The organism is Alloscardovia venturai (assembly GCF_042676605.1).
Taxonomy (GTDB): Bacteria; Actinomycetota; Actinomycetes; order Actinomycetales; family Bifidobacteriaceae; genus Alloscardovia; species Alloscardovia venturai.
Genome location: NZ_JBHTHQ010000010.1, coordinates 1 through 49,455 on the forward strand (window position 1 = coordinate 1; position 49,455 = coordinate 49,455).

Annotated in this window: 44 protein-coding genes, 1 tRNA gene, 1 other RNA gene and 1 pseudogene; 33 read left to right on the forward strand and 14 right to left on the reverse strand. The window is 46.5% G+C overall.

What is annotated here, in order from left to right; translation table 11 throughout:
* From ACFQY8_RS01045 to ACFQY8_RS01065, 5 genes and pseudogenes are all read right to left on the reverse strand, one after another.
* A pseudogene (locus tag ACFQY8_RS01045) lies at window positions 1-929 on the reverse strand (LPXTG cell wall anchor domain-containing protein); the annotation flags it as partial.
* A 190-nt stretch (window positions 930-1,119) separates the two neighbouring features.
* Window positions 1,120-2,109, reverse strand: a complete 990-nt coding sequence (locus tag ACFQY8_RS01050) for a hypothetical protein (protein WP_377937772.1) — start codon at window positions 2,107-2,109, stop codon at window positions 1,120-1,122.
* A gap of 574 nt (window positions 2,110-2,683) precedes the next feature.
* On the reverse strand, window positions 2,684-3,556 hold the full coding sequence (locus ACFQY8_RS01055; RefSeq protein ID WP_377937773.1) for a tyrosine-type recombinase/integrase: 873 nt from the start codon (window positions 3,554-3,556) through the stop codon (window positions 2,684-2,686).
* A 249-nt stretch (window positions 3,557-3,805) separates the two neighbouring features.
* A complete protein-coding gene (locus tag ACFQY8_RS01060; protein ID WP_377937775.1) occupies window positions 3,806-4,075 on the reverse strand; it encodes a ribbon-helix-helix domain-containing protein in 270 nt (89 codons plus the stop codon).
* An 18-nt stretch (window positions 4,076-4,093) separates the two neighbouring features.
* On the reverse strand, window positions 4,094-4,402 hold the full coding sequence (locus ACFQY8_RS01065) for a hypothetical protein (protein ID WP_377937777.1): 309 nt from the start codon (window positions 4,400-4,402) through the stop codon (window positions 4,094-4,096).
* Between the two features lie 764 nt (window positions 4,403-5,166).
* Between ACFQY8_RS01065 and ACFQY8_RS01070 the strand changes: the two genes are divergently transcribed.
* The 3 genes from ACFQY8_RS01070 to ACFQY8_RS01080 are packed head-to-tail and all read left to right on the forward strand — an operon-like array spanning window position 5,167 to window position 5,625.
* Complete coding sequence (locus tag ACFQY8_RS01070; protein ID WP_377937779.1) at window positions 5,167-5,292, forward strand: hypothetical protein; 126 nt, start codon at window positions 5,167-5,169, stop codon at window positions 5,290-5,292.
* Window positions 5,286-5,444 carry a hypothetical protein gene (locus ACFQY8_RS01075; RefSeq protein WP_377937781.1) on the forward strand — a complete coding sequence of 53 codons (159 nt, stop codon included), beginning with the start codon at window positions 5,286-5,288 and terminating at the stop codon, window positions 5,442-5,444. Before ACFQY8_RS01070 ends, ACFQY8_RS01075 begins: the two co-directional genes overlap by 7 nt.
* Complete coding sequence (locus ACFQY8_RS01080) at window positions 5,428-5,625, forward strand: helix-turn-helix domain-containing transcriptional regulator (protein WP_377937783.1); 198 nt, start codon at window positions 5,428-5,430, stop codon at window positions 5,623-5,625. Before ACFQY8_RS01075 ends, ACFQY8_RS01080 begins: the two co-directional genes overlap by 17 nt.
* A 220-nt stretch (window positions 5,626-5,845) precedes the next feature.
* Here the strand turns inward: ACFQY8_RS01080 and ACFQY8_RS01085 are convergent, their stop codons facing one another.
* The 4 genes from ACFQY8_RS01085 to ACFQY8_RS01100 form a co-directional block, all read right to left on the reverse strand.
* Window positions 5,846-6,109: a Txe/YoeB family addiction module toxin gene (locus ACFQY8_RS01085; RefSeq protein WP_377937785.1), complete on the reverse strand. Its 264-nt coding sequence runs from the start codon at window positions 6,107-6,109 to the stop codon at window positions 5,846-5,848.
* Window positions 6,102-6,464 (reverse strand): type II toxin-antitoxin system RelB/DinJ family antitoxin, encoded by a 363-nt coding sequence (locus tag ACFQY8_RS01090; RefSeq protein ID WP_377937786.1) that lies wholly within the window; start codon window positions 6,462-6,464, stop codon window positions 6,102-6,104. Before ACFQY8_RS01090 ends, ACFQY8_RS01085 begins: the two co-directional genes overlap by 8 nt.
* A gap of 165 nt (window positions 6,465-6,629) precedes the next feature.
* Window positions 6,630-7,892 carry a sensor histidine kinase gene (locus ACFQY8_RS01095; RefSeq protein ID WP_377937788.1) on the reverse strand — a complete coding sequence of 421 codons (1,263 nt, stop codon included), beginning with the start codon at window positions 7,890-7,892 and terminating at the stop codon, window positions 6,630-6,632.
* A gap of 23 nt (window positions 7,893-7,915) precedes the next feature.
* Complete coding sequence (locus ACFQY8_RS01100; RefSeq protein WP_377937790.1) at window positions 7,916-8,767, reverse strand: response regulator transcription factor; 852 nt, start codon at window positions 8,765-8,767, stop codon at window positions 7,916-7,918.
* A gap of 187 nt (window positions 8,768-8,954) precedes the next feature.
* Between ACFQY8_RS01100 and ACFQY8_RS01105 the strand changes: the two genes are divergently transcribed.
* From ACFQY8_RS01105 to ACFQY8_RS01120, 4 genes are all read left to right on the forward strand, one after another.
* Window positions 8,955-9,947: an ABC transporter ATP-binding protein gene (locus ACFQY8_RS01105; RefSeq protein ID WP_377937792.1), complete on the forward strand. Its 993-nt coding sequence runs from the start codon at window positions 8,955-8,957 to the stop codon at window positions 9,945-9,947.
* Window positions 9,948-9,979: 32 nt separating this feature from the next.
* Window positions 9,980-10,690 (forward strand): ABC transporter permease, encoded by a 711-nt coding sequence (locus ACFQY8_RS01110; protein WP_377937793.1) that lies wholly within the window; start codon window positions 9,980-9,982, stop codon window positions 10,688-10,690.
* 10 nt (window positions 10,691-10,700) lie between these two features.
* Entirely contained in the window at window positions 10,701-11,441 is a 741-nt protein-coding gene (locus ACFQY8_RS01115; RefSeq protein WP_377937794.1) for an ABC transporter permease, read from the forward strand.
* A gap of 209 nt (window positions 11,442-11,650) precedes the next feature.
* Window positions 11,651-12,157, forward strand: coding sequence for a helix-turn-helix domain-containing protein (locus ACFQY8_RS01120; RefSeq protein ID WP_449224236.1), 507 nt, complete (start codon window positions 11,651-11,653; stop codon window positions 12,155-12,157).
* Between the two features lie 164 nt (window positions 12,158-12,321).
* On the opposite strand, the gene ACFQY8_RS01125 is transcribed toward ACFQY8_RS01120, so the two are convergent.
* From ACFQY8_RS01125 to ACFQY8_RS01140, 4 genes are all read right to left on the reverse strand, one after another.
* The gene (locus ACFQY8_RS01125; protein WP_377937795.1) at window positions 12,322-13,518 is read right to left on the reverse strand and encodes a cobalamin-independent methionine synthase II family protein; all 1,197 of its coding nucleotides are present in this window, start codon (window positions 13,516-13,518) and stop codon (window positions 12,322-12,324) included.
* 424 nt (window positions 13,519-13,942) lie between these two features.
* A complete protein-coding gene (locus tag ACFQY8_RS01130) occupies window positions 13,943-14,629 on the reverse strand; it encodes a thymidine phosphorylase (protein ID WP_377937796.1) in 687 nt (228 codons plus the stop codon).
* Entirely contained in the window at window positions 14,619-15,794 is a 1,176-nt protein-coding gene (locus ACFQY8_RS01135; RefSeq protein WP_377937797.1) for an NUDIX hydrolase, read from the reverse strand. The genes ACFQY8_RS01130 and ACFQY8_RS01135 overlap by 11 nt, the downstream gene beginning before the upstream one ends.
* Window positions 15,795-15,949: 155 nt before the next feature.
* Window positions 15,950-18,199 (reverse strand): RNA degradosome polyphosphate kinase, encoded by a 2,250-nt coding sequence (locus tag ACFQY8_RS01140; protein ID WP_377937798.1) that lies wholly within the window; start codon window positions 18,197-18,199, stop codon window positions 15,950-15,952.
* A 524-nt stretch (window positions 18,200-18,723) separates the two neighbouring features.
* On the opposite strand from ACFQY8_RS01140, the gene ACFQY8_RS01145 reads away from it, so the two are divergent.
* From ACFQY8_RS01145 to leuA, 14 genes are all read left to right on the forward strand, one after another.
* On the forward strand, window positions 18,724-19,692 hold the full coding sequence (locus tag ACFQY8_RS01145) for a hypothetical protein (RefSeq protein WP_377937799.1): 969 nt from the start codon (window positions 18,724-18,726) through the stop codon (window positions 19,690-19,692).
* A complete protein-coding gene (locus tag ACFQY8_RS01150; protein ID WP_377937800.1) occupies window positions 19,689-20,819 on the forward strand; it encodes a CpaF family protein in 1,131 nt (376 codons plus the stop codon). Before ACFQY8_RS01145 ends, ACFQY8_RS01150 begins: the two co-directional genes overlap by 4 nt.
* Before the next feature lie 51 nt (window positions 20,820-20,870).
* A complete protein-coding gene (locus ACFQY8_RS01155) occupies window positions 20,871-21,503 on the forward strand; it encodes a type II secretion system F family protein (RefSeq protein WP_377937801.1) in 633 nt (210 codons plus the stop codon).
* On the forward strand, window positions 21,493-21,975 hold the full coding sequence (locus tag ACFQY8_RS01160) for a hypothetical protein (RefSeq protein ID WP_377937802.1): 483 nt from the start codon (window positions 21,493-21,495) through the stop codon (window positions 21,973-21,975). Before ACFQY8_RS01155 ends, ACFQY8_RS01160 begins: the two co-directional genes overlap by 11 nt.
* A gap of 126 nt (window positions 21,976-22,101) precedes the next feature.
* Window positions 22,102-22,338: a DUF4244 domain-containing protein gene (locus ACFQY8_RS01165; RefSeq protein WP_377937803.1), complete on the forward strand. Its 237-nt coding sequence runs from the start codon at window positions 22,102-22,104 to the stop codon at window positions 22,336-22,338.
* Window positions 22,339-22,352: 14 nt separating this feature from the next.
* Entirely contained in the window at window positions 22,353-22,769 is a 417-nt protein-coding gene (locus ACFQY8_RS01170) for a TadE/TadG family type IV pilus assembly protein (protein ID WP_377937804.1), read from the forward strand.
* Window positions 22,753-23,139 carry an Rv3654c family TadE-like protein gene (locus ACFQY8_RS01175; RefSeq protein ID WP_377937805.1) on the forward strand — a complete coding sequence of 129 codons (387 nt, stop codon included), beginning with the start codon at window positions 22,753-22,755 and terminating at the stop codon, window positions 23,137-23,139. The genes ACFQY8_RS01170 and ACFQY8_RS01175 overlap by 17 nt, the downstream gene beginning before the upstream one ends.
* 9 nt (window positions 23,140-23,148) lie before the next feature.
* Window positions 23,149-25,686, forward strand: coding sequence for a DNA polymerase III subunit gamma/tau (gene dnaX, locus ACFQY8_RS01180; RefSeq protein ID WP_377937806.1), 2,538 nt, complete (start codon window positions 23,149-23,151; stop codon window positions 25,684-25,686).
* A gap of 131 nt (window positions 25,687-25,817) precedes the next feature.
* Window positions 25,818-26,444, forward strand: coding sequence for a recombination mediator RecR (recR, locus tag ACFQY8_RS01185; RefSeq protein ID WP_377937807.1), 627 nt, complete (start codon window positions 25,818-25,820; stop codon window positions 26,442-26,444).
* Between the two features lie 202 nt (window positions 26,445-26,646).
* The gene (locus ACFQY8_RS01190) at window positions 26,647-27,411 is read left to right on the forward strand and encodes an aspartate kinase (protein ID WP_377937808.1); all 765 of its coding nucleotides are present in this window, start codon (window positions 26,647-26,649) and stop codon (window positions 27,409-27,411) included.
* A 202-nt stretch (window positions 27,412-27,613) separates the two neighbouring features.
* Window positions 27,614-28,189 carry an ACT domain-containing protein gene (locus ACFQY8_RS01195; protein WP_377937809.1) on the forward strand — a complete coding sequence of 192 codons (576 nt, stop codon included), beginning with the start codon at window positions 27,614-27,616 and terminating at the stop codon, window positions 28,187-28,189.
* A complete protein-coding gene (locus tag ACFQY8_RS01200) occupies window positions 28,189-29,259 on the forward strand; it encodes an aspartate-semialdehyde dehydrogenase (RefSeq protein WP_377937810.1) in 1,071 nt (356 codons plus the stop codon). Before ACFQY8_RS01195 ends, ACFQY8_RS01200 begins: the two co-directional genes overlap by 1 nt.
* Window positions 29,260-29,506: 247 nt before the next feature.
* Window positions 29,507-30,142: a DUF5701 family protein gene (locus tag ACFQY8_RS01205; protein WP_377937834.1), complete on the forward strand. Its 636-nt coding sequence runs from the start codon at window positions 29,507-29,509 to the stop codon at window positions 30,140-30,142.
* 193 nt (window positions 30,143-30,335) lie between these two features.
* A complete protein-coding gene (gene leuA, locus ACFQY8_RS01210; protein WP_377937836.1) occupies window positions 30,336-32,225 on the forward strand; it encodes a 2-isopropylmalate synthase in 1,890 nt (629 codons plus the stop codon).
* A 172-nt stretch (window positions 32,226-32,397) separates the two neighbouring features.
* Here the strand turns inward: leuA and ACFQY8_RS01215 are convergent, their stop codons facing one another.
* On the reverse strand, window positions 32,398-34,698 hold the full coding sequence (locus tag ACFQY8_RS01215; RefSeq protein ID WP_377937811.1) for a transglycosylase domain-containing protein: 2,301 nt from the start codon (window positions 34,696-34,698) through the stop codon (window positions 32,398-32,400).
* A gap of 285 nt (window positions 34,699-34,983) precedes the next feature.
* Here ACFQY8_RS01215 and ACFQY8_RS01220 point away from each other — a divergent pair, with 285 nt between their 5' ends.
* The 12 genes from ACFQY8_RS01220 (at window position 34,984) to ACFQY8_RS01275 (ending at window position 49,124) form a co-directional block, all read left to right on the forward strand.
* Window positions 34,984-36,126, forward strand: coding sequence for an inositol-3-phosphate synthase (locus tag ACFQY8_RS01220; RefSeq protein ID WP_377937813.1), 1,143 nt, complete (start codon window positions 34,984-34,986; stop codon window positions 36,124-36,126).
* 225 nt (window positions 36,127-36,351) lie between these two features.
* Window positions 36,352-38,370 carry an LTA synthase family protein gene (locus ACFQY8_RS01225; protein WP_377937815.1) on the forward strand — a complete coding sequence of 673 codons (2,019 nt, stop codon included), beginning with the start codon at window positions 36,352-36,354 and terminating at the stop codon, window positions 38,368-38,370.
* 50 nt (window positions 38,371-38,420) lie between these two features.
* Window positions 38,421-38,517, forward strand: an RNA gene (ffs, locus tag ACFQY8_RS01230) — signal recognition particle sRNA small type.
* A gap of 124 nt (window positions 38,518-38,641) precedes the next feature.
* Window positions 38,642-39,676, forward strand: a complete 1,035-nt coding sequence (locus tag ACFQY8_RS01235; protein WP_377937817.1) for a phosphatase PAP2 family protein — start codon at window positions 38,642-38,644, stop codon at window positions 39,674-39,676.
* A gap of 72 nt (window positions 39,677-39,748) precedes the next feature.
* The gene (topA, locus tag ACFQY8_RS01240; RefSeq protein WP_377937819.1) at window positions 39,749-42,580 is read left to right on the forward strand and encodes a type I DNA topoisomerase; all 2,832 of its coding nucleotides are present in this window, start codon (window positions 39,749-39,751) and stop codon (window positions 42,578-42,580) included.
* Between the two features lie 68 nt (window positions 42,581-42,648).
* Entirely contained in the window at window positions 42,649-43,260 is a 612-nt protein-coding gene (tmk, locus tag ACFQY8_RS01245) for a dTMP kinase (RefSeq protein ID WP_377937820.1), read from the forward strand.
* Window positions 43,257-44,459 (forward strand): DNA polymerase III subunit delta', encoded by a 1,203-nt coding sequence (locus ACFQY8_RS01250; protein ID WP_377937822.1) that lies wholly within the window; start codon window positions 43,257-43,259, stop codon window positions 44,457-44,459. The genes tmk and ACFQY8_RS01250 overlap by 4 nt, the downstream gene beginning before the upstream one ends.
* 83 nt (window positions 44,460-44,542) lie before the next feature.
* Window positions 44,543-45,097 (forward strand): YbhB/YbcL family Raf kinase inhibitor-like protein, encoded by a 555-nt coding sequence (locus ACFQY8_RS01255; protein WP_377937824.1) that lies wholly within the window; start codon window positions 44,543-44,545, stop codon window positions 45,095-45,097.
* A gap of 110 nt (window positions 45,098-45,207) precedes the next feature.
* Entirely contained in the window at window positions 45,208-46,734 is a 1,527-nt protein-coding gene (locus tag ACFQY8_RS01260; RefSeq protein WP_377937826.1) for a C69 family dipeptidase, read from the forward strand.
* Window positions 46,735-46,794: 60 nt separating this feature from the next.
* A complete protein-coding gene (locus ACFQY8_RS01265; RefSeq protein WP_377937828.1) occupies window positions 46,795-48,315 on the forward strand; it encodes a formate--tetrahydrofolate ligase in 1,521 nt (506 codons plus the stop codon).
* 135 nt (window positions 48,316-48,450) lie between these two features.
* Window positions 48,451-48,524 (forward strand) — tRNA-Lys (locus tag ACFQY8_RS01270).
* 186 nt (window positions 48,525-48,710) lie between these two features.
* A complete protein-coding gene (locus ACFQY8_RS01275; protein WP_377937830.1) occupies window positions 48,711-49,124 on the forward strand; it encodes a hypothetical protein in 414 nt (137 codons plus the stop codon).
* The last annotated feature ends 331 nt before the right edge of the window (window positions 49,125-49,455 follow it).

Below are 49,455 nucleotides of genomic sequence, written 5' to 3' on the forward strand. Positions count from 1 at the left end.
TTAGTAAGGATGTCATCGACTGAGGAAACGGTAGTGGAAGCCTCAGGGATTGGAGCAGCATACACATGCACGTCGTTCATGTCTGGATCCCACAAATAATCCGCAGCCGTGTAATCATCCACCAGTTTGAACTCGCCTAGGCTGTCTCCCAGGTTCTCACCCAAGCTACCATTAACCACGGAGCCGAGCTTGTCACCATCAAGGATGGTTTGAGTGTCTGCACCGGTGGTGTTGGTATGCTTCGCGTCAATAACGGTTGCCCATTTACCATTAGAGTATTTGACCCACGACTTATCAGGGGTAAAGTCCCACAGTTTTGGCTGGTCAGCAGCGAGCACGATTACGACCAGAGCATGGTTACCGCCACGCATTTCACGTGCTGCGATATCGTTAATCGTCTGCCCAGTAGACATCCGAGTCGAGGTATCATAAGTTTCTTTACCTGTATGGATATAAGTTTTGTCTTTAACCTCGTTAACCCATGCGCTGAGCCATTGGTCTTCGCGGTAGCCGCCGTTACTACGCGCGATGGAACCATCCTCGTTGGTACGCACGGCACCAACACCAAAGACGCGGCAGTTCGCACCAGTCGCGTTTCCGCCATGGCGGTTAGCGTAGTTGGTTTCGCATTCTTGGCGAGCAGCTGTTGTTGCCTGAGTAATATTGCCCTGGGCGGTGCTGTCTACTTTGCCTGCGAGTTGACCGGTGAGTACGCTTGTGACGGTTGCATCGTTTGCTGGACCGAAGTTATCGTTGGTCGCCCACACGATTTTCGCACTATAAGCGCCAGAACCTCCATCAGGACTGGTAGCAGAACCACCACCGATGTCGTCTGCATAGGCGAGAGCACCACCGAAAAGGGTGGATGCTGCTACGAGGAGTGCTCCGCCTTTTATGAGTGGCTGCCAGAAAGGTTTATGTAATGTCATAATCCCTAACTTTCCTTACTTCTTTTGAATAATTATTCTTCAGAAAACTCTCCTCTGGTTTTGTCGTAGTAAAGAAAGAGAGAAGAAGTTTCCTACTTAATATGAGCAAGAAAAAGGAGCGATTTTATATAAAAAAATGGAGCACCCGTAAGGGGTGCTCCGACGAAGGGGAGAAGAGATTTATTTTTGTTTAGCCGATTTCAAACTGGCAGTTATTATGTTCAGTGCAACTTCCGCCAGTTTGCCCCGATAGCGCGGAGCGCCAGTCAAAAGTGCCGGCCGAACTTGACGAACCCGACGAGCCAGAACCATTAGAACGCGATGAACCACCATTATTCGAGCGTGTACCAGTGTATGAACGGTTTGCTGAGTAGCTTCTACTATTCGCCTGAGCCTGAGCCTGAGCAGCCGCTGCTGCCTGAGCTGCAGCTTGGTCTGCCTGCTGCTTTTGCTGTATGCTCGCGTTCACACCATCAATCACACCCTGAACAGGCTCAAGAGCCTTATTCAACGACTCCACAGTAGCTTTCTTATCATTCAACGCTGCAGTAACAGCATTAATCTGGTTCTGCAAATTATCACGAGTAGCATTATCCGCTACCTGCCCGTTAGACGAGCTCAAGAGATTATTCATCTCATCAAGCTTCGCCTGTACCGCCTGCTTGGTGTTTTCAAGATCCTTTACTTCCTTAGACTTCACAACCTTGCTTACAGTAGTTTCCAGAGCCTTAACAGTCCTATTCAACTGTTCTGTTGCCTTATCTAAGCGACTCGTATCAGCAGTAAACGCCTGAGTGTAGGAGATTGAACAGTTCAAAGACTGTACCTTTGTAGTGTTCTTGGTCTTACCGTATTCTGTTGTGAATGTGGTAAAAGTCTTTGAGTCTGCAACCTGTTCTGCTGTGGTAATCGTCTTGGAAGTCTTATCAGCCTTAGCCTTGACTGTTTCGTACTTCTTCCACGCCTGAGCGTAAGACTCGTTAGCATTCTCGCACGCTGTAATCTTAGAAGAGCGCAAACTATGTACTCCGAATGCTCCACCAGCAATAAGAGCAAGAGCTGCGACCCCAGCGACCGTGCTGATGATGATTGTCTTTTTACGCTTCGTGTCCACTGTCTTAATGTCAACTTCTTCGACTGGTGGGATAACAGTAGTTTCTGTTTCTGTAGTATTCGACATAATATCTCTTCTTTCCTCTTATATTTTTATGTATTTGTTATTATATGGTGTGTCTTGTGATAATGCTGGGGAAATGTCACAATGTTTCTTTATCCCAGAGCAATTAGTTGCGTAGCAATCGCAAAAAACCACGAGTAACGGACAAGATAACGAGTATGCACCCTATTTCTCTGAGCCATATTCTCTTTCCGAGTATTTTATTATCAGCTATACAACCGGTCGCGATACAGATCCAACCGATGATGCATATCGCTAAATTTAGATACCCGATACTTGTAGCGTTCATGGTGTTCTCCTTTCTATATTGATATGAGCAGAAAAGAAAACATGTTTTATATAAAAGAATGGCTTCTGCTCATTTTGAACAGAAGCCATTTCCTACTTTGTGTTGATATCAAGATATAAGCGTAATGGGTCTGGTCCAGGTATAAATCCATTCCGTTGATACCATTGTGCTAGATCCAGCTGTCCGTTACGGCTTAATAACCTAGTAATGAGATTGTGAGGGAAGTATGGGATAAGCTCATACCTCCCTGTACCTTTTTATGCTTGCGTTCAAAATGAGCAGAAGTTTCTATCGGTATTGTCTTGCTTGGAGTTCGTGGAATCGTTCGAGTTTATCTATCGCGTTCCTCATATCTTGCGTACTAATAGATATGTAGAGCTGCGTTGTCGCGAGGCTTTCATGTCCAAGACTTTCTTGGACTACGCGGAGGTCTCCTCCTGTTGCACGGTACAGGTCGGTCGCAAATTTACGACGTAAACTATGCGTAGATTCTTTTACTGTATCTTTGATACGCCGGTAAACAGTATCGGGGTGAATATGTTTACTAGCGTTATACATACTAGGGAAACACCAGCCAGGATTCCGGTGGGTAAGTGTATGAGCAATACTTGCAGTCAACGGGATGATACGATCTTTACGTCCTTTCCCGTGCACGATAAGAGAATATCCCATGAGATCTTCAATAAGATCATTCGGTAAGTAAATGCTAGCAATCTCGTTGCGACGAAGCCCTAATTCCACAGCGAGTTCAATCATGAGTTTTGTGTCTTCGTCTGCGATTTCGAGTCCTTTTTGTACATTCTGGGTTTGAGCTGGAGCCTGTCTCTTTTTAACACGTTTGATAGTAGGCAACCCGTCCATAGGGTTTTCAGGGATAAGATGATTGGAAAACATGTATGCGTAGAAGGATCGTAGAGCATTAAATTCGCAACGCTTGGTAGAGACAGAAACTTCTCTGCTCATACGTTCGATAATATCGTGGCGTGTAATACTAAGTGGGTCTTTCTTTTCCGCGTTAATATAGAGAGCGAAAGCACTAACTCTGTACCACCATGCTTGAATAGTTGCTTGACTAAAGTTGCGGAATCTCATCTCACCAACCCACCCATCAATGTAAGGAATCCAGTCTTCGGGTGGTTGACGGTGAGATAAGAATTCCATGAATAAGCACGACCTTTCCCAAGAGAAAAGAAAATAGAGTGAACGTGTGAAGCTCTGTGCTGAAAACAGCAGTGGCTTCAGCATTCCTAATTATGTATACAATACTTGGAAAAGACAAAAATCATGTACAAAACTTGATGAGTGAGTAGTAGAAAACTGCTTCTGTTCACAATGAACAGAAGCAAGAAATAAAAATGGCGGAGAAAAATCTCCGCCACGGGGTTTCTGCGACTACGACAATATCTTTTTCTATACGTTAGCAAGTAATTGCGAAACGGCATCTCTAAGATACTCAGAACGTGTGCGATGGTGAGAATTTGCTAACCTATCAAGCTTATCGATATCGCTGCGCGTGAGTCTAAAAGTAACGATTGAATTATCCTCGTCAAATTGGCGAGGACGACCGCGCCGTGGTTTAGTTACGGGGCCATCCCAAGTGCCATCTTCATATTCACCAGCCATAGCATCTAGCTGTTCATCAGTTACACCAAATTCACGAAAAATATAATCCTCATCCATTATCCGTCCCCTTCCTTCCTAACTAAGTGCTGTTTCACGGAGAGTTTTCTTACTTGGCGGTGTCATGGCGTGGTAAATGAGCCACTTGCCATCCTTTCCACGAATAGCAACCATCTCAACGACTCGTCCTGAGCTGTCGACTCCGATGCTGACATATTGACGCGGAGTAGTGTCGGGACGCGCAATTGTACTAATACTATTCCACCAAGCATGCCGCACATCATCATCAGAGAGTTCCGGATGCCTGCGATGTACTCGGCTATGAACGATGGGTATCGATTCCGCATCCATGGCATTTATATGTTCATAACCTTTATTGTAATACATAATACAAGAATTCTCCATACTTAAACTTGTGCTCATTTTGAACAGAAGATATTATTCGTTAACCTCGCATGGTTCTGCCATATCTTGAAGTTCTCTGCTTGCGACATTTGCAAGGTATAGGCCCTTCCAAGCAAGAAGAATCGTCATGAAGTTCTGTGCAATTGTGAAACCGATGTCATTATTGGAGGTTCTCGTGGGTTCACGGTTCGAGTCCGTGTGGGGGCACTTTCCTTTGTTTTTCATTGAAAGATGGAAACAGCTATATTGGGTTTTCCCGCGCTTGTTACCCGTTTTTCATAAGGCGGTGGTGACAACCACACTATGGTCGGTCAGGAGACTTTTTCATACCATATGTTCTCAAAGTATGTGAACAGTTTTAAACTGTCTAGTAAACTAATGCTTTACAAGCCAAAACTTACACACAAACTGACCGGTAGGTCCATTTCTTTGTTCTCGTATTTTATCCGAGTCTAACACAAATAGTTTGTTTAACTTAGATTGACAAATCGGGATTAATCAAGATTCTTATCGGTATCTGGTGTATTGACCACATGTAAGGTATGTCTTACAATATGTTATGCGAGATTAAAGAAGACTGACGAGTTTAATCGTTGGCTTAAGAAGCTGAAGGATAGGTCGGCTCAGGCGCAGATTCAGTTACGTCTTCTGCAATGGTAGAGTGAAGGAATTGTTTTTGGCGATATAAAAACAATTCAGGGCGATTTAAAGGAAGCTCGATTTCATTTTGGTGCAGGGTATCGAGTATGTTTCACGCAAAAGAAGACGTTACCGTTCTTCTTGTTTTTGGTGGAGATAAGAGTAGTCAGCAGCGTGATATTAGGAAAGCGCAAGAGATTCTTGCACAGTTGAAAGAGAATAAATTATGGTAAATGTTACAGATTTTGATATTCAGGAATACCTTGACGATTCCGAAAACGTTATTTATTTTCTCGATGCTGCTTTAGAAGCGAATGACCCCCCACTTGTTTACTACAGCTCTTCGCGAAGTAGCCAAGTCCCAGGGGATGAAGGAACTATCTAAGAAAGCTGGTATACCAAGAGAAAGTCTGTATCAGATTCTGTCTGATAGAGGTAATCCTCGTCTTGATACCCTTATGCGTATTCTTGATGGACTTGGCTTGAATCTCTCTATTACTGAGTCTTCCCGGATGGAAGAGTCTGAGCATGAAACCCATGAAGTTAAGGAGCCTGCATACGCGTGAGTATGTCTATGAGCTTATGCGTTTATAGACATACTTTTTAGAAAAGGCGTGTGGACGTTTTTAGACCGCGTATCCTAACCTCCTTCTATACTCTATGGAACTTATCTCGCCCAAACTTAACTTAATCCTGTCTGTACGATATCGCGCTAGGTAACTTTCTAACACACTAACAAGCTGTAATGATTAGAAAGATAAATCAGGAGCCGTTATAGAGATGATACTAAGTATTACGGTAGTGTGATTTGCACTGAATAATTTTTATCATTCCGTCCTCAATGGTGTAGACGAGGCGATTAGATTTATCAATCCTTCTGCTCCAATAACCAGATAAATCACCACGTAATGGTTCAGGTTTCCCGATTCCTTGATAATGGTTACGGTCAATGTCCTTGAGAATGTCAAGAATACGTTTACTCATCTTCCTGTCGTGAGTAAGCCAGTATTGAAAATCTTCCCAAGCCTCATCATCCCAGGCTTTAATCATCGTAATTTACCTCATGAATTGTGCCACCTGTTGTGTCCATCCGTGCTTTCGCGGCGCGAAGATGCGCCATATTTTCCTCGCTGTAGAATGGGTCAACGTTTAATTCGAAGGGTATGCGTTGTTCACGAGCAACTTTTTTCAGAAAAATAGTGAGTGCAGAAGACATACTCAAACCAATTTCCTCTAATGTGTGTTCTGCTTCACTCTTAGTTTCTTCATCTATCCTGAAACTGACTTGTACCATGGTAATCTCCTCATAATGTGTAGCAAAAGTATAGCATAATGCAGGCAATTCGGCATTTGCGTTCATTTTGATTGGAGATACTCTCTTATCCTGATTTATCAATTGAATCACTACAACCTAGCTCCGTGGCTAGTAGTCATATAAAAATTCTTGCCGCATCCTTATCGACTAATCTGCGCTTGCCTGCGTGACTTACAGATACGTGTGCGGCAAGAGCTGAAAACTCTTTACAGAAGCAGAAACGGAATAGAAGTGCCCTTCCCCACGTCTTCTATCCTACGCGCACGGAATCGTGATAATCGTCTCACTTGAGCCAGTTTGTGAGTTTCTGAATTCTACGAAACCGTGATGGGCGCCGGCGATACGCGATACGATGACTAACCCTAGTCCGTGCTCAGGGAGCGTTTTCAAAGCAGAATGAGAATATTGAGAGTTCACATCACGCAGGCTGCTCAGGATATCTTGTGGATACCCTGAGCCTGAGTCGGCTACGATAATTTCGAGGTTCTTTTTATGCTTCAAAAAACCTGAGCGAGTTATAGTTGCGGAAATGGTAATAGTGCAGCCGTCTGGATTGTGCTTGATACTATTGCGCACAAGATTAGTGATCATACGGGAAAAGAGTGATGCATCGGTTTTAGCCTCAACTTTCTGCGTTTCATCACTGATATTGACTGCTATATCGTACTTCTCTTCGATTCCCTCATTGATGATTTGGGCGATAGTTGACCGAATGAGTGGCGCTATACGTTGTTTTTTCATAGTGAGTGATTGTGATGCATATTCTAGACGGTTCGCCATGTTCAAATCAGAGATGAGCAGTGCTACATGATTCGTATTTGCCACTATCTGCTGTGCAAGGCTCTGAGTTTCCTCATCATTATCGAGGTTGTGAGAAATTTCATCAGAATAGGCGAGAATGAGTTGTAAAGGCGTGCGCACGTCGTGAGATACTGCTGCAATCCATTCCGTCCGAGCTTTGCTTCGTTCATGCGCGTTAAATCGTGTGATTGCGTAAGTGATGATGAGCAGCATTGCGACGTTAAGCAGCAGCCCTACAGGGAAAAACCACATGTCGCGCATATCTTGAACGAGCAGGAATTTCCACAGACTATCTCGGGGATAACCGAGCACTAATAAGTTGCCGTTACTCGTCCACACGTCCACGGGATAGTCCTTTAAGTACCAGCGTGTGAATGAGGCGATATCAGCGCGTGAATAAGTGTTAGGAATATTGCGCGGTTTGCGGTAGCTCCAGATGACATGTCCGTTTTTGTCGAGGAACATCGCCCAGTTATGAGAGGAACGGAGCTCTTCGCGTACTGGAGATGAAAGATTACATGTGCCAGATGAATTACAGGTTAGTGCGTGTGCGATGTGCTCTACTTTTGAGGTGTTGTCGGCTTTTACGGTACCTAGGTATGCTGCGCTTATGAGAAAGAGACCATTGACGAGCATGACGAAGAGCAGCGACATGAAGAGGAAAAGAATCTGGCGCGTGAAATGTGTGATAGAGGGGTTATGAGCGAAAATATTCATGCTGGTTTTCTGTAAATCTGCTATTAGAGAGTTTGAGATGGAGCTGTAGGCGCAGCAAGGCGGTATCCTAGTCCGCGTGCTGTGAGGATCCATTGTGGTTTGCTAGGGTCTTCTTCGATTTTGTCGCGAAGTCTATGCATGTGAACCATGAGACTATTTTCATAACCGAAAGAGTTTCCCCATACAGACTCCATAAGTGAGTCAGTAGTGACGATAATTCCACGGTTGTCACGTAATATTTTGAGGATAGTGAGTTCTGTCGCTGTTAAAGGTATGTCCTTTATAGGTTTTGGCATAGATTGTGAATTTTTCTGAGCTACTTGGTGAGCTATACCAGTTGAAAAGTCTATCGTTACGTCCCCTAAAGTGAGGAGATCATGCTCGGCGCCGTTTACTTGGCTAGAACCTATGGATACTGTGTGGGAGACTGATGGCACGGTATATGTCCGTCGGAGAACGGCGTTGAGTCTCAGTAGTAGTTCTTGAGGAAGAAAAGGCTTGGTTATATAGTCATCTGCTCCCATACCGAGACCGTGCAATCGTGCTTCATCTTCATCACGTGCAGACAGAAAGAGCGCTGGGGAGGTATTGTCTTTCTGAATCATTCGCAGGAGCTCAAATCCATCACCATCAGGCAGCATCACGTCAAGGAGAAAAGCTTCCGGTCTCCATGTTTTGGCGAGCTCAAGAGCGTGGGAGACAGTTCCTGCTGCTTGAACAGCGATATAGCCGTCTCGGCGAAGAATATTGAGCAGTAATTTTTGAAGCTCCGCCTCGTCCTCTACCACGAGGATGCGCTTTGTATGGAATACGTCAGGCGTGAGTGGTGGAGAGACTTTCTCGCGTGGTGTGTATATAGACAAATCAGGAGACATATACGTAATTCTACGGCTCTCTATGTGAATACTTTCCCTCTAGGGTGATAATCGTAACTTTCGTAAGAAAACTGTAAGGTTTGCGAAAGTATGACGAAAGACGAATTTGCCATTATGGCAGAGGTAAATCATTCAGTTGCGGATGGGCGCAGCTTAAGAGACGTTGTAATGTACTAAAGGAGAATTTATGGATAGTGCAATTTCCACTCGTGAATTGACGAAAATATATAAAGGCGTGCCTGCTGTCTCGCAGGTGAATCTTAATATTCCGCAAGGAAGCGTTTACGGGTTTCTAGGACCGAACGGAGCGGGTAAAACTACCACGATGAAAATGATTCTTGGTCTAATTCATCCAACAAGTGGGTCAGTTTCTGTATTAGGCACGCCTATGAATCAGAAAAATCGTTTGGAGATTTTGCGTTCTGTTGGTTCGCTTATCGAACAGCCAAGCTATTACGGCAATCTTACCGCTTATGAGAACTTGGACATTGTTCGGCATCTCAAGAATCTCCCTGAATCTGTTATAGCTGAAGCACTGCATACTGTACAGCTTGATCCTCAATCGAAGAAGCTAGTAAAACATTTCTCTTTAGGTATGAAGCAGCGGCTGGGAACCGCAGCTGCGCTACTTGGCAGACCTCGGGTACTTCTTCTTGATGAGCCGACAAATGGCCTCGATCCAGCAGGAATTCAAGAAATTCGAGAACTCATACGTACTCTGCCACACGCTTTCGGAATGACAGTTCTTGTATCAAGCCATCTTCTTTCCGAAATTGATCAAATGGCTCAGTACGTGGGAATAATTTCCCATGGTTCGATGAAGTTTGACGGAAGTCTCGAATCACTTCATAGGAAGGCGCACTCATGGGTAAGCATAAGAACGACAGATAGTGAAAGTGCAGTAAATATTCTGAAGACAGAGATGAGCGACCGCGATAATTTTTACAATGTCCAAGCTGACTCGCATGAAGAAGGATATTTTACTCTCAATGTGCTTGACGATGATGTGATAGCCCACGTCACGCGGCTTCTTATCACTCAAGGAATTGATGTGCTCCGTGTGGAAGAGCATCATGAGGATTTGGAATCTATATTTCTCAGTATGACGGAAGACGTTAAGGAGACTGATGGCGGGGTAGAACCCTTAAGTAAAAATATGAGAGAGGACGTCGTACGATGAAAAAGTTAGTATCTGACGTAAGACTCGAATTCATGAAAATGCGTAGGCAGCATATATGGCTTGTCCTTCTTATCTCCGTACCGATTCTTGCAAAATGTGCTACAACAGGTAAAGGCAGTATTGCGGACGGATATACGAGAAGTTTTTATGGAGCTCCATTGTATAACGCAATTCTTATGCCAATCCTATGCGCCACTATTGCATCTCGCATATGTGAAAATGAGTATGAGGGGCATGCTTTTAAGCAACTTATGACTATGCAAAAACCGCGTGAACTGTTTACAGCAAAATTTGTAGTAGCAGCTTTACTAATGGCGATTGTGTGCTGTGTACAGCCTATAACGATTCTTGTGACTGGAAAAATGTATCACTATGCAGATGCTGTGACTGCATCAGACATTTTGTTTTTCGCGTTTTCTCAGTACATAGTGTGTATCTTTTTTATCATTGTGATTCAGATTATTTCTCTCTATGTAGAGAATCAGTTCGTCCCCATGTCAATAGGAGTGATACTGAGTCTGCTGGGTCTCTTTTCCATGTTTTTCCCTCCTTCAGTCATGAGATTCATGCCGAGTTCGTATTTTGCCCTGCTAAATTTTGTGGGAATGAATTGGGATAGAGCTGGACGATCCGTAAGCTATTACCGTATGGGCTATCCATGGGGGTATGTGGCGATTCTGGCAGCGGTTATCATCGCTCTCTACACCGTTTCACTTCGCTGGTTTGTCAACAAAGAGAACTAAGGAGAGTCTCATGCGAATGTTTATGAATGTTCTTCGAGCAGAATTGCTCAAGATGAGCCGTTCGACTGTATGGGTAGTCCTTGTCGTTATCCCTCTTATTACAGCAGTTATGGGGTCGTTTAATTATGTTAATAATCTTGGCGTATTGACTCCAAGTTGGGCAAATCTATGGACACAGCATAGCCTATTCTTGTGCTATTTCTTTTCTCCTGCACTTATCGGCATAATATGCTCATATCTTTGGCACTTTGAGCATCAACGCAACAATTGGAATATCGTCCTCACACAGCCAGTCACGATGACTGCATTAGTGGTATCAAAGATTGTTGTAGCATCCTTGCTCTTTGGATTTGTCCTAAGCATGGTCGGTATTTTCTACTGGGAAAGTGGAAGAATTCTCCGAGTTCCTGGAAATTTCCCGCCCGAATTTGGCTTATGGCTTGTACGCGGCTGGTTAGCGGGAATCGCTGTCATTTCTGTGCAGTCTATCATTTCGTTGTTTGTCCGCAATTTTGCCGCGCCTGTTGCGATAGCAATGGTGCTGGGAATAGCCGGACTTGGTGTGACTGCCGAAGGACTTGAGCTGTATTATCCTTTTAGCTTGCTTCAAATCTCTATGAATAGTAATGGAACAAGTGGATTAAGTGCTCATGACGTAACTACTTTTATAATCATGACGATGTGCTACATCGTTATTCCTATTATTATCTCTGTTGCCATTTTAAGAAAGAAAGACGTTGACTCAAAATAGTTCGAGAACCTCTCTACTCTTCTGTCCACTAGGTTACTCGCTTGTAGTATTGCCATGATACTCGCGCAAGAATCTTGAATATTTCTGTGAAAATTTATAGTCACACGCCGCACTAGCGGTAAATGTTATTCGACGTTGCTTGCCGCAACGAGAGGAAAAGAATACAGTGACAAGAAAAGGAAAGGAGGCTTCTCATTCTTAGCGAAAATATAAAAACAATGAGAAAAGCAAAAGGACTTTCCCAAGATGACCTTGCACTTGAACTTGGCGTTGTACGGCAGACGGTTTCTAAATGGGAAAGAGGTTTATCCGTTCCTGATGCACAAATGCTTATTCGCTTGTCTGAGGTTTTTGACACTCGAGTAAGTATGCTCCTCGGAGAAAACATCATTGAGAAAGAAGCAGATGAAATGGAAAAAATTTCAGAAAAATTAGAAATTACCAATAGCGAGCTAGCGCACAAAAAAGAAAAGCACCGCACAATTCTCCTGTGGATACTCATTCTTCTTTGCGTTGCTACAGTTGCCATCTTTATAGCTCTTGCTTCTGCTGGCAGCCCATACCTGTCATGGAACTATCATGATCCGGAAACGGCTGTACTTGGTGTCATTTGTCACGGCTTTGAATGGATATTTATGCGACTAGCACCATTTATTTTTGCTGGTACGCTGGCGGGAAGCATTTTTCTCATTATGGAGAAAGACGATAAAGAGTAAAAGGGAGATTAAAAGTCAAAAGAAGCCGAGGCATAAGTGATATATAGTACTATCCTTCTTGTGCCTCGGCACAGTAAGCTAGGTGAAGATTAAATTATAAAGGGCCGAGCTGCAATTGCGTCACGTTGGGCGCTCAGTCACTGTGACGACAGGGGAATCGCACATTACCTACTCATATGCTCGGAAGCAAGCTTCGCTCCGGCAGCGAGCGTCTCAAGCTTCGCCCATGCGATATGAGAGTGAACGCGCCCGCCCAGCCCGCAGTCAGTCGAAGCTACCACGCGTTCAGATCCGACGAGAGATACAAAGCGCTCAATACGATCGGCGACGAGTTCCGGATGTTCGATGACATTAGTAGCGTGAGATACGACACCTGGGATTAGGTACTTTTCTGGGGCGAGATCGATGTCTTTCCAGATTTTCCATTCATGCTCATGTCGTGCGTTCGCTGCCTCAAACGTCAAGCCATTTGCTCGTACGGACAGTGCTAAATCTACGATATTCTTAAACTCTAAATCTGTAGAGTGTGGTCCGTGCCAGGAGCCCCAGCATACGTGATAGCGTACCTGTGCAGGATCGATACCTTCGAGTGCCCAATTGAGCGCTTCTATGCGCTCGCGAGAGAACTGCCGATACTGCTCTACGCTTGGAGCTACCTTGAATTGGTCCCAAGACTCTGCCAAATCTGGGGCATCAATCTGTACCGTTAGGCCAGAATCTGTGATGAGTTTGTACTCTTTGCGAAGTTCCTTCGCCCATGCCCAAATTGCGTCCAAATCATTGTCATAATATTGGTTTCCGATGCGCGAAGCTGCTGCAGGGGAGAGAGAAGCAATAAAACCATCAGATACAGGTTTTCCAACTTTCTCCAACGCTCCCTTCAACGCATGGATGTCACGATTTACGATTTCTTCTCCGGTGTATTTCAACTCACCGGTAACAGTCGGCCATACGGGTGCTCCACTCGCGAGGTGAATCCCCGAAGTCGGGTCAAAGTATGCATCAGCAAACGCATTCCAATCACGGCGGTCTCCCATGTTATCAAGCTCGAGCTTTCCTTCCGGAGTCGGCTTATGCTCAGGGAGTTCATCGAGAATTTCTAAGCCACTAAAGCGCTCAAAAGAGTAGCTCCACCAAGCACCGTAATCAACCTTTTCGGTCATCGCATGACCATACTCGCCATCATTAACAATATCGATACCAATTTCCTGTTGCTTGGCGACGACCTTATCTGTCTCATTCGTGACAACTGTTGCGAGTTGCTCGCGTGAGATAGTGCCTTGTGCAAAATCTTGATTGGCTTTGAGAAGTTCTTCGCTGCGAGGTAAAGAACCGACGTGGCTAGTGCGAATTATGGTCATGGTGTCTCCTTAAATCGTAAAACATTTACAGCGCGTGGTAGATGTTTCTGGTGAAACTGCTCCTATTGTATGAGACAAAACTTTTCTCATGCGCAAGACACTCTTGACTCGCTATATCAGGAACTTATAACGCGTAGAAACGCGTATAAAATTAGCTGAAAGTTACGTGGCAAAAGATGCGAGATGGAAAGCATGGATTCGATTTGGACGAGAAACGCTATGCATAAATGAATACAAAATAAACATCGAAAAATAAGCATCGAACCGCGAAAAGCGCCTGTCGGCGCGCAGGCCGCTCGCAGCGGCAAAAAATGAAGCCCGGGGCTAATGCACGATCCGATGCGAGTTTCATTGTACAGTGCGAGCAGCCACAAACCAAGTTGTGTGAAATTATGGTGTCGGAGAAGATGTTTCTCCTTTGTGCCTAGTGCAGTGCGTTCTCGCGCCAAAGTTTTGCGCCGGAGGCAAAATCTTGAGCAGTGGTTGCGAGAGATCGTGCATTCTTGAGTATTGCGTTGTGACGGTTGAGCTCAGAATTTTCTGGTTTGTGCGCACGCGCAGCAAGTGCGCGAGAGACGACTATGCAGAAAGTTGCTGCGCGGTCGAGAGCAACTGCAAAGTCGCCAGTAAATGCTCCGGAGAGAATAGAGTCCGCCGTACTCGCGATGTCTTCTGCATTAGGAGAAGAATTGATACCAGCAATGGCTGAAGCAGCCGTAGGAGGAAGTTCACCCTCTCTCCATAGCGTGGCAAGAGACTTTTGATTGCGTCGCATCCATGTGCGCATCATATAGAGTCGCCATAAGATGCCGGGAAGAGACTGGGCATCGGTGTTTGCCCATAATTCTGCGATCGGCTCAATCCCTTCAGCATCCACGAGCGTGATAACGCGTTGGACAACTTCAGGATCTTGGGTATGGTGCACACTGTCCAAAAGTGCGGCCGCTGTAGAGTGTGCTAATTCGCGTAGCGCTTCGGGGTCTGCTCCGCCTGCCATATGGTCGAGCATAGCTTGATCCAGCTGTGTTGGGCGTGAAAAACGAGCCGAACCAGTACCCGACCGCGCTGAGCGGAATGCCGAGCCTGCATGTGTTATGGAGTTAGAAGACAATTGGTTTTACCTTCATCGCGTTGAGAATGGTGCATCCCTGCGACGCATCAGGCGAAGGGACTATGGTAAGTGCGAGTGCTTCTGCGTGTTTGAGGGATTTTTTTGAATTGAGTGCTCTTCTTAGCTGAGAAGCGACACATTCGTTTTCTGCAAATTGTGAGAGAGTCTGAGACATCTGTGCAAGTTGCCTGCGAGTAGCTGCGAAAACGCTTGTACGGTGTGGGCCACCTAACGCATACTCGAGCACTTCCCCCAACGCATACAAGCAATCGTTTGATTGCGGTCTGATATGGCGAGGTGATGTAACTGTATACGTGCGCTCATGATAACGTGAAGCAGTGTCATCTTCCACCGTAAGGATACGAATATTTTCTCCAGTAGCCTGCTTCCATGGGGCGAGCGTAGAAACTACCCGTAGCGCGTTCGTCGCATAAAGTCGCGAAGGTAGATAGGAACTCAACTCAGGCAGTAGCGCAAATGCTTGAGCTGCCCCTTGTGGAGTGAGCGGACGGTCTATAGGATGTCCTTCCCACTTTTTCGCGGAAATGCACTGAGCATTTCGCACGAGAATAATGGTAGAAGCGTTAGTAATGGAATGTTGAGCTATACGTCGGGCAAAATTGCGAGCAATGTTTTTATCGTCGTCACGGGTAAGAAGTTTGATTGCCTCATCAATGCTAACCCACCGTACTTCGTCGGTCTCGTCATTGGTAGCGCGTGTGGCGTGTAGGAAAGTAGATTCTCGCCACGTGTACAGAGACGTATCGGGCTCGCCGATACATTGCGCCGTCCAGTATGTCACCTGCTTAATTTTGATATCTGATGCGATGGCAGAGGTAATGTCAGTATCAGGAGCACACCGTGAGGCTAAAGGTAGTGGCATGAAGGACGTATCTTCGCCATGTGTCCCGAGTGGATACGAGACAAAACCGATAGGAGATTGGAGCATGACATCATAGCCAGTTTCCTCTGCGGTCTCCCGCACGGCAGCATGAAAGAGTGACTCATTGGCATTGAGCTTACCCTTTGGCCAACTCCAGTCGTTATATCGAGGGCGATGAATGACACAAACTTCAATCTCGCCACCATCTGAATAACGATAAGTAACAGTACCCGCGGCTCTAACGATGTGCGGAGACTGTTTATCCTTCTTTGTCTTACCCATAATACTGTGCTTTCGAGTGCGCAGAAAACGTTAACTTACGTTACTTTACAGCAAGATAGCCACTGATGACTACTCATTGGCACCTTGATGATTGATGATAGGCAATGAGTAGCGTTGCAAGCGCTAAGAACAATCAGTGGTATCATGTGTGACTTTTATGAGCGACGTTTCCGAGTATGACGTTCAATGAGCTTTTCCTGGCTATCTGTGAGAGGTTTGCCATCTGAGTCAAAAGCGTGGCGTTCATAGGAGCCGTCGGGGAGCATGTGCCAAGAGCTTGTTGTGTCGGACATCTGCAAATCAACGTAATCAATGAGCGCCTGAATCTGCTCAGTATCTGTGATACGCACGAGAGCCTCAACACGTCTGTCGAGATTACGGTGCATCAAATCTGCAGATCCTATCCACACTTCAGGACCGGAAACTGGGCCTTCGCCTATCTGAGGACCTTGAGAATTAGCAAATGCAAAGATACGTGAATGTTCAAGGAACCTACCGAGAATGGAACGAACGCGAATATTCTCGCTAAGACCTGGAACTCCTGGCTTTAAAGCACAGATTCCACGCTCTACGATGTCTACCTTCACTCCTGCTTGACTTGCGCGGTAGAGAGCGTCGATACATTTCTCGTCGACCAAGGAGTTGACTTTAATCTTTATCCAAGCTTCCTTGCCATCACGAGCTGCCTGCTCTTCTCGGCGAATTCGTTCAATCAATCCTGTGCGGATGGTGCGAGGAGCGACGAGGAGACGATGGAAACTCGACTTCGGTGCGTATCCAGAAAGCTGATTAAACAGTCGCGTTAAATCTTGTCCCACGACGGGGTCGCACGTGAGCAATCCCATGTCGGTATAAGTACGCGCAGTTTTTGGATTGTAGTTTCCGGTACCGATGTGACAGTAGCGGCGCAGACCATCATTTTCACTGCGCACTACCATGGATAGTTTGGAATGAGTTTTCAATCCGACGATACCGTAAACGACATGAACACCTGCGCGCTCTAACTTTCGTGCCCATGCGATATTTGCCTCTTCGTCGAAGCGTGCCTTAATTTCGACCAATGCAAGCACTTGCTTACCTGCGTGCGCTGCATCAATGAGAGCATCGATGATAGGTGAGTTTCCAGAGGTGCGGTATAGCGTCTGCTTGATAGCAAGGACCTTTGGATCGCTCGCTGCCTGTTCCAAGAACGCCTGAACGGATGTAGAGAAGGAATCGTACGGGTGATGAAGCAAGATGTCATTTTCTCGAATCGCAGCAAAGATATCCTGCGCACGGCTGGATTCTACTTCAGCAATTTGACGGTTGGTTGTAGGAATGAAACTCTTATATTTCAAATCTGGACGATCGACACCATGAAGCTCAAACAGGCAGGTTAAGTCCAACGGCGAAGGAAGACGATACACTTCCGACTCGTCCACACCCAGCTGAGTGGCGAGAAGCTTACTCAGATATGGGCTGGTGACGTCAGAGAGTTCAAGTCGGATAGGAGGTCCGAAACGTCGACGAAGAAGCTCACGTTCCATAGCGTTCAGCAGGTTCTCTGCATCATCTTCCTCAACGTCAATGTCCTCATTACGAGTAAGCCTAAAAGCTCGCGCTTCCTTGATAGTCATGCCAGGGAAAAGTGTCTCGATATGGCTCAGTACGAGGTTCTCCATAGTGATAAAGCCATGACGGCGGTGTGCCTCCTCGACGGGGTTTGTGGAGGTATCATCCGCGTCATCTACAGGATAGAGACGTGGCAAGTTATCAGGAATCTTGACGCGGGCAAAATGTGTCTTTCCGCTCGCTGCATTTTCCACCAAGACAGCGAGGTTCAAAGACTTTCCAGAAATATAAGGGAATGGATGTGCTGGATCGACCGCTAGAGGAGTGAGCACAGGGAAGATGTAGCGACGATAGACCTTGGTAAGTCGTTCTTGCTCAGTAGGTGTTAAATCTGCCCATTTTAGCAGTACAATATTTTCCTGTGTGAGCTCAGGCAAGAGTGTCTGAGTGAAGTAATGGGCATGCTGATCTTGAAGACGATGTGCCTCCTCGCTCAGCTCGCGCAGCTGCTGACGCGCACTGAGACCACTCGCACTAGGGACTGCAATCCCAGAGTTAATGCGCCGCTTCAACCCTGCTACGCGTACCATGAAAAACTCATCGAGGTTACTTGCGAAGATGGCTTCAAAATTCGTGCGCTCAAGAATAGGGAGCGTTTCATCTTGAGCCAGCTCAAATACCCGTTGGTTAAATTTAAGCCAGCTTAATTCACGATCATAAAAACGGTTGCCAGGCAGAGGCTTATAACTTGCAGTGAGCGTAGAGTACTTGTCCTCTTTCTCGGTTTCTGCAATGTGCTCGGCAATCTGGTTGCGGAGTATTTCTTTGCTAGGTCCTGTGAATTGTTGCGCCATACCACTAGTTTATTAGGGCGTATGACTTTTAAAGTCTTTCGTAAAAATTGGGAGATAATTAGGGTCATCGGGGCAGAGACAATAAAAAACCGACCCCGAAGGGTCGGTATCAAAACCTAGCGGATATCTTCACAACTTCACTGTTATGGCGGTTAAAGTCTATTCATTCCGCCCAACGGAATTTAAGCTCTCTAGTGGCTTTTACTTCTTGTGGGCACCACTATTAAGTTTTGATAGTTCAATTATCCGTCATTTTTGAAGTGACACAAGCAGATTCTTTGAAGAAAAAACGAGTCGTGCATAAACTTTTACATTTGATTGATTCGTTTTATTATTGTCGCTTTTTGTGTGAGCTTGAACGCAAAGTGTGTGCATAAATATCTGTAAATGTGAGAATAATTGTTTCTTTTATAACGAACGCAAGAAAATGTGGAAAACTTTCAAGTTCTGTAGCGTGTTTCCACATCGGTACACATAGTTCGTTCGAGCTTTAAATATTCTGAGCAAGTATTCACGCTTGATGTATGATTATGAATACATATGTGACGCGCGGTGAGGAAGTAGCGTATATGCCAAGACCCTCACAAATGAGCGGTATTCCTGAGAAAGATGTGAATGCTGGACCTCCTGATAGGGATAGAAAGGCCGGAAATAGTGCGGTAACTATTTTGGCGGTTATCGGTGTGAGCGGAGGGTGTGGAACGAGTTCTTTCGCACTACAGCTTGGGCGGTACTTTCGGGACATACATGGGGATATATGTGTCGTTGATGCTGATTTCTCCGGAGGAGGAATCGATATCCTTGCAGGGTATGAGGAGGCAGAGGGGCTACGGTGGCATGATGTTCACACACCTCTAGGACATATAGACTCACGAGGATTTGTCCAAGAGATGATAGAAGCAGAAGGTATGTTTCTTTTGCCATGTCATCCATGGGGTGATGGGAAACAGCGTGATAGCGTGCAAGAAGCTGAGGCGAAGGCGACGAGGCAAAGTGAGAAATCATGGTGGGAGATAAAAGCTGTTTTTGAAGCTCTCGGACAAAATTTTGACCTTCTTGTCGTGGATTGCGGACGTCAAGTTTCTCCGTCATTAGTACAGGCGTGGTCTCAGCTTGAGCCTCGTGTAGAAATCATTCCCATCATTATGGGGACATTGTCGTTATGCTCGTTGGCGCGTATCCGCAGCGAGGTTGATAGATGGAAAACGTTGCCTAGTCCATTGAATAATTGCGTTACTGCTGTATCGCCTCTCGTTATAAGTTCACAGATATATCAGCATCGTAAGGCTCATCTCATCCATACTGCATCAAGCCAGAGCGTCGATGAGATAGAAGCAGAACGATTCGTAGGTGCGCCGATTGTAGGCCAGTATTACTTCGATTCGAAGATATCGCTTTTTTCTGCCCGAGGGTTTGGAATAGCTCCGGCGAGTAAAAGAAATTCGCTTTTGTACCAGAATGTAAGCGACCGTGTAGAGGCGGGTAAATTATGACTACTATGCTTGGTCCGCTCTCATCGCTTGCAAATAAGCCAGGCGTGACCGATATTGCAGTGACAAGTGATGGCAGAGTTTGGGCGGATAGTGGTGACGGCATGCATGAGGACCATCTCGAGTGTGGAACTCTGATGCCTCATGACGTCAGGGACTTTGCTGTTCAACTGTGTGCAAGCCTGGGCAAAAGGCTTGATGACGCTCAGCCGATTACGGATGCAGTGACGTCAGATGGGATTCGAGTCCATGCTGTTCTCGCCCCGATTGTCCCGCAAGGTGCCTCGCTGTCAATTCGTCTACCTGATAAGCGGTTAAATACTCTTCATGATTTGGTGAGTGCGAGGATGATTCCGCCGAGATGGGAAAAATTTGTGGAGCAACTCGTTCTGGCTCGAAAATCTATCCTCGTGTGTGGCGGAACAGGCGCAGGAAAGACTACCTTGGTGCGTGCAATGCTGGGAATTATTCCCGAAAATGAACGTGTAATTCTTGTAGAAGAAACCCGCGAACTTGCTACAAGTTTGCATGCAAACGGCGAATCTTTGACTGTTCGAGATGCGAATGTGGAAGGCGCGGGGCAGATTACTCTTTCAGATTTGGTAAAAGCAACGGTTCGCATGCGACCAGACCGGATTGTACTGGGAGAATGCCGCGGAGAGGAAGTGGCAGATTTGTTGCGCGCGCTCAACAGTGGGCATAGGGGAAGCTTCACTACTCTTCATGCCGATAGTATTGAGCGCGTACCTGCGCGGTTATGCGCGTTAGGTTTGCTTGCTCATATCGATGTTGCAGCTACTGCCATGCTCGCGGCGCACGCTCTCGATATTGTCATCCACGTTGTTCGAGATAAGAATGGTAGGCATATTTCGAGCATTGGCCGTCTGGAGACTGATCTTCACGGTGCTCTCATAGGAGTACCGTTAGCTTCGTGGGATGGAGTGAATGAACCGCGTCAATCGGTTGAATTTGAGCGGCTAAAGGAGCAGCTCAGTACATCCCTTGAATCATCCTGCTTGGTTAGTACAGCACATGATACTGAGCTTCAGACCGATCGTGAGCATGTAGATGATTATAGAGCAGAGATGCTTGAAAGTGATGCCACAATTGAATTTTCAAAAATTTTATAGATGCAAAAGATGGGTATGAACGGGGACACCGCAATATACAAGGAGGAAACAATGTTACGGCTTTGTACACTGCGACTATGTGCTATGGAATCTGCGTGTGGGCGGAATGTGCATGCACAAAATTCATTAACGAGAGCACTTACCGCTTCTGAACTCATTACTACAATGACGAGCTGCCTGAGGTCTGGCATGGGGCTTACTGATACATGTGGTTTTCTTCGCGGATGGGCAGCTTCGAGCGCGACAGTAGATGAGTATTCAGTAACATCGTTAGTTCGTGCTCGTGTAGGTAGTGATAAAAACCTGAGTGCGCGACTATATAGTGTGTGCAAATTGAGTGAACGCGTGGGATGTTCTGCAGTACAGTGTCTAGAAATTCTGCTTGACGATATCAGGCGCAGTGATTTGCGTGAAAGTAGACGCACGGATTCCACTGCAGTGGCGCGCATGACGGTTCGTGTTCTTTTTGCTCTTCCTCTAGTGACGACGGTAATGAGTGAGCTTGCAGGAGCTCATACGGTAAGTTTCTTATTAGGAAAATCGTTAGGGTGGACGAGTTTAGGAATTGCGTCAGCGTTGTATTGCGCAGGGTTTGTATGGATACGGCATCTAGTGTCGCAATTTGACAGTGCGACGTCTTCTCGTCTAGACGCGTCGGGCGGATGGGGCAGCAATGCGCGGTAATATGCGTCTTCAATCGATGTTTCCTGACAGATCTCAGACCTCTTACAGCGCGGAACTTATCCTCGAAATGATTGAGGTAAGTATCAATAGGGGAAGCTCACTTCCGTTATCTCTCATAGCAGTAGGAATGGTGCTGCATAATGACATCGGTAAAGATTTACGCGTTGTAGGGCAACGTTTATCGAGCGGAGAACAGTGGGATAGCGTATGGAAAGAGTATAAGAATAAAACTATTCTACTCAGCACTATTCATGATGTTCTTGAACCTGCATGGAAGCGAGGAGTGAGCGCATCGCTACGCATTGAGAACGCGATAGTTCAGCTTAATGACAATGAATCAGTAGCAATATCGCAAGCTGGTCACGAGCTCTCAATACGCATTCTTCTTCCTCTGGGATTATGTTTCCTTCCAGGATTCATTATCATCACCGTAGCTCCGCTCCTTGCGTCATGGCAAGGCATTATGGGATAGCTCTATCGGTAACGACACAGTTATCCACATTGGTACACAGTGAACTGTTCTTCTAGCACTTACTCAGCTGAAAAGCCACTATAGGAATAAGCCCTTATAGGGGAACTTAAAAAGTAAGGAATACCAATGAAAAAGCGAATAAATGAGCTGGTCTTACACGCAATGACTCGGTGCTCAACAGCACTTAACAAGTGGAAAGAAAAAGTGAGTACAGATGACCCGGGTATGGCTACAGCTGAGTATGCGGTAGTCCTCGTGGCTGCTACAAGTTTTGCAGCAGTTCTTGTAGCTATCCTCAAGTCAGAAGCTGTGCGTCAGATTCTAACAAAGCTTGTGACTGATGCTCTTAGCGTTGTTTCGTAGGAGGCGTAAGTACTGTGATACATGCGATGCGTAGAATCAAGAAATTCTTAAAGTTCTTCGATAGGAATGACCGCGGTACAGTAACTGCTGAGTTTGCTATTGTACTTCCGGTAGCAGTCGCCTTGGCTGTCATAGTACTTTCTCTAACTCGCATCGTGGTAGTTCAACTTGACTGCCATGATGCGGCTCGTCAAGCTGCTTTCGAGATACAAACGTCATTGCAAGATAACAGTTCACGCGATATTGCAGAGAAAAATGCGCATCACGTTGCGATGAAAACAAGTAATACTCTTACAGGAATTACAGTGAATTGGACAGGAAATTCCTTCCATATTCGTACATCATGCTCGGTCCTTACGAGGAGTATTTCTCGAACGCCACTCATCGTGCATGGGCAGGCGAGAGGAGAACTTTATGTGGTGGATGAATGATGACGAAGGTTCAGGTACCGCACTAGGCGTTGGTATTACGGCTGCTGTGGCAGTAGTAGCAACAGTTGTGATTTTTGCTGCAAGTTTTCTGATATGCAAAGCTCATGTAAGGTCGGATGCTGAGCAAACTGCATTAGCGGCTGCTCAGTATCTACAATTGGCACTACACGACAAATCACGCACATATGCGGATGCTTGCGCTGTAGCTCGCGGTAACGCTCATCATATGTATACGAAGCTTGAATCGTGTACGATACATGGCGAGAACGTAGATGTAAGTATGAGTGCGCAACCGAGCATTAGCATACTGCCACGAGTGCAGATAAAGACACGAGCTGGTCCCGTCGAATGTGTCCCAAGAAATCGGTAGCCTAGAGCCATGGCTTTAGCATTGTATCGACGTTATCGACCTGACACATTTGAAGGCGTTATAGGGCAAGATCATGTCACGAAACCGCTTTCTCGTGCGTTGGATGAAGGCAAGCTAACCCATGCCTATCTCTTTTCTGGTCCGCGAGGATGCGGCAAGACTTCTTCTGCGCGTATTTTAGCGCGATGCATTAATTGTGTGGAGGGTCCAACGTCGCATCCATGCGGGAAGTGTGAAAGTTGTAGAGATCTGTCCACTCAGGGTTCTGGGTCTATTGACGTTGTAGAAATTGATGCGGCAAGCCATGGAAGTGTGGAAGATGCTCGTGAACTAAGGGAGCGTGCAGGATTTGCTCCTGCCCGTGATCGTTACAAGATTTTTATCCTTGATGAAGCTCACATGGTGACGAGTAACGGTTTTAATGCTTTGCTCAAAATCGTCGAGGAACCACCAGAGCATGTGATGTTTATCTTTGCTACAACTGAGCCGGATAAAGTTATCAGTACTATTCGATCTCGTACACATCACTATCCATTTAGGCTTGTTCCACCAGAAATTATGCAGCCATATTTGGAGGATATTTGTCAGAAAGAAGATATTACTCTTGAATCGGGTGTCTTAAAGCTTGCAATGCGCGCTGGCGCTGGTTCGATGCGTGATACTTTGTCTGTACTCGATCAATTGATGGTTGGGGCGGTCGATGACAAGATTACCTACCAGGATTCTGTGGCATTACTGGGCTTTACTCCGGATAATCTCATCAGTGAGGCAATAGACGCGATTATCGCTCATGATGGTCCTGCACTCTACGGTGTTATTGAGAGGGTAGTCATAGGTGGCTTCGACCCTCGTAAATTTGTAGAAGATCTCCTAGCGTATGTTCGAGACCTTTTAGTCCTTACAATTGCTGGCGTGCATGCTCAGTCCGCTTTGGGGACTGGACAGTCTGCGCAAGTTATCGAAGATATGCAGCGTCAAGCTTCTCATCTTGATTTAAATGCGTTGAATGTTATGGCGGAGCGCATCAACACTGCACTTTCGTCAATGAGTGGGACGATGTCCCCACGAATGCGACTAGAACTTTTAGCTGCATCGCTCCTACTTCCGATAAGTACGATGAGTGTGACTGATTTATCACAATCTCAGCACTCGGGGTCTATGGAAAGCGCAGCCTCACAGTCTGGATCTAAGTCGGCACACCCGTCTCCATCACGTCGTAGTCGTGCTACTGCCCGTGTAGCAGCAGAAAAATCAATTGTGAGTGGAGAAACGTCTGCTGTAGAAAATACAGTCAATGCGGAAAGTGCACAGGCTGGAGCCACTCCGAACCTTGTACACTCGAAAGATACGTCTGAGCAGCATATCCCTCTTGACCCAGCACATGCTGCAGATGAATGGGCTAACCTCATTCAGTCGCTCCCCGAGCAGATTCGCCATACAGTAAGTGCTGAGCACATTCCTCATGTGGAGCTTCGCGAGCGAGGTGGGCGTCATTTTATGGTGCTTACATTCGCTGATCCTTTGAGTCAGTATGCTTTTGGACTTGCCGTGTCGAATGAACCAGTCCAGGGCGAGACGAAGCTCCTTAAGATTCTGAATGCGAAATTGACTCATACTTATGGCGAGCCAGTCATTGTCGCACCGGCGGCTCACACAGTGGATGGTCACTCTGTGCCACCGATGAGCAAATTGAACGCATCAGAACAGGCACAAATCAAATCACAAATTGCACAAATGGCTGCTAAAGCAGCGTTGGCAAGCCTTAAGGCTGGTCGTGTAGAACCAAAGGGACCGATATCCTCTCATGAGAGTCATGAAAGTAGCGAAACGTCAGGTTCCGATGATGCGGAGGCTGACCACCATGCTGCTCAACATATCATTACGACCGTAGGGGCGCCAAATGCCACAGATATCATTACGGAAGAAGATGATTTTGATCCTTGGGCTCGCCCAGTATCCTCTTCACATACTGAAGATGATAAACAGCACGAGCTAGCAAACGGTGTTTTAGCGGTAAACTCGGTAGAAGCTAAGTCGGAAGCTGAGTCTGAAACTAATACTGAACCTGATGCAGAAAATTCAAACTCGGCAGGAATTTCCCCGGACGCAGCAGCTCGTGAGAAGCCGAATGATTACGATCCATGGGCAGTACAAGCAAGTGACCATGTATATGGTGAACGTGACGGTGCCCGTCAGGAGGAAGACCGGCAGCCAAATGTTACGCATGAAACTGATTACAAGCATGACAAATCTGCGCATCTATCGCGTGGAATCTCGCATGAATCATCGCACAGATTGTCTGATACCCTAACAGACAGGAAGTCTGGCGAGTCATCTGACAGTTCGTTAGCGCATACGCGAGTAGAAGAAACACAGGAGGAATCGGAGGCGAAAAAAGAGAGCGTTTCTGCGGAGGATGATACTTACTCAATAGATGATATTGACATCTCTGCAGGACAGATGAGTATGGAAGATGTTGAAAAACTTTTTAACGCTAAGCGTATAGAAGAGTTTTCTGCGAATGATGCACACAACCCTGTACAGTGATTATTGCTACACGCACGTTGTTTGAATAATGTTGATTTGGATAACATTTGAATCCAATAGTGTGCCTGCGAGCAGAGAAGTATTGCTAAGAAAACATTACTTAAATATTAAATAGGATAGAGAGAAGTCGCGTGCCAAGTATGTATGATGGTGCTATTCAGGCGCTAATTGATGCATTTGCTAAGCTACCTGGTATTGGTCCTAAAGGTGCTCAGCGTATCGCATTTCATCTACTTAATGTTGACGAGTCGGATGCTCAGGAACTTGCACGGTCTATCATTGACATGCGCGAAAAAGTGCGATTCTGCGATGTGTGCGGTAACGTATGTGAGAACTCGCCGTGCCCGATTTGTGCAGACCCTCGCCGAGACCATACGACTATTTGTGTAGTTCAAGAGCCGAAGGACGTCATGAGTATCGAACGCACTCATGAGTATCGTGGTGTGTATCACGTCCTTGGCGGTGCTATTAATCCTATGGCAAATGTTGGTCCGCAAGATTTAAATATCGTTTCGCTTGTGCGTCGGATACAAGATGCGGAAAAAGATGATAATGCTGAGCCGATTCAAGAAATTATTCTTGCGTTGAATCCTGACATTGAAGGTGAGGCTACGACTACGTATCTCAGTCGTTTGCTCAGTCCCGTAGGTATTGAAATCACTCGCTTAGCTAGTGGTCTGCCTGTCGGCGGAGATTTGGAATATGCTGATGAAGTTACTCTTGGAAGGGCTCTTGCTGGACGTCGCGCAGTCGGGTAAAAGTCGAGTAAAACTTTCGGTAAAAGTCAGGTAAAAAGACTGAGTAAACCAGACGAAGAGACGAATACAATCGAGCATGTGCGCGCTCATAAATGATACGTGTATCTCAAGCAGTGGTTGTTGCCCCGTCTTCAATCTCTTTGTGTGCGTAAACTAGGAGCATACAGAGAATAAGATTAGCTATCAAGCAGACGGGATTAGCATGGCTCTTATCGTGCAGAAGTACGGCGGCTCGTCAGTGGCGGATGCCGAATCCATCAAGCGTGTAGCTCGGCGCATTATTGAAACTCAGAAGAAGGGTAATGACGTCGCTGTTGTTGTGTCTGCGATGGGAGATACAACCGATGAACTTATTGATCAAGCGTTAAGTATTGACTCCAATCCTTCTGCTCGTGAAATGGATATGCTCATGACCGCTGGAGAGCGTATTTCCATGTCCCTTTTGGCTATGGCTATCCAGGCACAAGGCGTAAAAGCGCATTCTTTTACAGGCTCTCAAGCAGGTTTTATGACGGATGCTCAGTATGGTGCTGCACATATTCGTGCGGTAAAGCCTGAACGTGTGCGACAAGCTATCAATAATGGTGAAATTGCTATCGTAGCGGGTTTCCAAGGAATGAATCCAGAGGGAGACGCGACGACCCTAGGGCGTGGCGGATCTGATACTTCCGCTGTAGCGCTAGCGGTAGCTCTTGGTGCTGACGTATGCGAGATTTATACCGATGTAGATGGGGTGTTTACCGCAGATCCACGTATCGTCCCTACAGCTCAGCGTATTGACTCTATTTCCTATGATGCAATTCTTGAGATGGCAGCAAGTGGATCAAAAGTTCTTGCTTTGCGCTGTGTAGAGTATGCTCGTCGCTTTAATATGCCTCTTCATGTACGGTCATCCTTCTCAAAGCGCAAGGGCACGATTGTCCTGAGCGACCACGCACAGCTTACTTCCATACCTAATCGTGACTGACTGGTTATGAGGGGCAAAAAGAGAGATGGCGCGGGGAGATGCAGAAGACGTAGGAGAGCAGTCGGAACAATAGCAGTCCTCACTTTCTCTCGCCGCTCCCCGAGAAGCAAGTTTATCGACGACCAATATTGAGATTTATAAAAACGAAACTTATAAAACTGAATTCAATACCTAGCAAGTGTGAAAGTTAAAGGAGATTTATATGACGGAGAGCACTTCTATCGGTGACATGTTTCCTGACATGACAGGGCCGGAAGCTCCTATCATTTCTGGCGTGGCACATGACTCAAGCGAAGCAATGATGACCTTGCGCGGTATCCCTGACATGCCAGGACGAGTGACGGCAGTTTTCACTGGACTTGCTGATGCTGGTGTCAACATTGACATGATCGTCCAAGCACTCGCAGCAGCTGACTCTACACATCGAGTTGCAGATATTTCCTTTACTTTCCCCGAGTCTCAGCTTCGTAAAGTAGAAGAATTCGTGGATTCCCATAAAGAGCAGTTAGAGTATCAGCTTGCTGATGTCAATACTCAAATTGGCAAAATCTCGCTTGTTGGGGTTGGCATGAAGACGCACTCAGGCATCACTGCTCGTTTCTTTAAAGCTCTTTCGGATGAGCAAATTAATGTTTTGATGATTTCTACATCCGAAATTCGTCTATCTGCACTCGTTCCACTTGAGAATCTTACAACTGCTGTGCGTAGTGTTCACACGGCATTTGGCTTGGATGCGAACACTATCGAGGCAGTTGTCTATGGAGGGACTGGACGCTAATGGTACAGATTAATGATAAAGGTGTAAATCTTGCAGTTCTCGGCGCTACTGGGCAGGTGGGAATGGTTATGCGCTCCATCCTGGCAGAGCGTAAATTCCCAGTGAAGGATGTGCGATTTCTTGCATCATCTCACTCTGCTGGAACTGTGTTGAACTTTGAAGGTCATGACGTCACAGTTGAGGATGTAGAACAAGCAGATTTGAGCGGTATCGACATCGCCATCTTCTCTGCTGGCGGTGGTACCTCTAAAATATGGGCGCCGAAGTTCGCTGCTGCGGGTGCTTATGTCATAGATAATTCTTCGCAGTGGCGTATGCATGATGATGTGCCGCTTGTCGTCGCAGAGGTCAACCCTGAAGATTTGGATGATGTGCCAAGCCATATCATCGCGAATCCAAACTGCTCTACCATGGCAGTCATGGCGCCACTGAAGGCGCTGAGTGACAAGTTTGGTTTGAAACGGCTTATCGCATCTTCTTACCAGGCAGTGTCAGGAGCTGGTCGCGGCGGTGTGCTCCAGCTGATGAATGAAGCTCAGGCGGCGCTTGAGCAGGGAGCGGATAAGCTTGTTTTCGACGGTAAGGCAATTGATTTTCCACAGCCAACTAAAGTTGTCAAGACCATTGCTTTCAACGCGGTTCCATTCATCGGCGCATATGCTGACGACGGAAGTTTAGAGACTGATGAAGAGCAGAAATTGCGCAACGAAAGTCGCAAGATTCTTCATCTGCCGCATCTTTTGGCGACCTGTACGTGTGTGCGCGTCGGTGTCTTTACAGCGCATGGTATGAGTCTTGACTGCGAGTTTGAGAAAGATGTGACTGTCGAGCAAGCGAAAGAGGTACTTTCTGTCGCTTCGGGCGTGCAACTTATGGATGTTCCAACACCTCAAGATGCCGCTGGTAAGGACCCTAGCTTTGTGGGACGTATCTTCCAGAATCAGGCATTTGAAGGTCATAAAGGTCTGTCTATGTTTGTGACGAATGACAATCTTCGCAAGGGCGCTGCATTGAATGCTATACAAATCGCTGAAGTAATGGTACGCAAGCACTTTTCAGACCGTCTCTAGTAAGAGCGTCTTTCATTTTGCATAAGTATGTTTTGCATAAGTATGCGAGTGTGAGCATCGCTGTGTGAAAATACGGCACAGACATCACTGCGGTAGTTCGATTTAAGCTGCGTCAATCAACACTATGCACTATCAAACTACCGCAGTTATTAATATGTTGCTGTATGCGAGGTTTGCAGGAAGATACATAAGGATAATTCACGATAGCTATAGAGCCTGCCGTGTAAAATTTATGCCTATGATAAACATGAGTGCAGCTGCAAGAGAAGCAATTAATCAGCTTGAACGTCTAGTAGCATTGGGATATGCTGATGTGGCAGACTTGAGCAACGATGAGTTTCGCTCTCTAGCTCAGCCTATGATTAGTGCGCTGAACTCTGACGCAGGAGCAAAATTAGGTGAGAACATACTTCTCGTCCCTACTCGCGAGCTTGTCTCACCAGAATCTCTTATTGCTCGTACAGCCGTAGGGAGGAATGCTGGTTTCACGACAATGCCACCTCGTGATATTCAAAGTTTTCTTCCTCAGGACGGGTGTGAACCACCTGAAGGTCCGTTTTATATAGTTGTTGATCCGCATACTGGTACGAAGTATACGAACCGTGAGCCTGACGTAGCGCGTAAGCTAATTGATTCAGACAATAAACTTCCTCTGACTTTGGAAGAGGGTCTTGCCATCGCTACCCAACATACAGAGTGGCTCACGGATAAGAATGGTTTTAACCTTCTTGGCTCAAGGTCTGCGGATGGGCGTGTGCCAAGTATCTGGGTCAGCCAGAATTCTCCGCGCCTTGGTGCAGTCTGGCCGAATTCGCGCCATACATGGCTAGGCAATGCGTATTGTCTGGGTAGGCGAGGGGTGGCGTTGTCACATTTTGCCTGAAATGTGACAACAGTGTGCAGCTGGTACGTGTAAGCTGTCGGTATTGGTATATTACTTATCGTCGCAAGACTAGTGGGGAGTCGTTTTGTTATGCGGACCTTCATGACCGATTTCCTGCCGATGCCCGTACAATGAGGTACACATAGTCTTTCATCAATTAACCCCCTGGGGTCCTTTAAGAGTAGGTGGTGTGATGAGTTCTGTATTTGATTTAGCGCCAATCGCGGCGGCATCTAATGGCGGAAATAACGATCCGCACTTGCCACAGCCTCGTTTTGTGGGTATGCCACAACGCCCGAGCAAAATGCCGTATGAGAAGTATATCGCGTATGACAAGCAGGTACCGTTCTCCTATCCTCAACGCACGTGGCCGGATAAAAAGTTGCAGCGCGCGCCACGGTGGTGCTCAGTAGATTTACGCGATGGTAATCAGTCGCTTGTTAATCCGATGGATTCCGCTCGGAAACTGCGTTTTTGGAATCTCTTAGTTTCCATGGGCTATAAGGAGATTGAAGTAGGTTTTCCTTCGGCATCGGAGACGGACTACGATTTTATTCGCATGCTTATCGAACGTCAACTCATTCCTGACGACGTTACCATTGCAGTCCTGACGCAAGCACGTGAGCATTTGATACGTAAGACATACGAGGCATTGCGCGGATGTAAACGTGCGATTGTTCACTTCTATAACTCAACGTCTGTGCTACAGCGCGAGGTTGTTTTCCGTAAGGATAAGGACGGTATTAAGCAGCTTGCAACGGATGCGGCGCGTTTGTGTAAAGAATTAGAGACTGAGGCTGAGGGCATTGATATCTCTTATGAGTATTCTCCTGAGTCCTTCACAGGAACTGAGCCTGAGTTTGCACTTGAAGTGTGCGATGCTGTAGTGGATGTGATTCAGCCTACTGCTGAGCATCCGATGATTATTAACATTCCGGCTACCGTAGAGATGACGACGCCTAACGTCTTTGCTGATCAGATTGAATTCTTACATAAGAATTTGAAGAATCGTGATGCTATTGTCCTGTCCCTGCACCCGCATAACGACGAGGGCATGGCCATCGCTGCGACGGAGTTGGCACTTCTTGCAGGAGCGGACCGTGTGGAAGGCTGTCTATTCGGTAACGGTGAGCGTACGGGTAATGTGGATTTGTGCACGCTCGGGCTAAACCTCCTTGTGCAAGGCATTGATCCGCAAATTGATTTTTCCAATTTGCACGAAGTACGCAAAATTGTTGAGTATTGTAATCAAGTTGTGCTTTCAGAACGCCATCCGTATATCGGAAACTTTGTCTTTACTGCATTCTCAGGTTCGCACCAGGATGCAATCAAGAAGGGTATGGAAGCTCGCGAGGTTGCTGCGGGGCTACAGGGAGCTGATTTAGATACGTTCCTCTGGCAGGTGCCATATCTTCCAATTGATCCGAAGGATGTTGGTGGCAGCTACGAAGCAGTCATTCGAGTCAATTCTCAGTCAGGTAAGGGAGGTATGGCTTATCTGCTCAAGACAAACCATAACCTCGACCTTCCAAAGCGATTGCAGATTGAATTTGACAAGATTGTCCAAAAATACGCCGATGAGACGAAGCGCGAAGTTAAGGATGAAGATATTTGGCGTCTCTTCAAAGACGAGTACTTACCTGTTGAGGAGTCGGGGAATCATCCCGCGCTCGCTGATTCTCATGACGATAGTCTCAATCGTTGGGGACGTTTCCGTCTACTTGGCGCAAACATTATGTCTGGGGAGTCAAGCTCTGACACCGTTATCAAGATTAAGATTGAGGACAATGGCTTCCCTCATGAAGATGTCGAGCCTCATGTTCAGGAACTATCCGGAATTGGCAACGGCCCTATTGCTGCATTCGTGAATGCTATTTCTGTGCTTGGCGTGACTGTATCTGTCCTCGATTATGCTGAACATGCATTGTCGTCCGGCGGCGACGCGGTAGCTGCCTCTTATGTAGAGTGTCAGATAGGTGATGACTCTAATCCACAAATCATATGGGGAGTAGGCATCGACTCGTCCATTACGACAAGCTCGTTGAAGGCAATCCTGTCTGCTGTTAATCGCACGATGCGCTAAGAGAAGATGGTATGACGTCTCATAACCAAACCAAGACGCCACACTATCTTTATTTTCTTTGGAGTGGTTTGGGGTATGTTCCACGTGAAACATACCCCAAACCACTTGCTTTTTTACTTTATTTCCTATAGCTCTCATGTACTCGTACTGCTGGTCGTTTACTACTCACCTGCTAGTTCCCACCAGAGCCTTGACCTCCGGAATTTCCATTTGATGATGAATCCTGATTTCCAGTATCTGTGCCCGTCTGTGGGCTCGTAGGAGTATTCGTCGTAGTGCCATTGGAAGAGCCTGGCGAGCTGGAAGTTCCGGAAGAGCTAGAAGAGTCAGAGTTTGGATTTGAGCTATTTGAGTCATTAGAGTTGTTGTTAGTGCCCGTAGAGGACTGATCTTGACTCGTTTGACCGGACTGACTGCTGTTATTCTGTGATTGTTGCTGGGCATCATTTTGTGTCGTCGAGCGTGACTTTGAGTATGAGCGTGATCCTAGCCCCCAAGTGCCGTCCTTGCCTCCAACTATTCCCGTATCCTTTACGGTAGGAAATGCTTCATCTGTAGTGCTAGCAAGGGCTTTTGTCATGTACTGTGTGAAGAGGTGAGTAGCATACCCACTTCCGCTCACATATCGTCCAAAGGTTGGAAGCTCTTGTGCAGAGCCATCTGTGCCCTGATTCCATGTGGCGAAAGCAGTGACGACATGGCGGCTATATCCTGCAAAACTGACTGCTGTGCTATCATTTGCTGTTCCAGACTTTCCTGCTAAAGTTTTCCCAACGGATAGCGCGGTTTTACCCGTTCCGGAAGTGATAACACGTCGCATGGCGCTCGTCACCATCTGAGCATCGTGAGCTGCAAAGACTGTCGTTCCCGTGGTTTTCGCCGTATAAACAGTTTCCGTTCCCTGTGCTTTCGTCACTGTGCGCACGATATGCAAATCATTACGTACACCGTCATGAGCGATGGTTTGATAAGCCTGAACAATTTCATTGAGGTGGACACCATCAATGCCGAGTGTGTCATAGAGCGAATCACTTTGGAGGGTAGATGTGATTCCTGCCTTTTTTGCAATTTCGGCAGTTTTTTGCGGTGTAACTTTCGTATTGAGGTCAACAAAAACGGTATTGACAGATTGCGCAAGTGCCGTATATAAGTTGATATTTCCAAAGCTCTCATTACCGAAGTTTGGAACGGCAGAAGCTAACCCTTGGAAAGTGCGTGGCGAGTTTCCATTAAATAGTGTAGAGAAACTCGTTCCATCTTGTGCTGCGCCAAGAAGGGTGAAAACTTTCATTGTGGAGCCCGGTTGATAGGAGGCCTGTGTTGCATTGTTGAGTGGCTTCTTGAGATAATCTTCTCCTGCAAATACAGCAATAATTTCCCCTGTATCGACGTCGGCGCTCATACCGCCACTTTGCACACTGTCTGGTACAGCAGTGTCGGCAGTGTCATGAGAGGCTACCTGCTGCATGGCTGCTTGTTTATCTTTATCGAGAGTAGTGATAATTTTGTATCCGCCAGTCATAATTTGGTCTTCGGTGAATTTCCCAGATTTGATGAGTTCATCCTTAACCATAGTGAGCAGATAACCTTGATAGCCTGCGTACTCATCCGTTGCTGAGTACTGTATAGTCTCAGGCATAGTAGCGGATGCCGCTTGGTCATCTTTAATATAGCCGTCTTCTTTCATAATGCGGATCACACGTGTGAAACGTTTAGTAGCAGATGTCATGTCGACTGCTGGATCCCATGCTGATGGCGCAGGGATAATGCCAGCGAGCAAAGCTGCCTCTGATACAGTGAGATCTTTCGCATCCTTATTGAAATAAGCATGAGCTGCCGCTTGAATGCCATATGCTCCGCGACCAAAATAAATCGTATTCATATAGCCACACAGCACGGTATTTTTATCCTGTGTTTGCGCAATTTTTAGTGCGAGAAGTGCTTCTTTAACTTTACCTATATAGCTTTTAGTTTCACCCAGATAGTAGCGCTCTGCATATTGCTGCGTAATGGTAGATCCACCTTGACGTGTACCTGTGCTGACGTTGTTGACCAATGCGCGAGCGATACCTTTAAGGTCAATGCCGCTATCTGTCCAGAAAGTACGGTTTTCGGAAGCGACTACCGCGTTTTCGACGTAATCGGGCAAAGTTGAGCAGGAGATAATTTCACGATTTTCTCTTTGGAAACTACCGATTTGTGAGACGCCGTCGTTATAGTACACCGTAGTTTTTTGGCTTACTGCTACAGAGTCTGGCGTAGGAATTTTGATAGTGGCATAAGCAACCCCCAGCACGATTGCGCCAAGTGCAAAAAGGCTGAGAAGGAAAATGAGTATATATCTGCCAATCGGCCTTTTTCGCTTGGCAGATTGCGTATGCGTACGAGACGACCGTATATGGGACGTCTGTACGCGAGAACGAGTGTTTTTCGCCGATGCTGGTTTTTCTGAATGTGGTTTACGAGTAGCCATTCCATCTACGCTAGCGAGAAAAACTGAGAAAATCCCTCTCCAAAGCTCTTTGTAGGAGTGAATTTTACGCTATATTCACTTTTAAGCCGATTAATTCATGGAGTATTCGTATAGACTTCCAAATGCATAATATACAGATATGCACATGTGTTCATGTGAATAGAGATCATTTACGAAGAGCTCAGAGTAGAGTAAAAATTGTTGAATGAAACATGCCCGTCTGCGGATGCAGGAAATATGGCGTACGCAAGACGTACATGTGACACAAGGAAAAAGAGGCAAGAAATGACAATTCGTGTGGCTATTGCAGGTGTGGGAAACTGTGCATCGTCCCTTGTACAGGGTGTGCAATACTACCAAGATGCACAGGATGACGATAAAATTCCTGGCATTATGCATGCAAACTTCGGCGGTTACCGCATTCGTGATATTGAGTTTGTTGCAGCATTTGACGTTGACGCGGCAAAAGTAGGTAAAGACCTCAGTGAAGCTATCTTTGCATCTCAGAACAACACTTATAAGTTCAGTGATGTACCACAGCTTGACGTAGAAGTTTTGCGCGGTCCAACTCTCGATGGTTTGGGCATTTACTACAAGCAGATGATTGAAGAGTCGGATAGTAAGCCGGTCGACATAGCTCAGATTCTTAAAGATAAGAAAGTAGATGTTCTTGTTTCTTATCTTCCGGTAGGTTCTGAAGAAGCAGATAAGTTCTACGCTACGGCAGCGATGGAAGCCGGCTGCGGCTTTGTTAATTGCTTACCTGTGTTTATCGCTTCCGACCCTCAGTGGGCTGAGAGGTTCCGTGCAGCAGGCGTACCAATCGTTGGTGATGATATCAAGAGTCAAGTGGGCGCTACAATCACGCATCGTACAATGGCGCGACTGTTTGAGGATCGTGGCGTACGTCTCGACCGCACCTATCAGCTGAATGTTGGCGGAAATATGGACTTTATGAACATGTTGCAACGTGACCGTCTTGAGTCAAAAAAGATTTCTAAGACGCGCGCTGTGACCTCTATCGTCCCTCACGATATGGAAGAACGCAATGTTCACATTGGTCCGTCAGATTATGTGGCATGGTTGGATGACCGTAAGTTTGCGTTTGTGCGCTTAGAGGGGACCACTTTCGGCGACGTTCCTCTCAACCTCGAGTACAAGCTTGAAGTGTGGGATTCGCCAAACTCCGCTGGTGTTGTCATCGATGCAATCCGAGCTGCAAAGATAGCTCTGGACCGTCATCTCGCGGGGCCAATCCTCGCACCAAGCTCTTACTTCATGAAGTCCCCTGCCGTACAGCATGAGGATAATGAAGCACGTGAACTCGTCGAAAAGTTTATTCTCGGGGAAGTAGAGGCTACGGAGGATCAACTTAATGCTGATGTAGCGACCGCGAAGGCGCATGGTAAAGACGTGTGGCATGCCTGATAAACATCAAGTATTGTGGTGCTCACGCACAGTGTAAAAGTATGACACGAGCGTAGATAGAGGAGCGGATGCTGTGATAATTTCATGGCTCCGTTTCTTTTGTACTTGACAAGGCTATAGCATTATTCCCGATAGACTAGTGACAATAAGCTTGACAAGTAATGGAAGCAAACAGTCGATAAAAGCAGTCGATAAAACTGCATCGAGGATACATGAAAGGCCGGCATGAGAGTTCGTATTCAAGAGAAATGGTCGTATACTTTCTCGCGCCATAATTACAGTAAGCGTAGCTATGCGCTGTGGTTTTTTATCATCAATCTTCTCGCAGTAGTAATTTTGCAATGGGGAATCAACGACGAGCACGCAGTCTTGAATTCGTGGGGATTCGTGGGAAATATTTTCCGCGGAAAATATGCTGCAATCAACGAATTTCTCCTTGTTGGAGTCGTATACTTTATACTCCTCATGCTGATTAATCGTTTTTGGCTGACTTCTGGAATATTTTTTGCTCTTTGCATCGTCATCACGGTGGCAGAGCGGTTCAAGATGGCATCTCGTGCAGAGACAATTTTGCCGGCAGACATGAATTTTATCAGCGGTGGCAATGCTGGAAATCTGTTGGAATGGATGCCGTCCGATGCTTTTCAGATTATTCTCGGAGCAGTAATTCTTGTCATAGTATGGACCGCATTCATGATGGTCATGGGGCATCGTGATACACGTGGTGGAGTAGTACGTCTCAAAAATGTGTGGACGAGGACGTTTTCTCGTATAGCAAGTGCGGCGGTAGCGATAGCTATTCTCGTATCCTTTGTACTGTCTATGTCGTCCATCGGCGGGTGGAGCCACGGTCTTATCACATTCTTTGGTGACTCTCCTAAGCTGTGGGATTCAAAGATTGATGCGCAGAACAATGGGACGGCGATTGGCTTTGCAAGGTTGCTCAACCCGAAAATTATGGATAAACCGCAAACCTATAGTGAAACTACAATGAAGAAACTCGCTGCCAAGTATAGCAAGCGAGCACAAGAGACGAATGTAACTCGTACGACACAAGCTACGGATTCTACGGTTATTTATCTTCTTTCTGAGTCTTTCTCAGACCCATCTCGTGTCCCAGGGCTTAAGCTCAATAAAGACGTGATTCCTCGCATCCGTACAATTAAAGAAAATACAACGTCAGGCTATATGCTCTCGTCTGGCTATGGTGGAGGCACCGCAAATCTTGAATATATGGCACTGACGGGCATGAGTATGGTTAATTTCGCTCCATCTTTGAGCTCGCCATATCAGCAGCTCGTTCCGAATGCTTCGTGGACTCCAACTCTTAATCAGCTGTGGAAATCAGAGGATTCATTGGCTTTCCACCCCTATCTGTCCAATATGTACTCGCGCAATGTCAACTATAAAAAGTTTGGATTCTCCAAGTTCTACACGCTTGATAAGCCTTATGTCATCCAACCTCAAAATACGCTTGGCACATCAAAGTATGTCGACGATCAAGCGACATACACTGCTGTGCTGAACTCTTTAAAGAAAGACAAAAATGGGCAGTCGTACTTCTATCAAGTTGCAACTATGCAAAATCACATGCCGTATAAGAACTGGTATCCGAACAATGATATCGAAGCGACGAGCACCAATGGTCAAGAATTAGGCAAAAGCGAAAAGCAATCTATCGAGACCTATGCCAAGGGTGCACAATACACAGATACATACACGAAGGCTTTCTTGGACAGCCTCGACAAACTTAATCGGCCAATTACTGTGGTCTTTTATGGTGATCATCTTCCTGGTGCATACAAAACAGCTGCAAAAGATGAGAATAATTCCGTTGCTTTACATGAGACTGATTATTTTATCTGGTCAAATAAGGCAAGCAATATCAGTAACGAAGCAGCGAAAAAGGCGGCGACGAATTCTGCATATACGTCCCCGAATTTCTTCCAAGCACAACTGTTTGAGCACATGAATGCGAAGGTAAGCCCATTTATCGAGTTTTTGGACGAGCTCCACGCACGCGTCCCCGCTATGGAGCCAGCTGTAGTCAATAAGATTCAAGGGTGGGCTCGCATCCCTGAAGGTCAGGCTCTCTATCTTAATAACCAAGGCAAATACATTGATGTGACACATGCTGATGCTCAAACTCGCCAGCTACTCGAAGACTATAAGCTCATTCAGTATGATGTCACTGCGGGGAAGCATTATCTAAAGAACCTAGACTTTATGGATATAGCTCAATAGCGTTAATCGTGACACGGGCTTGTCTCATTCGAAGGCTTCGTGTACACTAATGAATGCTCCCACGTGGCGATATGTCACCCAACTCCCCCAGGGCAGGAATGCAGCAAGGGTAAGTGGCCTCTGTCGGGTGCGTGGGAGTTTTACTTTCTACCGTACTCGTCTCGGCTTTTCCGCGTAGTTGGCTACTACGACCGTGAACTTTGTTCGCATTAAGTGGATATTCAGCTACCTTTGCATATCTTCCAAACTCTTTTGTCTAGTCTCTACTTTTATGGTTGAAAAAACGGAAAGCAGCACTGACGTAGAAACTGATTCTATGGATGCCAATTCTATGAATGCCAGCAATGAAGAATCTGGAGAAAGCAGACACGTTGATCGCGGCTCAGATGCATATCTTGCTGATCATCCGCGTGTGTCGTCAGTAGTGTGGGCATGGATTACGGGCATCTGTGCTCTTATCGGCTCAGCAGTAGCCTTTTACCTTGGCGTGATGCGACTTACAGGGCAGCGATTTGACAGCTGGATGTGGTCTGAGTTTTCAACAGCTTTCCCATTTTTAAATACCGCTTTTGTGACGCCTTTTAGAAATTCTCGCATCATTATTGGCATATGTATAGGAATGATTGCTCTTGCATTAATTATCGCTATTGCGCGTAAACGTTTTTATACATTTACCCTTATCGTCATCTTTGTTCTTGTATCATTTGCGATATCGTTTACGCTTAAACGTGTCCTTCCGCGTCCAGTTCTTGACTCTCTTATCCCTGACCCTGCAAATTCTGCGCCGTCAGGGCACACTGCATTCACAGTGATTGCAGGAGTTGCGCTCATCATGTCGGTTCCGCGCATTTTGCGCGCACTAGTAACTCTATGGTCTACATTTTTCACTTCTATGGTGGCGACCATGGTGATTTTTGATCGGTGGCATAGACCGACAGATGTGGTGACAGCCATTTTGCTCGTTGGCGGACTGGGGCTTATTACTATGAGCTTTACTCGCGCGAGTGGTATGGACCTGCAAGGCAAGAGGCGTTCATCATCATCTATTCAGATTGTATCTACGCTTTTTGTAACTCTTGGTGGGGCAGCAATACTGTACAGCGCGTATGTTGTCTCCCAGATAGTAGATGTCATCGCGTATCAGCCTGACGCGTTTACGACAAGTGCTGCCTGGGCGACTCTTGCACTTATTTTCGGTACAAGTGCAGTAGTATATGGCACAGTTCTTGCGGTGCGTCAGTCTACGGCATCACCACTGACACGGATTGGTTTGATTGGGCAGCCTCCCGCACCTCCGAAAAAATAAATGTTGGGGCACCATGCATAATAAAGAATCAGGGACGGCATACGCAGCTCACGCTCATGGAGAGGAGCAACTGTGGCTACACATAAGAAACTCGTTATCGTCGAGTCACCTACAAAGGCAAAGAAAATTGGCGGGTATTTAGGGTCGGATTATACGGTTCTTGCATCCGTAGGGCATATTCGCGACTTAGCGCAGCCATCACAAGTGCCGGCATCAGCAAAAAAAGAATTTGGTAAGTTCGGCGTCAACGTTGATGACGGATTTAGGCCATACTATGTCGTTGGAGCGGATAAGAAGAAAACAGTTTCTGAACTCAAGTCTGCGCTCAAGAGCGCTGACGAAGTCTACCTGGCAACTGATGAGGATCGCGAGGGGGAAGCTATCGCCTGGCATCTTGTAGAGACTCTCAAGCCGAAGGTTCCAGTCAAGCGTATGGTTTTCCACGAGATTACCAAGTCTGCTATTACTGACTCCTTGACGAAGACACGTGATGTTGATGCGCATATGGTAGATGCGCAGGAGACTCGTCGCGTGCTCGACCGTCTCTATGGTTATGAACTTTCTCCAGTTTTGTGGCGTAAAGTTGGTCCAGGTCTATCTGCAGGGCGAGTTCAATCTGTGGCGACACGTTTGATTGTGGAACGTGAGCGCGAACGTATGGCTTTTGTTAAGTCTGCGTATTGGGATATCGCGACAGATTTAGTATCTGAGCCTGATGGAAAGTTTACGGCTCGCTTAGTTGCACTTGATGATGCGCGAGTAGCAGGTTCAAAAGATTTTGATGACTCAGGACATCTCACTTCTGCAGCGCAAAAAGATGGCGTTATTGTCGTAGATGAAGGTATGGCGACAGCTCTTGCGCATACTTTGAAAGATGCTGACTTCGTCGTCGAATCTGTAGGAACGAAGCCTTATAGCCGTCGTCCGTTACCGCCTTTCACAACCTCTACGATGCAGCAGGCAGCAGGAAATGCACTTGGTATGAGCTCACGCTCGACAATGCGAGCTGCGCAAGGGCTCTATGAAAATGGATATATCACGTATATGCGAACGGATTCTGTGACTCTGTCTCAGGAAGCAATTCGTGCTGCGCGTAGCGCTGTCATAGGCGAGTGGGGGGAGAAGTTCCTCTCCGAAAAACCGAAGCAATACGCTACTCAAACTGCTGGGGCACAGGAGGCTCATGAAGCTATTCGCCCAGCTGGAGCGCATTTCCGCAATCCTGCTGAGCTCGCAGGTATAGTGCCTCCTGATCAATTAAAGCTATACACTCTAATTTGGCGTCGTACGCTAGCCTCGCAAATGGCTGATGCTACGGGATCTACAGCAACTGTTCGCCTGACCGCGGAGACGACCAATCACGGTATAGCCACTGTCCAAGCATCCGGCACTGTTATTGATTTCCCTGGTTTTACCGTAGCTATAGGGTCCCGCTCTGCAAAGAATGAGGATGAGACTACTATTCTTCCTCCACTTGCCGAAGGAGACATTCTTAAAGCTAGCGATGTTAAACCTCAGTCTCATGAAACGCAGCCTCCTGCTCGTTACACAGAAGCATCCTTAGTACGTACTCTTGAAGCTAAGGAAATTGGTCGTCCATCCACATATGCAAGCATTATTTCCACGATTATTGATCGCGGTTACGTCTATGAGCGTGGGCGGGCGCTGATTCCATCATGGCTTGCTTTCGCTGTTATTAAGCTACTTGAGCAAAACTTCCCGCAGTATGTCGACTACGCATTTACTGCTCAAATGGAAAATGGTCTTGATGCTATCGCTCAGGGGAAGCAGACCGGTCGCGACTGGCTGACTCACTTCTACTTTGGTGACGGGGAAGGCACTGCTCAGTCTGCCGATGAGGCTCATAGGGGCTTGCAAGCACAAGTGGCTCAACTTGGCGACATTGATGCTCGCGCGATTAACACTATTGAAATTGGCGAGGGGCTGGCTGTGCGCGTAGGCCGGTATGGCCCATATTTGGAAGACTCACAGCACTTGGATGCTGAGGGCAAGCCGAAACGTGCTACTATACCGGATACTATGGCTCCTGACGAGCTCACAGTTGATGAGGCAAAAAAGCTCATTGAGAACAATTCGTCTGGTCCGAGAGTTCTCGGCGTTGACCCAGTCAGCGGAGGAAGCGTTGAAGTGCGTAACGGACGGTTTGGTCCATATGTCGCTCTTATCGCTCCGTCTACAGAAACCGAAGATGTAAATGCAGATGCTGATAAGACCGTAAAGCCTAAGATGGCTTCTTTGTTTAAGACCATGACGCCAGATGCTTTGACTCTAGACGATGCATTGAAACTGTTAAGTCTGCCGCGAGTAGTGGGGCGTTTCGAAGAAAAGAATGAGGAAACGAGCGAGACTAATGAGGTCATTATTGAGGCGAATAATGGTCGATACGGTCCGTATCTGACAAAGACAGGGCTAACGGGCAAACCTGACACGCGTTCTCTTGCTTCTGAAGATGAAATTTTCACTGTCACACTAGAGCAGGCACAAGAACTTTTTGCTCAACCGAAGTATGGTCGCCGCGCTCGCGGTGCTGCTAAGCCTCCATTGCGAGAGTTGGGTCCAGATCCTGATAATGGCAAGACTGTCACAATTAAAGATGGATTCTACGGAGCGTATATTACTGATGGTGAGACGAATCGTACATTGCCTAAGCAGTATACGCCAGAATCTATTGAGCCAGCTGAGGCTTTTCGGCTGCTTGCTGAGAAGCGTGCTGCGGGTCCTACCAAACGTCGTCGCCGAACGGCGACAAAAAAGACCTCAACGACGAAGAAGACTTCTACGACAAAGAAGAGCACGACTCGTAAGAAGACTTCTTCCTCGAAATCTACAGCATCGAGTACGAAGAAGACAAGTACTCGCAAGACTGCAAAGAAGACTGAGTAGTTCTGAGATAGTTGTGAGTCTTTGAGTGCCGAGCCGAGAGGCTGACGGTTGAGAGTGAGTGAAAAGTCATGACACAAGGTCTGTTTATCTCCTTTGAAGGAGTAGATGGTGTGGGGAAGAGCACCCAGGTCGAGCGACTAAAGGATTATTTAGAGACACTCGGTCGCACGGTGGTGGTGACTCGTGAGCCAGGTGGTACGGCGCTTGGCTCACAAATTCGGTATCTGCTACTTCATGGAGGTGATGTAGCTCCACGTGCTGAGGCTTTGCTCTACGCGGCAGATCGTGCACATCACGTCGCTACAAAGATTCGTCCGGCACTTGAACGCGGAGAAGTCGTTATCTCTGACCGCTACATTGACTCGTCACTTGCATATCAAGCAGGTGGACGTGAGCTTACACAAATGCAAGTTCGTGAGCTTTCACAGTTTGCTACAGATAATTTGTGGCCAGTGCGCACATACTTACTTGATATGAGCTTTGAGCAATCTCGCATGAGACTCACGGGTAAACCTGATCGGCTGGAGTCTGCTGGCTCTGAGTTTTTTATACGCGCACGGCAGGCATTTCTTGATATCGCGCAAGCAGAACCTGAACGATGCTGTATCGTCGATGCCTCACAGAGCATTGAGGATGTATGGAGCGCTATCAAAGACGACGTAGAGGGCTTATTATCATGACACATGATACCGATACTTTCCCAGATTCTGCAGCCGCTACTGCGGGTAAATCTACGTCATCAGTATGGGACTCTATCATTGGGCAGACTCCTGTGGTGGAGTTTCTTTCACGGGTGGCGAATAATCCTAAGGACATTGCACAATCATGGCTTATCTGTGGTCCTGCAGGTTCTGGCAGATCGAATGTTGCCCAAGCTTTTGCCGCTGCTTTGCAATGCCCTCATGGTGGTTGCGGACAATGCGATACATGCCGACATATTGCCGCGCATACTCATCCTGATGTTACTGTTTTGGCTACGGATCGTGTGACGATTACCATTGAGCAGGTTCGCGAACTTATGGATAAGGCAGAGCAGATGCCTTCGATATCTCCATGGCGTATCATCATTATCGAAGATGTCGATCGCATGGCTGAGCGAACGACGAATGTCTTGCTCAAAGATATAGAAGAGCCAAGCGAACACACGATTTGGCTTCTCTGTGCTCCATCGGCACAAGATGTTTTACCAACTATTCGATCTCGCACGCGCATTGTCAACCTTGCAGTTCCCCAGACTCAAGCAGTGGCACAATTCTTAATGGAATCCACAGGTGTTGATGAGCATAAGGCAAAGCAGTATGCACGTCTTGCGCAAGGTCATATCGGTATAGCACGGCTTTATGCTACGCAACCTGAAGCTGCACGCATGCGCAATGATATCGTAGACAAAGTCGTATCTATGACTCGGACATCTCAAGCTGTTCTTCTCGCTGATGAACTTTTTACGTCGGCTCAAAAGCAGGCGCAAGAAACGGTGACTGAGCAAGTTGAGCATGAGCAGGCTCGGTTCCGCTCGCTTAACGGGCTTGGAGCAAAAGACTCTATTCCTCCGGCTCTTCGCTCGATGTATAACGCTATCGGGAAAAAAGATGATGTAAATCGTCGTATCACACGGCTTACACGGGATGTCGTCGACCGCGGGTTAACTACTCTTGCGAGCATTTACCGAGACGTGAGTGTCATTCACAATGATTCTGAGATGGTTGCAGACCTCGTCAACAAGGAATTCCTTGAGCAGATTACCGACTATTCTTTGCGCGTTAAACCAAATCAGGCTCTTGACGCTGTAGGGCGCATTTCTGTTGCACGACGTCGCATCGCGGGCAATACGCCTATACTTTTGGCGTTGGAAGCATTGTTTACTTCGTTAATTTTCTAGATATTCTCAGTATTATTCTCAGCACGTGAGCTTCGCGTTGTAGTATCTGTCATAACTCGTAGTTCTGTGACATACTTGAAAGTATGAAGATTTCTGCTGATTTTACGCGCCTTCCTGATAAATACGGGAAGTTCGCAGATGATTCTCATAAGACTGATGGTTATCCTACGACGTCTTTTCCGTTTTACATTGACTCGATGAACTCTGCAGTTCGTTACATTCACCTAGAATTTGTTGATGACGATGCAATTCCTGTATGTGGACATCAATGGATTCATTGGGCTGTTGCAAATATTCCTGTAGATGCGCTGATGTTTGATTTTAATGATTCACATGCATTGCAAATTCCGGAAGATTTTTCCAGACAACTGCCTTCTCTCATTCCTGAGGCTGTACAAGGTCGCAATTCTTCGTGGGGGAAAATTGCTCAGCAGACAAATCCATCAGTGACCATGAGATATAACGGTCCACAGCCTCCCGATAAGGATCACGATTATAAGTTGTGCGTGTATGGCACAGCACAACCTTTTAAGGAACTCTCGGAAGGTTTCTATCTCAATGAGTTGCGCAATCTCGTATTCCGCACGGATGCTGTCATTGATTATGGGGAGATTTATTTCAGCTCACGTGCGCATTAACGCAACGAGTGATAGCAACGATTAGCGATGCCACGATGAGGACTTGGTCGCTCAAACGAAAACTACATTAGAATTTGCAATTGTAAATACATAGCACAGAAAGGGCTCACATGCCTTGCACTACTATCCTTGTTGGTAAGGATGCGAGCTACGATGGTTCAACCATAATAGCTCGCAATGAAGATTCATCAAACGGTGAGTTTACAGAAAAAGAATTTAAAGTCGTACAGCCACAAGATCAGCCTCGTCACTATAGGTCTGTGATAAGTCATGTAGAAATTGAACTTCCTGATAATCCTATGCGCTATACTTCTGTGCCTGATGCATTGCTCAAGCAAGGTTTATGGGCTGAGCATGGTGTCAATGAGCTCAATATTGCAATGAGTGCTACGGAAACGTTGACTTCCAATGAGCGTGTGCTTGGTGCAGATCCACTCGTAGAACTCGTCCCGGCAAAGGGCGACCAGCCAGAAATTCCTGGTGGTATTGGTGAGGAAGATATGCTCACCATCGTTCTTCCTTATATCACGTCTGCACGTGACGGTGTCCAGCGGCTTGGTACATTGCTTGAAGAGTATGGTACATATGAGATGAATGGTATTGCCTTCTCTGATGTGGACGAGATTTGGTGGCTGGAGACCATTGGCGGGCATCATTGGATGGCAAAGCGTGTACCTGACGATTCGTATGTCGTTATGCCAAATCAGCTTGGCATTGATGAATTCGACTTCGACGATGCATTCGGCGAACAAGAAAACCACATGTGTTCTGCAGATTTACGTGAATTTGTAGAGAACAATCATCTCGACCTTGCTGTGGAAGATGCAAGCCCTTTCAATCCTCGCCTTGCATTTGGTTCTCATTCTGACTCTGATCATGTTTATAACACTCCTCGAGCGTGGTATATCCAGCGCTTCTTCAATCCGTACGATGAAGATTGGGACTCTGCCGACGCATTGCATACCCCTTTGAGCGATGACATCCCTTGGGCTCGTCAGCCTGAGCATAAAATTACTATTGAGGATGTGAAGTACGCACTGAGTACTCACTATCAGGGTACTGACTTTGATCCATATGGAAAGACAGGTACCCCAGCGACTCGTGACCAGTTCCGTACAGTTGGTATCAACCGTAACTGTGATTTGTGCGCCATCCAAATTAGACCATATGCGCCACAGGCATCTCGCTCGATTCAGTGGACTGCATATGGTTCCAATCCATTCAATACATTTGTGCCACTGTTTACTAACGTGGATACTGCTCCCCAATACTTTGCAGGCACCACGCAAACTGTGGATACTGCGCATAACTTCTATTGGGCAAATCGCGTTATCGCAGCTCTTGCTGATGCACGGTATAACGATAATCGCGCGCACATCGACCGTTATACACAGAAGACTGGAGCTGCTGGTGTAGCGATGATTATCGACACTGATAAGAAGATTGCAGCATTTGCTGAAACTGAAGGCGAAGCTTGTGTAGCTGACACCAGTGATCAGCGTGTGCGAGTTATTTTGGAAGCCGCAAACCAGTCCATATCTGACATTGTGGAGCGTGAAACTAACGATGTGCTTTCTAAGGTGCTCTACACCACATCCATGAGTATGCATAACGCTTTCTCGATGTCCGATAATTAAACGTTCGAAACCACACCAAAACTCACACCTCCGAACCATCGCATAGCAAAGGACGGCGCAATGCTTACAGAACAGCTCAACGATTACTCATTTACCTATGGAGACCTCAAGAAAATTGACGCCTTCGCATTTATGGATAACGTAAAAGCTCATCCTGAGAACTTCAAACGTGGCAAAGTAGTACTCGTCACTGCGTCCACGCCATTGAAGGCATCACGCGGTGAAGGCAAAACCACGACAACTATTGCGCTTATCGATGCATTACGCCGTCGTGGGATTGACGCTGCGGCTGTACTTCGTCAGCCGAGCATGGGCATTACAGCAGCAGGATCTAAAGGTGGTGCTTCTGGCGGCGGCAAGTCCACTCTTGCTCATCCTGAACTTGCCGACTGGGGTCTGACGGGTGAAATGGGACGCATTGCTGATGCACAGAACCTCTTAGCAGCTTTTTGTGAGAAAGCGGTTGATGATGGAGTGCTTGCTACTGTTTCTATCCCGCGTGTTTCAGAAACTCCGTCGCGCTCGCTGCGCAAAGTGCAGGTTGATGGAGGTAAGCTGAACGAGCGCTTCGTTTTGACTCCTGCGTCTGAAATGATGCAGATTATTACCCTGTCCCGTTCTCTTACAGAGATTGAAGAACGCATTGGAAATATGATTGCAGGAGCTGCTCCTGAGACAGGCAAACCTGTGCTCGTGAAAGACTTTGTCGACGTAGAGCGCATCGTGCGAGTCGTCGGCAATGCCGTCCAGCCTGCGTACATGGAAAGTGGCGAAGGCTCGCCTGTATATATCCACTGTGGGCCATTTGGCAATGTTTCCTTAGGTATTCCAGGTCTCATTGCTGTCGATATGGCGTGCGCTTTACATGATGTTGTCGTCGTAGAAGCGGGCTATGGTGCGGATGCTGGTGGTCAGAAGTGGCTTGATATAGCATGCCGTGAATATGGTGCTCCATGGCCGGCTGCAGCAGTGGTCGTTACACGAGCGACAACTTGGCGTGATGATCCAGCACTTCAGTGGCGCTATCCATTTGCGGTAAATCGTTTGGAAAATCTCGGCATCGCTTCCTTCCCGATGATTAACCTGTGGGAAGGTGAAGACGATGAGCTCCCTCAACTTCGTGCCACTGCGCAAGAACTCGGTTTCCGCCGTCCAATTGTAGGTAACCTATGGTGCGATGGCGGTGAAGGGCTAGTGAATCAACTCGATGAATTTATATCCTCATTAGAATCTGTGAACACAGGGTATTCTCCAGAGTCGAAAGCTGCTTTAAGCTTTGCAGATAAAATTGCATTCATTACGGAAAATTCGTACGGAGTTCCAGCTAATCGTGTGCTTGAGAAGGAAGGTTTTACTGATATCCTCGCCGCGGCGCGTGCTGAGGTGAAGGAAGCGGGGATAGATTTCGATAATCTTGCAGTGCTACCGGTCAAATCGCCGGCAACGATGACGGATGATGATACTCTTCCTGCTGAGGAGCGAACCGTCACTTTAAAGAAAGTCGAGATTCACTCTGGAGCAGGTCTTCTCCATATCAACCTCACGACTAGTCTGACGACTCCTATGCCAAAGATCGTGTAGAGTTTCCCTAGATTTATAGCAAATGCGCAAAAGAGCGTAATTGCGATGCTGACTTCAGCCTCAGGCTGTCTCGGCGTGTCGCAATTGCGCTTTTTTGAAATGTGAGTATAGTTTAGTTTTGTTGCGAAAAGCAATGCCCCTTTAGCTCAGTTGGCTAGAGCAGCGGACTCTTAATCCGCGTGTCCAGGGTTCGAGTCCCTGAGGGGGCACTTTTGTGTATTTATTGTAAATTGAGATTCTTTTGTTTCTTTGTATTCATTGATTCATGTGTAGTATGAGTATTTGGAATATTTCAAGCTTAGTACGTCGTCGTATAAGCGGCAGTAAGCTACGTCTAAACTAGCTCAATCTATAAGTAACGAAGTTGTTATGTATATGAGGTGGGGGTAATTAGAATGGGTAATGGTAGTCGTCCATTTGCTACTGCAAAAGTTACCATTGAATTGTTAGCCTTTGTTATCATCTCAGTTTTTTCGAGTGTATGGCTTTACTCTTACAAAGCTCACTGGCTACCGGATACTATTCTCACATTATTTGGTAGCACGACATGGCTTATTCCATGGTTGTTATTGTTAGCATGCAGCATCTGGTTTATTGTGACAGTAAGATTCGTTGGTAGGGCTTTTGTGGCTGTATCAGTGACAGATTTACTGCTTCGACTAGGAATATTTGCACTTGGAATTGTTGGTTTTAATATTCCTCCAGATATTGAGAATAGCGCTCAAGTTATTAATAGCGTTCTTGACGTGGTTGTGATTGTGCTTGTTGTGTGGTGGATAGTAAAGCCAAAGTTGTCTCGTAATAAGTAGCCGCAGTTATATTTCATTGGTCGTGTTGTGTTTTTCGACACGCCGTTGTGGTGTGTGTTTTCAGGGTGTGTGGTGGTGTGGGTTGCGTGGGGTGGGGGATGGGTGTATTGTTTTTATTCGCTGCCTGATACGGTTTACAAATCTTTTTTCTTAGTGGGTTTGTGGCTGGTTGGTGTTGTGGTGGTTTGAGAACTCAAGAGCGTGTTTTGTACTACTTTTTATGTTTTGATAATGCCAGTACCATTCGCGAATCCTTTTTGAGGGTTTGTACCTGGGAGGGTTTAATGAATGGTTATTTTTAGTGCGAGAAACAGTATTGTTTTATTGTTTT

Coding starts and splice junctions, on each gene's coding strand:
- ACFQY8_RS01050 (WP_377937772.1), bottom strand. CDS start 2,109: ATGTCGAATACTACAGAAACAGAAACTACTGTTATCCCACCAGTCGAA.
- ACFQY8_RS01055 (WP_377937773.1), bottom strand. CDS start 3,556: ATGGAATTCTTATCTCACCGTCAACCACCCGAAGACTGGATTCCTTAC.
- ACFQY8_RS01060 (WP_377937775.1), bottom strand. CDS start 4,075: ATGGATGAGGATTATATTTTTCGTGAATTTGGTGTAACTGATGAACAG.
- ACFQY8_RS01065 (WP_377937777.1), bottom strand. CDS start 4,402: ATGTATTACAATAAAGGTTATGAACATATAAATGCCATGGATGCGGAA.
- ACFQY8_RS01070 (WP_377937779.1), top strand. CDS start 5,167: ATGTTTCACGCAAAAGAAGACGTTACCGTTCTTCTTGTTTTTGGTGGA.
- ACFQY8_RS01075 (WP_377937781.1), top strand. CDS start 5,286: ATGGTAAATGTTACAGATTTTGATATTCAGGAATACCTTGACGATTCC.
- ACFQY8_RS01080 (WP_377937783.1), top strand. CDS start 5,428: ATGAAGGAACTATCTAAGAAAGCTGGTATACCAAGAGAAAGTCTGTAT.
- ACFQY8_RS01085 (WP_377937785.1), bottom strand. CDS start 6,109: ATGATTAAAGCCTGGGATGATGAGGCTTGGGAAGATTTTCAATACTGG.
- ACFQY8_RS01095 (WP_377937788.1), bottom strand. CDS start 7,892: ATGAATATTTTCGCTCATAACCCCTCTATCACACATTTCACGCGCCAG.
- ACFQY8_RS01100 (WP_377937790.1), bottom strand. CDS start 8,767: ATGTCTCCTGATTTGTCTATATACACACCACGCGAGAAAGTCTCTCCA.
- ACFQY8_RS01105 (WP_377937792.1), top strand. CDS start 8,955: ATGGATAGTGCAATTTCCACTCGTGAATTGACGAAAATATATAAAGGC.
- ACFQY8_RS01110 (WP_377937793.1), top strand. CDS start 9,980: ATGAAAATGCGTAGGCAGCATATATGGCTTGTCCTTCTTATCTCCGTA.
- ACFQY8_RS01115 (WP_377937794.1), top strand. CDS start 10,701: ATGCGAATGTTTATGAATGTTCTTCGAGCAGAATTGCTCAAGATGAGC.
- ACFQY8_RS01125 (WP_377937795.1), bottom strand. CDS start 13,518: ATGACCATAATTCGCACTAGCCACGTCGGTTCTTTACCTCGCAGCGAA.
- ACFQY8_RS01135 (WP_377937797.1), bottom strand. CDS start 15,794: ATGGGTAAGACAAAGAAGGATAAACAGTCTCCGCACATCGTTAGAGCC.
- ACFQY8_RS01140 (WP_377937798.1), bottom strand. CDS start 18,199: ATGGCGCAACAATTCACAGGACCTAGCAAAGAAATACTCCGCAACCAG.
- ACFQY8_RS01145 (WP_377937799.1), top strand. CDS start 18,724: ATGATTATGAATACATATGTGACGCGCGGTGAGGAAGTAGCGTATATG.
- ACFQY8_RS01150 (WP_377937800.1), top strand. CDS start 19,689: ATGACTACTATGCTTGGTCCGCTCTCATCGCTTGCAAATAAGCCAGGC.
- ACFQY8_RS01155 (WP_377937801.1), top strand. CDS start 20,871: ATGTTACGGCTTTGTACACTGCGACTATGTGCTATGGAATCTGCGTGT.
- ACFQY8_RS01160 (WP_377937802.1), top strand. CDS start 21,493: ATGCGCGGTAATATGCGTCTTCAATCGATGTTTCCTGACAGATCTCAG.
- ACFQY8_RS01165 (WP_377937803.1), top strand. CDS start 22,102: ATGAAAAAGCGAATAAATGAGCTGGTCTTACACGCAATGACTCGGTGC.
- ACFQY8_RS01175 (WP_377937805.1), top strand. CDS start 22,753: ATGTGGTGGATGAATGATGACGAAGGTTCAGGTACCGCACTAGGCGTT.
- dnaX (WP_377937806.1), top strand. CDS start 23,149: ATGGCTTTAGCATTGTATCGACGTTATCGACCTGACACATTTGAAGGC.
- ACFQY8_RS01190 (WP_377937808.1), top strand. CDS start 26,647: ATGGCTCTTATCGTGCAGAAGTACGGCGGCTCGTCAGTGGCGGATGCC.
- ACFQY8_RS01195 (WP_377937809.1), top strand. CDS start 27,614: ATGACGGAGAGCACTTCTATCGGTGACATGTTTCCTGACATGACAGGG.
- ACFQY8_RS01200 (WP_377937810.1), top strand. CDS start 28,189: ATGGTACAGATTAATGATAAAGGTGTAAATCTTGCAGTTCTCGGCGCT.
- ACFQY8_RS01205 (WP_377937834.1), top strand. CDS start 29,507: ATGAGTGCAGCTGCAAGAGAAGCAATTAATCAGCTTGAACGTCTAGTA.
- leuA (WP_377937836.1), top strand. CDS start 30,336: ATGAGTTCTGTATTTGATTTAGCGCCAATCGCGGCGGCATCTAATGGC.
- ACFQY8_RS01215 (WP_377937811.1), bottom strand. CDS start 34,698: ATGGCTACTCGTAAACCACATTCAGAAAAACCAGCATCGGCGAAAAAC.
- ACFQY8_RS01220 (WP_377937813.1), top strand. CDS start 34,984: ATGACAATTCGTGTGGCTATTGCAGGTGTGGGAAACTGTGCATCGTCC.
- ACFQY8_RS01225 (WP_377937815.1), top strand. CDS start 36,352: ATGAGAGTTCGTATTCAAGAGAAATGGTCGTATACTTTCTCGCGCCAT.
- ACFQY8_RS01235 (WP_377937817.1), top strand. CDS start 38,642: ATGGTTGAAAAAACGGAAAGCAGCACTGACGTAGAAACTGATTCTATG.
- tmk (WP_377937820.1), top strand. CDS start 42,649: ATGACACAAGGTCTGTTTATCTCCTTTGAAGGAGTAGATGGTGTGGGG.
- ACFQY8_RS01250 (WP_377937822.1), top strand. CDS start 43,257: ATGACACATGATACCGATACTTTCCCAGATTCTGCAGCCGCTACTGCG.
- ACFQY8_RS01255 (WP_377937824.1), top strand. CDS start 44,543: ATGAAGATTTCTGCTGATTTTACGCGCCTTCCTGATAAATACGGGAAG.
- ACFQY8_RS01260 (WP_377937826.1), top strand. CDS start 45,208: ATGCCTTGCACTACTATCCTTGTTGGTAAGGATGCGAGCTACGATGGT.
- ACFQY8_RS01265 (WP_377937828.1), top strand. CDS start 46,795: ATGCTTACAGAACAGCTCAACGATTACTCATTTACCTATGGAGACCTC.
- ACFQY8_RS01275 (WP_377937830.1), top strand. CDS start 48,711: ATGGGTAATGGTAGTCGTCCATTTGCTACTGCAAAAGTTACCATTGAA.